This is a genomic window from Mycobacterium sp. 012931 (assembly GCF_000419295.1).
GTDB classification, from domain to species: domain Bacteria; phylum Actinomycetota; class Actinomycetes; order Mycobacteriales; family Mycobacteriaceae; genus Mycobacterium; species Mycobacterium marinum.
In genome coordinates this window covers 3920285-3977955 of sequence record NZ_AOPX01000001.1, presented here as the reverse complement: position 1 = coordinate 3977955, position 57671 = coordinate 3920285, and the positions used below count along the sequence as shown (strand labels likewise).

The 57671-nt window shown below is 64.6% G+C and carries 45 protein-coding genes, 1 tRNA gene and 4 pseudogenes (2 of these 50 running past the window's edge); 26 read left to right on the top strand and 24 right to left on the bottom strand.

Features of this window, described 5'->3' with window-relative positions; translation table 11 throughout:
- The 3 genes in view from MMSP_RS17435 to hisI are tightly spaced (at most 1 nt apart) and all read left to right on the top strand, a layout consistent with a single transcriptional unit that may run on beyond the window.
- On the top strand, window positions 1-284 hold the 3' end of the coding sequence (locus MMSP_RS17435; protein WP_012394147.1) for an inositol monophosphatase family protein. Its footprint begins 529 nt before the window's first position; the window shows 284 of its 813 coding nt (coding positions 530-813); its start codon lies beyond the left edge, outside the window; its stop codon occupies window positions 282-284.
- A gap of 1 nt (window position 285) precedes the next feature.
- Entirely contained in the window at window positions 286-1071 is a 786-nt protein-coding gene (gene hisF / locus MMSP_RS17430; protein WP_015355999.1) for an imidazole glycerol phosphate synthase subunit HisF, read from the top strand.
- Complete coding sequence (gene hisI / locus MMSP_RS17425; RefSeq protein WP_011739710.1) at window positions 1068-1403, top strand: phosphoribosyl-AMP cyclohydrolase; 336 nt, start codon at window positions 1068-1070, stop codon at window positions 1401-1403. Before hisF ends, hisI begins: the two co-directional genes overlap by 4 nt.
- Before the next feature lie 122 nt (window positions 1404-1525).
- On the opposite strand, the gene MMSP_RS17420 is transcribed toward hisI, so the two are convergent.
- The 4 genes from MMSP_RS17420 to cphA form a co-directional block, all read right to left on the bottom strand.
- A complete protein-coding gene (locus MMSP_RS17420; RefSeq protein WP_015355998.1) occupies window positions 1526-2617 on the bottom strand; it encodes a succinylglutamate desuccinylase/aspartoacylase family protein in 1092 nt (363 codons plus the stop codon).
- 4 nt (window positions 2618-2621) lie between these two features.
- Window positions 2622-2966 carry a hypothetical protein gene (locus MMSP_RS17415; protein ID WP_020787698.1) on the bottom strand — a complete coding sequence of 115 codons (345 nt, stop codon included), beginning with the start codon at window positions 2964-2966 and terminating at the stop codon, window positions 2622-2624.
- A 21-nt stretch (window positions 2967-2987) separates the two neighbouring features.
- On the bottom strand, window positions 2988-5030 hold the full coding sequence (locus MMSP_RS17410; protein WP_020787697.1) for a cyanophycinase: 2043 nt from the start codon (window positions 5028-5030) through the stop codon (window positions 2988-2990).
- Between the two features lie 178 nt (window positions 5031-5208).
- The gene (cphA, locus tag MMSP_RS17405) at window positions 5209-7944 is read right to left on the bottom strand and encodes a cyanophycin synthetase (RefSeq protein WP_036426659.1); all 2736 of its coding nucleotides are present in this window, start codon (window positions 7942-7944) and stop codon (window positions 5209-5211) included.
- Window positions 7945-8537: 593 nt separating this feature from the next.
- Between cphA and MMSP_RS17400 the strand changes: the two are divergent.
- Window positions 8538-10032 (top strand): annotated as a pseudogene (locus MMSP_RS17400) (amino acid permease).
- A gap of 26 nt (window positions 10033-10058) precedes the next feature.
- Window positions 10059-10210, top strand: a pseudogene (locus tag MMSP_RS26945) (IS30 family transposase); the annotation flags it as partial.
- Window positions 10211-10235: 25 nt separating this feature from the next.
- Here the strand turns inward: MMSP_RS26945 and MMSP_RS28750 are convergent.
- Both MMSP_RS28750 and MMSP_RS28745 read right to left on the bottom strand, forming a co-directional pair.
- Window positions 10236-10616, bottom strand: coding sequence for a TPM domain-containing protein (locus MMSP_RS28750; RefSeq protein WP_235065789.1), 381 nt, complete (start codon window positions 10614-10616; stop codon window positions 10236-10238).
- Window positions 10580-11053: a hypothetical protein gene (locus MMSP_RS28745; RefSeq protein ID WP_369797323.1), complete on the bottom strand. Its 474-nt coding sequence runs from the start codon at window positions 11051-11053 to the stop codon at window positions 10580-10582. Before MMSP_RS28745 ends, MMSP_RS28750 begins: the two co-directional genes overlap by 37 nt.
- Window positions 11054-11296: 243 nt before the next feature.
- On the opposite strand from MMSP_RS28745, the gene MMSP_RS17390 reads away from it, so the two are divergent.
- On the top strand, window positions 11297-12379 hold the full coding sequence (locus MMSP_RS17390) for a calcium:proton antiporter (protein WP_012394156.1): 1083 nt from the start codon (window positions 11297-11299) through the stop codon (window positions 12377-12379).
- A 24-nt stretch (window positions 12380-12403) separates the two neighbouring features.
- On the opposite strand, the gene MMSP_RS17385 is transcribed toward MMSP_RS17390, so the two are convergent.
- Window positions 12404-12862: a peroxiredoxin gene (locus MMSP_RS17385; RefSeq protein WP_020787691.1), complete on the bottom strand. Its 459-nt coding sequence runs from the start codon at window positions 12860-12862 to the stop codon at window positions 12404-12406.
- Between the two features lie 50 nt (window positions 12863-12912).
- Between MMSP_RS17385 and MMSP_RS17380 the strand changes: the two genes are divergently transcribed.
- The 8 genes and pseudogenes from MMSP_RS17380 to MMSP_RS17345 all read left to right on the top strand — a co-directional run bounded on the left by MMSP_RS17380 (window position 12913) and on the right by MMSP_RS17345 (window position 20996).
- Window positions 12913-14451: an anthranilate synthase component I gene (locus MMSP_RS17380; RefSeq protein WP_036426658.1), complete on the top strand. Its 1539-nt coding sequence runs from the start codon at window positions 12913-12915 to the stop codon at window positions 14449-14451.
- Between the two features lie 40 nt (window positions 14452-14491).
- A complete protein-coding gene (locus MMSP_RS17375) occupies window positions 14492-15139 on the top strand; it encodes a TIGR02234 family membrane protein (protein WP_020787689.1) in 648 nt (215 codons plus the stop codon).
- An 89-nt stretch (window positions 15140-15228) separates the two neighbouring features.
- Entirely contained in the window at window positions 15229-16047 is an 819-nt protein-coding gene (gene trpC / locus MMSP_RS17370) for an indole-3-glycerol phosphate synthase TrpC (RefSeq protein WP_012394159.1), read from the top strand.
- Window positions 16048-16082: 35 nt separating this feature from the next.
- The gene (gene trpB / locus MMSP_RS17365) at window positions 16083-17360 is read left to right on the top strand and encodes a tryptophan synthase subunit beta (protein ID WP_012394160.1); all 1278 of its coding nucleotides are present in this window, start codon (window positions 16083-16085) and stop codon (window positions 17358-17360) included.
- On the top strand, window positions 17360-18172 hold the full coding sequence (trpA, locus tag MMSP_RS17360) for a tryptophan synthase subunit alpha (protein ID WP_036427377.1): 813 nt from the start codon (window positions 17360-17362) through the stop codon (window positions 18170-18172). The genes trpB and trpA overlap by 1 nt, the downstream gene beginning before the upstream one ends.
- Window positions 18169-19358: pseudogene (locus MMSP_RS28740) on the top strand (prolipoprotein diacylglyceryl transferase); the annotation flags it as partial. The gene trpA and the pseudogene MMSP_RS28740, both read left to right, overlap by 4 nt.
- A gap of 812 nt (window positions 19359-20170) precedes the next feature.
- Window positions 20171-20566 (top strand): NINE protein, encoded by a 396-nt coding sequence (locus MMSP_RS17350; RefSeq protein WP_012394163.1) that lies wholly within the window; start codon window positions 20171-20173, stop codon window positions 20564-20566.
- Window positions 20556-20996 carry a DUF2752 domain-containing protein gene (locus MMSP_RS17345; RefSeq protein ID WP_015355989.1) on the top strand — a complete coding sequence of 147 codons (441 nt, stop codon included), beginning with the start codon at window positions 20556-20558 and terminating at the stop codon, window positions 20994-20996. Before MMSP_RS17350 ends, MMSP_RS17345 begins: the two co-directional genes overlap by 11 nt.
- A 21-nt stretch (window positions 20997-21017) precedes the next feature.
- Here MMSP_RS17345 and MMSP_RS17340 read toward each other — a convergent pair whose 3' ends face one another.
- Window positions 21018-21773 (bottom strand): cutinase family protein, encoded by a 756-nt coding sequence (locus tag MMSP_RS17340; protein WP_020787686.1) that lies wholly within the window; start codon window positions 21771-21773, stop codon window positions 21018-21020.
- Window positions 21774-22179: 406 nt separating this feature from the next.
- On the opposite strand from MMSP_RS17340, the gene pyk reads away from it, so the two are divergent.
- From pyk to MMSP_RS17325, 3 genes are all read left to right on the top strand, one after another.
- Window positions 22180-23598, top strand: coding sequence for a pyruvate kinase (gene pyk / locus MMSP_RS17335; RefSeq protein ID WP_011739723.1), 1419 nt, complete (start codon window positions 22180-22182; stop codon window positions 23596-23598).
- 99 nt (window positions 23599-23697) lie between these two features.
- Window positions 23698-24603 (top strand): acyl-CoA thioesterase II, encoded by a 906-nt coding sequence (locus MMSP_RS17330; protein ID WP_020787683.1) that lies wholly within the window; start codon window positions 23698-23700, stop codon window positions 24601-24603.
- Between the two features lie 131 nt (window positions 24604-24734).
- Window positions 24735-26135: a bifunctional lysylphosphatidylglycerol flippase/synthetase MprF gene (locus tag MMSP_RS17325; protein WP_015355986.1), complete on the top strand. Its 1401-nt coding sequence runs from the start codon at window positions 24735-24737 to the stop codon at window positions 26133-26135.
- Here the strand turns inward: MMSP_RS17325 and cydC are convergent.
- The 7 genes from cydC to MMSP_RS17290 all read right to left on the bottom strand — a co-directional run bounded on the left by cydC (window position 26097) and on the right by MMSP_RS17290 (window position 34268).
- Window positions 26097-27791 carry a thiol reductant ABC exporter subunit CydC gene (gene cydC / locus MMSP_RS17320; protein WP_051153700.1) on the bottom strand — a complete coding sequence of 565 codons (1695 nt, stop codon included), beginning with the start codon at window positions 27789-27791 and terminating at the stop codon, window positions 26097-26099. The genes MMSP_RS17325 and cydC overlap by 39 nt on opposite strands.
- Window positions 27778-29400 (bottom strand): thiol reductant ABC exporter subunit CydD, encoded by a 1623-nt coding sequence (gene cydD / locus MMSP_RS17315; RefSeq protein ID WP_020787681.1) that lies wholly within the window; start codon window positions 29398-29400, stop codon window positions 27778-27780. Before cydD ends, cydC begins: the two co-directional genes overlap by 14 nt.
- A gap of 62 nt (window positions 29401-29462) precedes the next feature.
- Window positions 29463-30503, bottom strand: a complete 1041-nt coding sequence (gene cydB, locus MMSP_RS17310) for a cytochrome d ubiquinol oxidase subunit II (protein WP_020787680.1) — start codon at window positions 30501-30503, stop codon at window positions 29463-29465.
- Window positions 30504-30550: 47 nt separating this feature from the next.
- A complete protein-coding gene (locus tag MMSP_RS17305; protein WP_012394172.1) occupies window positions 30551-32008 on the bottom strand; it encodes a cytochrome ubiquinol oxidase subunit I in 1458 nt (485 codons plus the stop codon).
- 103 nt (window positions 32009-32111) lie between these two features.
- Complete coding sequence (locus tag MMSP_RS17300) at window positions 32112-32690, bottom strand: HdeD family acid-resistance protein (protein WP_011739729.1); 579 nt, start codon at window positions 32688-32690, stop codon at window positions 32112-32114.
- Window positions 32691-32752: 62 nt separating this feature from the next.
- Window positions 32753-34093, bottom strand: a complete 1341-nt coding sequence (locus MMSP_RS17295) for an adenylate/guanylate cyclase domain-containing protein (RefSeq protein WP_020787679.1) — start codon at window positions 34091-34093, stop codon at window positions 32753-32755.
- Window positions 34094-34191: 98 nt separating this feature from the next.
- Window positions 34192-34268 (bottom strand) — tRNA-Leu (locus tag MMSP_RS17290).
- A 126-nt stretch (window positions 34269-34394) separates the two neighbouring features.
- Between MMSP_RS17290 and MMSP_RS17285 the strand changes: the two genes are divergently transcribed.
- On the top strand, window positions 34395-35012 hold the full coding sequence (locus tag MMSP_RS17285; RefSeq protein WP_012394174.1) for an ANTAR domain-containing response regulator: 618 nt from the start codon (window positions 34395-34397) through the stop codon (window positions 35010-35012).
- A gap of 44 nt (window positions 35013-35056) precedes the next feature.
- Here MMSP_RS17285 and MMSP_RS17280 read toward each other — a convergent pair whose 3' ends face one another.
- Complete coding sequence (locus MMSP_RS17280) at window positions 35057-36259, bottom strand: lipid-transfer protein (protein ID WP_020787678.1); 1203 nt, start codon at window positions 36257-36259, stop codon at window positions 35057-35059.
- Entirely contained in the window at window positions 36259-36699 is a 441-nt protein-coding gene (locus tag MMSP_RS17275) for a Zn-ribbon domain-containing OB-fold protein (RefSeq protein WP_011739731.1), read from the bottom strand. Before MMSP_RS17275 ends, MMSP_RS17280 begins: the two co-directional genes overlap by 1 nt.
- Before the next feature lie 142 nt (window positions 36700-36841).
- Here MMSP_RS17275 and polA point away from each other — a divergent pair, with 142 nt between their 5' ends.
- From polA to coaE, 3 genes are all read left to right on the top strand, one after another.
- The gene (gene polA, locus MMSP_RS17270) at window positions 36842-39502 is read left to right on the top strand and encodes a DNA polymerase I (RefSeq protein ID WP_152522492.1); all 2661 of its coding nucleotides are present in this window, start codon (window positions 36842-36844) and stop codon (window positions 39500-39502) included.
- A gap of 380 nt (window positions 39503-39882) precedes the next feature.
- Window positions 39883-41328 (top strand): 30S ribosomal protein S1, encoded by a 1446-nt coding sequence (gene rpsA / locus MMSP_RS17265; protein ID WP_011739733.1) that lies wholly within the window; start codon window positions 39883-39885, stop codon window positions 41326-41328.
- Window positions 41329-41340: 12 nt separating this feature from the next.
- Window positions 41341-42567 (top strand): dephospho-CoA kinase, encoded by a 1227-nt coding sequence (gene coaE / locus MMSP_RS17260; RefSeq protein WP_020787676.1) that lies wholly within the window; start codon window positions 41341-41343, stop codon window positions 42565-42567.
- A 117-nt stretch (window positions 42568-42684) separates the two neighbouring features.
- On the opposite strand, the gene MMSP_RS17255 is transcribed toward coaE, so the two are convergent.
- Window positions 42685-43221 carry a DNA polymerase ligase N-terminal domain-containing protein gene (locus MMSP_RS17255; RefSeq protein WP_020787675.1) on the bottom strand — a complete coding sequence of 179 codons (537 nt, stop codon included), beginning with the start codon at window positions 43219-43221 and terminating at the stop codon, window positions 42685-42687.
- A 62-nt stretch (window positions 43222-43283) separates the two neighbouring features.
- A complete protein-coding gene (locus tag MMSP_RS17250) occupies window positions 43284-43724 on the bottom strand; it encodes a DUF402 domain-containing protein (RefSeq protein ID WP_161628264.1) in 441 nt (146 codons plus the stop codon).
- Window positions 43725-43909: 185 nt separating this feature from the next.
- Here MMSP_RS17250 and uvrB point away from each other — a divergent pair, with 185 nt between their 5' ends.
- Window positions 43910-46090, top strand: a complete 2181-nt coding sequence (gene uvrB, locus MMSP_RS17245; RefSeq protein WP_012394180.1) for an excinuclease ABC subunit UvrB — start codon at window positions 43910-43912, stop codon at window positions 46088-46090.
- Between the two features lie 36 nt (window positions 46091-46126).
- Window positions 46127-47539, top strand: a complete 1413-nt coding sequence (locus MMSP_RS17240) for an MFS transporter (protein ID WP_020787672.1) — start codon at window positions 46127-46129, stop codon at window positions 47537-47539.
- Here the strand turns inward: MMSP_RS17240 and MMSP_RS17235 are convergent.
- Window positions 47528-49144, bottom strand: a complete 1617-nt coding sequence (locus tag MMSP_RS17235; protein ID WP_086085308.1) for a glycosyltransferase family 39 protein — start codon at window positions 49142-49144, stop codon at window positions 47528-47530. The genes MMSP_RS17240 and MMSP_RS17235 overlap by 12 nt on opposite strands.
- A 273-nt stretch (window positions 49145-49417) precedes the next feature.
- Between MMSP_RS17235 and MMSP_RS17230 the strand changes: the two genes are divergently transcribed.
- A complete protein-coding gene (locus tag MMSP_RS17230; protein ID WP_012394183.1) occupies window positions 49418-49858 on the top strand; it encodes a universal stress protein in 441 nt (146 codons plus the stop codon).
- Window positions 49859-50226: 368 nt separating this feature from the next.
- Complete coding sequence (locus MMSP_RS17225) at window positions 50227-50619, top strand: nuclear transport factor 2 family protein (protein ID WP_012394184.1); 393 nt, start codon at window positions 50227-50229, stop codon at window positions 50617-50619.
- Between the two features lie 119 nt (window positions 50620-50738).
- Here MMSP_RS17225 and MMSP_RS17220 read toward each other — a convergent pair whose 3' ends face one another.
- The gene (locus MMSP_RS17220; protein ID WP_020787670.1) at window positions 50739-51416 is read right to left on the bottom strand and encodes an MBL fold metallo-hydrolase; all 678 of its coding nucleotides are present in this window, start codon (window positions 51414-51416) and stop codon (window positions 50739-50741) included.
- A gap of 195 nt (window positions 51417-51611) precedes the next feature.
- On the opposite strand from MMSP_RS17220, the gene uvrA reads away from it, so the two are divergent.
- On the top strand, window positions 51612-54527 hold the full coding sequence (uvrA, locus tag MMSP_RS17215) for an excinuclease ABC subunit UvrA (RefSeq protein ID WP_020787669.1): 2916 nt from the start codon (window positions 51612-51614) through the stop codon (window positions 54525-54527).
- Window positions 54528-54575: 48 nt separating this feature from the next.
- Here the strand turns inward: uvrA and MMSP_RS17210 are convergent.
- The 3 genes and pseudogenes from MMSP_RS17210 to MMSP_RS17200 all read right to left on the bottom strand — a co-directional run.
- A pseudogene (locus tag MMSP_RS17210) lies at window positions 54576-56258 on the bottom strand (serine/threonine-protein kinase PknH/PknJ).
- On the bottom strand, window positions 56251-56505 hold the full coding sequence (locus MMSP_RS17205) for a hypothetical protein (protein ID WP_012394188.1): 255 nt from the start codon (window positions 56503-56505) through the stop codon (window positions 56251-56253). Before MMSP_RS17205 ends, MMSP_RS17210 begins: the two are co-directional and overlap by 8 nt.
- Window positions 56506-56641: 136 nt before the next feature.
- Window positions 56642-57671: the 3' portion of an alpha/beta hydrolase family protein gene (locus MMSP_RS17200; protein WP_020787666.1), read on the bottom strand. It continues 416 nt past the right edge of the window; the window shows 1030 of its 1446 coding nt (coding positions 417-1446); the start codon falls outside the window, past its right edge — the gene reads right to left on this strand; the stop codon is at window positions 56642-56644.

Sequence of the window (57671 nt, the reverse complement as noted above, 5' to 3'; positions counted from 1 at the left end):
AGAACCTCAGCCGGGTGTCGTCGCGGTTGCGTATCCATGGGTCCACCGGCATCGACCTTGTTTATGTAGCCGACGGGATCCTAGGCGGTGCAATTAGTTTCGGTGGTCAGGTTTGGGATCATGCTGCGGGAGTCGCGCAGGTGCGGGCCGCGGGAGGCACCGTCACGACCTTGACCGGTGATCCGTGGACCCCAACCTCGCGTTCGGTGCTGGCCGCGGCGCCGGGAGTCCACGAAGAGATCCTTGAGATCGTGCGTAAGACAGGCGACCCGGAGGACTACTGATATGTACACGGATACCGGCCTTGCGGTGCGCGTCATCCCGTGCCTGGATGTTGACGCCGGACGGGTGGTCAAGGGGGTCAATTTCGAGAATCTGCGGGATGCGGGCGATCCTGTGGAGCTTGCGGCCGCATATGACGCCGAGGGAGCCGACGAACTTACCTTTCTCGACGTCACCGCGTCGTCGTCGGGCAGGGCCACCATGTTGGAAGTGGTGCGCCACACCGCGGAGCAAGTGTTCATTCCGCTCACGGTTGGCGGCGGGGTGCGTACCGTGGCTGATGTCGATCTATTGCTACGTGCGGGGGCCGACAAGGTTTCGGTGAACACGGCCGCGATCGCTCGCCCTGACCTGCTGGCCGACATGGCAACGCAATTCGGGTCCCAATGCATCGTGTTGTCCGTGGATGCGCGCAAGGTGCCGGTTGGCTCAGCCCCGACACCTTCGGGCTGGGAGGTCACTACTCACGGCGGCCGCCGCGGCACCGGTATCGATGCCGTGGAATGGGCCGCCCGCGGCGCCGACCTTGGAGTAGGGGAGATCTTGTTGAATTCCATGGATGCTGACGGCACCAAGGCGGGATTCGACCTGGCAATGTTGCGCGCGGTTCGCGCGGCGGTCACGGTTCCGGTGATCGCCAGCGGCGGCGCCGGGAACGTGGACCATTTTGCTCCCGCTGTTGCCGCCGGCGCTGACGCGGTATTGGCGGCCAGTGTCTTTCACTTCCGGGAGCTGACGATCGGCCAGGTCAAGGCCGCGATGGCCGCAGAAGGGATCACCGTGCGATGACTCTTGACCCAAACGTCGCCGCCCGCCTGAAGCGCAACGCCGACGGATTGTTCACCGCCGTGGTCCAGGAGCGTGGCAGCGGGGACGTGTTGATGGTCGCCTGGATGGATGACGATGCTTTGGATCGGACCTTGAAAACCCGTGAAGCAACCTACTATTCGCGATCTCGCGGCGAACAGTGGGTCAAGGGAGCGACCTCTGGACACACCCAGTATGTGCACTCCGTGCGGTTGGACTGCGACGGTGACACGGTGCTGCTCACCGTCGATCAGGTGGGTGGGGCCTGCCACACGGGTGACCACACCTGCTTCGACGCCACCGTGCTGCTTTGAACGGGGAAGGTGCCGCCGAGCCGAAACAGCAGCGGCCAGCCTTCCGACGAACAGTGAAGTGACGCACGGGAAGTGAAGGCCCGCCGGATCGGGCTGCCGCGACACATTCCGCGCGACCTGCATCAATCCGAAAGTAAATTGCCCTTTCTACCCTCCAGCGGAATCTCGCCCGCGATCTTGCCGATCACCCGTCCCGGCCAGGCATAAGGCTGGCTATGGCGAGCAAAGAGCCGCCCGTCGGTCTCGGCCCGCAATTCCGTCTCCTCGCCAAGCGGATCGATCACCGTGGCGACGAGATCGCCCTTGCGGACCAGATCTCCCAGCCGGCGGCGATAGGCGACGAGCCCCGTGACCGGCGAGCGCAGCTGCGCCATGGCCGTCAACGCCGTGGCGCGGCAGGACAAAGCCGGCTGCCCGCCCGGCCCATCGACAAAGCCGCGTCCGGCCAACATGCGCAGCAGCGCCATGGCTTGATCGGCGGCACGTTCGGGATCGACATCGTCATTGCAGCCCATTTCCAGCGTGGCGGCCAGGCAGGCCGGCGGAATGGGCAGACCGGGATGGTTCGCGGCCAGCGCCCACCACGGACCGGCGCAGGCCTCATCGAAGGGGCGACCGCCCGACACCTCTGCCAGAAGCACTGCTCGCGCATCGATCGCGGCGGCGATGTCCTTGGCCGCCGGCCATAGCGCCGGGCCGACATACATGTGCGGCTCAGCCTCGTTGTCGGCGTGAAGATCGAGCACGAGGTCGGCGTCATGGGCGAGCGTCAGCAATCTGTGGCGCAGCTGCGCCAAGGCTCCATCCGGGGGGATCGCCGCAAGCCGCGCGGACATCGCGGCCCGGATCGTTTCGACGTTCGCCGCCGCGTCCGGTCCCAGCGACAGGCTTGGAAGGTCTGACAGATCGGCATAGTTCCGGTTGAAGTTTTCCCCGGTGCCGCTTTCGAGCCGACCGAACAGGAAGCTGGTTTCGGTCTGTGTCAGGCCGATCGGGTTTGCCTGCGGCACCAGCAGGATTTCACCATGGACCGCGCCGCGAGCTTCCGCTTCGGCCAGATGCCCGGCCAGAATGCGCAAGACCAGCATGCCGGGCAACTCGTCGGCATGCAGGCCGGCCTGCAAATAGGCTTTCCTGCCCGTACCCGCCGCACCGAAGCTGAGCACAGTCAGTCGATGTGGCGAGCCCGGCAGTTCGTGGGTCTGGCGCAGCACGTTCTCACTCCGTCGGCGGAGCAGCCGGCTCACCGGTCGGAAGCACGAACACCTCTGTCTCGAAATAGGCCGCGCAGGCGGCATGCAGGCGATCGTTCAGCTTGCCTTCCGTCGCCAGCGCCCCTGCGATCAAACGATGACCGGGGGGCATGTCGCGCAGTTCGATTCCCTGCACATCGAGAAAGTTCGTCACGCCGGCCTCACCCAATTCCGGCAGCTCCATGGCGACCTCGATGACGGCGAGCGCCGAGGTGTAGCGCGGCCCTGCGGCGGCAATGACGGGGGCGTTTGCAGCCGCTTTCTCCGTATCGGAAAGCAGTGTGGTCAGGGTGGTCCCATCGAAATACATGTCTGTCCTTTCTATTGATTTTCATCCGTGCCGATCACGGATGCTTTCGATATCGAGATGGCCGGTGCCATCATCGTGTGAGCGATAGCGCAAGGCAATATGCGCTTCGTGTGTGGCACCGGGCGCGGTTACCGGGCCGGCATCGCCAACGCAATCCTTGATCAGTGCGCCCACCAGCGTGTCCAGCGCGGCGGCGGACGCGGTGGCCGGCGCCGCCCGGGTGACGGTCCCGGTCACCATATCGATGACATCCCCTGGACCGGCAAAACACAGCTTGGTGTCGGGTGCGATGAAATCGTCCCCAGCCAGCTCGGTCTTGAGCGGATCGAGCTCGACCAGGACGGCGCCGCGCGCGCCGATCGCGGTGAGTTGGGTGTTGTCGTGGTTGGCGATGACCCCGCTGTCTTCGAGAAGACCGAGTCCGAAGCGCACGCTTTCCTCGGCGCAGGCGACGGCGAGGCGGCCGAGACGAAGCGAGGACGACAGTTTCTGGTCGACGATGGCGGCGCCGAAAAACCCCAACCCTTCCTGGATCACCAATCCGTGCCGTCCCATATCCGAGGCGATGCCGAAGCGCAGCGCCTCGTAGGACGTGCCGCCTCCGATCATGAAACCGGACAGCGCCGAGGCGGCACCGCCGACCCCGACGATCATGGCGCCGGCGGCCCGCGCCCGCGCAATGGCGGTCAGCAGCGGCGTGACATCGCCACGGTAGAGCAAGGATTCCACCAGCCTGATCTGGTTACCGCCGGTCAGGATGATGGTGCGCAGGGCGGCGATCTGCTCGACCAACGCTTCCTCGCGCATCCGGCGATCAACATTGTCGATGGTGACGCGCAGATCGGTGGCCTCGACGCCGTGGCCGCGCAAGGCGCCGATGTACTCGCGCGCGGCCGCGTTGGGCTCGGCGGACGCGGCGGCAAGCACACCGACCGGCCCCTCACACTGCGCCGCCAGTTCCGCAAGCAGCGGACTGCCGCGGTCGAGTGGCGCCGAGCCCAGCATCATCATGCGCGCCTGCTGCCCCGACTTCATACCGTAGTCGCGGGACAGCGCCGCCCACCGGTTCTCCGCCAGTTGCGCCGCATTGAGCTGGCGGGTGCGCATGCTGGCCCGAAAATCCACCGCCGTCATGCGGAAATCACGCCCGGCTCCGGGAATGTAGGCGGCCGCACGGCCGCCCTGGCGGGATATTTCGACGCTGGTGGCGGCACCCGCCTTGGGCTCTATCGCGCGCGCCCGATCCGCCGGATAGGCCTCGGGGTCCCCCAACACCAGCCGCGCCGTGAGGTCGTAGAGGGTATAGGCGGCGAAGACGTTGCGAAGCGAGCGGGCGGGGGCCCGGTAGGCGATGTCGCGCTGGGTCACCGGCCGCTTGCTCGGACCGGGGAGGACCTCACCCGTTTCCAGGTCATAGCTGTCACCGTCGTCGGCATAGCTGAAACCGATGTTTTCGATCAGCTTGCGGCGGCGATCGACTTTCGCCTCCTGGAGATGGAGCACGAAGGCGCCATATTCGCCGATCACCCGCGCACTCGTGCCCTCGATGAACAACGCGGTGTTTTCGTCTATGCCGAAGCCGCGCTTGGCGCCGGACGCCTGCATGCCGACGACCAACCGGCCGAATCGGCCGCGTTTGATGAAATGCTGGTCGACCATGCCCCAGGGAAAGAAGCCGAGCCCCGGCTCCAGCAGCATTCCGGGCTCGTCCGGGTCATCGACGACACCGTAGGTCGCAGCTTCCAGCGATGTGCCGCCGGAAATCATCACATCGGACATCATGGCGGCCCCAGCACTCGACCCGGCGACCATCGCACCGTTGAGCTGCGCTGTGCGGATCGCCTTCAGCACCCGGCTTTCCGTGCCCTTCGGCGCCAGCGCCCCGGTGATCAGGGCCTGGTCGCCGCCGGTGAAATAGACGCTGCCATAGTCCTCGACGAGATCGGCGATCGCCGTGTCCTGCGCGGCCGCCACCGCCCCGGCGCCGTAAACCCCGGCCAGGGCGGCATCGAAACCATAGGCGCGAAACACACCGACCGCTTCGGCTCCGACCTCATCAGGCACCGACGAAGCCGTCGGGAAGACGACGATCCTTCCGCCTGCCAGACGATCCTTCCGCCTGCCAGACGGTGCATCTCGTGATAGACGGCGGCATTGTCGTCCTCCAGTCGGCCGCCGATGATCGCCAGTTTCGGGGTGGCGCTCCCACGGTCAGTGAGTGAGATTCTGCTGAGCTGCCGTGTCATTTCGCCGGAACGATCAGCACACCTCGATCATCCGACGTGAGAGCGAAGCCATCGGGAACGTCGAATATGGACGTTGCCAGACGCTTTGCGACGGACTCCGGTTCGGGCGCGGTGAATTTCGGGGTGAAGTGGATGATCTGCTTCCAACAGCGCGTTATCGCCTCGCAGAAGTACAGCACCAAATCGTCGGGCTGCGCCTGCTCGAGCGCCGCGTCGAGGGCCTTTTCTTCCTCTCCGATGATGCTGATCGCGTCGGGCGCGACGCCCTCGGCGATCAGGGCGTCGCGCAACAGCTCGGGCACTTCGTCTGGCTCGCGATCGCGCAGATTGTCGTCGCGGTGGCAGATATAGGTGTCGAAATGGCCGGCGACCTTCGCCGCAATCGCCGTCGCGTCCTCGTCGCGCCGGTCGCCCGGGCAGGTGAGGCCGACGATCCGGCGCCCGCGCGGCTTGAGCCGGTCGACCAGGTCGACCATGGCCCCCACCGCCGCCTCGTTGTGCCCGTAGTCGAGGATCACCCGGAATCCGTGTTCATCGAAGACATTCATCCGGCCTGGACTCTGGAAGAAGCTGTTGTCGAAGGTGCGCAATCCGGCGCTTATCTGATCCAGTGTCTTGCCGAGCGCATAGGCCATGCCGGTGGCGAACATGGCGTTTTCGACGTTGTGTAGTGCCTTGCCCTCCAGAGTCGCCGGGATGAGCTGGGTCCACATCAGCGGCATTTGGGTGCCGTTGTCGTAGATCACGATCTGGTCGCCGTTCACGCCCTGCTCGAGTACGGCCGCAAGCTTGCCGAGCCGGATATGTTCGCGCACCAGTTCATGTTCCGGGTTGCGCGTCACATACATGACCTGCCTGGCGGGCGAGAAGGCCGCCATTTTCAGTGTCTGCTCGTCGTCGGCGTTCCGCACCACCGTGCCGCGCGTGACTTCGGCGACGACGCGTTTCACCCGGGCAAGGTCATCCAGCGTGTCGACGCCGCCAAGCCCCAGATGATCGGACGCGACGTTCAGCACCGCGCCTACATCGCAAAAGTTGTAGCCCAGGCCGGAGCGGACGATGCCGCCGCGCGCCGTCTCCAGGACTGCGATGTCGACCGAGGGATCCCGCAGCACCATCTTGGCGGAGACGGGCCCGGTCATGTCGCCTTTGACGGTCACGTTGCCGTCGATCAGCACGGCGTCGGTCGAGGTCTGCCCCACGACATGACCCGCCATTTTCAGGATGTGCGCCAGCATGCGCGAGCACGTGGTCTTGCCGTTCGTTCCGGTCAAGGCGGCGATGGGAACGCGCGCCTGGGTTCCGGGCGGGAAGAGCATGTCCATGATCGCTCCGCCCACGTCGCGCGGCGTGCCCTCGGAGGGTGCGATGTGCATGCGCAGGCCTGGTCCCGCATTGATCTCGCAGATGCCGCCGCCGGTCTCGCGATAGTTCTTGGTGATATCGGTGGTCAGGAAATCTACGGCGCCGACATCGAGCCCGATCGCCCGGATCGCCCGTTCGGCCATCAGCTTGTTGTCGGGATGGATCGTGTCGGTGACATCCACCGCCGTGCCGCCCGTCGAAATATTTGCGGTCTTGCGCAGATACACTTCCTCGCCCTCGGCGGGGACCGTCTCTGCGGTGTAGCCCTTTTCCTCGAGCAAGCGCGTCGCCTGGTCATCGAGTTCGAGCCGGGTCAGCACGTTTTCATGCCCGACGCCACGGCGAGGGTCCTGATTGACGATATTCACCAGCTCGGCAATGGTGTGGCGCCCGTCGCCCTTCACATGACCCGGCACCCGGCGCGCGGCGGCGGCGAGCTGGCCATTGACCACCAGAAGCCGGTGGTCGTCGCCGCGCAGCATGGTCTCCACCAACACCGCCGATCCCTCGGCATCGGTGGTCTCGAAGGCCTCGGCGATGCCGTCCTCGGACGTGATGTTGACGGTGACGCCCCGGCCATGATTGCCGTCGAGCGGCTTGATAACCACGGGATAGCCGATGCGTTCGGCCGCCCCCACTGCCTCGTCCACGCTGTAGACCAGCTTCTGCCTCGGGGCGGGCAGACCGAGATCGGCAAGGAGGTTATTGGCGAGATTCTTGTCAGAGGCGATTTCGACGGCGATATGCGAGGTTTTCGACGTCAGCGCCGCCTCAATCCGCTGCTGGTACTTGCCCTGGCCGATCTGGATCAGGCTGGCGTCGTTGAGCCGGTAGACCGGAATGTCGCGGGCCTGGGCCGTACGCACCAATTCCATGGCCGAGGGCCCCAGCGAACGCCTGTCGGCATAGGTCAGGAAATCCTCGACGTTCTTGTCGAGGTCGGGAGCCTCTTGATCATCGGAGTCGGCGCGGGCAATGGCCGCGAGCATGTCGCAGGCAACCTCGCCGGCCTCGATACCGATGTCTTCATTGCCATAGCTGTAGAACACCTCGACGATATCGGGATCGTCCGTCGATCTCGACCACGCCAGTGTGCCGTCAATGCCAGCGGCATGCTCGAGCGCCAAAGCCAGCCTTGCGACCAGATCGCCGATGGAAAGCCCCGCGCCGGCGTGCAATGCGGCAACCCACTCGGCATGTTCGAGCGCAAGCCCCGGCAACACCGCTGCCAGTCTGTCGATCACGCCCGCCCCCAGGCCCCTGAGGGTTTCCGCATAGCTCGGCTTGACGTCCACTTGGAGCCGGATTACCGCCTCCAGCGCATGAACGTTCGGACCGACATAGACCGAAATGGAATCGATATTCAATGGGGCATCCTCATCAAGCGTCGGGTGTCTGCACACGAGAACGCGGTCAGACAGAGCCGCGCAACGCAGTGGAGCATAGTCCAACATGCGGAACGCTCATCCGCAGAACCGGAGCATCACGAGGAACCTGGCTCCTTATGGGTGAGGGGAGAGGGTGACCGGCCAACGCCGGCAACCCGACCGGACCGGGGCCGAGTGTTGGCCCGGTGGTCGCCGCCCGGAGAGTCTGGGGCACAGTGTGGCGGTATTCCCGCGCTACCACTGGCAGGCCGCTACAGCGGTTATTGCGGTATCTGGATCGATAACGCCGATCAAACGTGCTCGCTAGTTTTCGCTCGGAAATCCCGACATCGTGGCCCCCGCGCATTCTTGTGTATTGCCTGCGCGAGTCTTGCCATCGGCATGGCGGCGGCAGATTTCATCGCAGGAACCGCCGGTCCTGCTGCGCGGCTTAACTGGGTTAGCCCACGAACCATTCCATTCGACTGTTTCAATTAGTCGGGCCTTCGCGGGTGGGTTGAGCGCAATCGTTCGACAGGCAAGCGTAGCGGTTAGGGCCGACAATCAGCTTGGACCCAATCAAGGAGGAGCGCATGGCGGCCCCGACAATCGGCCTGATCCAGCAGATGCTGCGCCGACGGCCCGTGATCGGGGCGCCCGTGGCTCACGGCGCCTCCGATCAACTGAAACGCAGTATCGGCACGTTCCAACTCACGCTGTTCGGGGTAGGTGCCACCGTCGGCACAGGCATCTTCTTCGTGCTGTCCGAGGCGGTTCCAGAAGCCGGTCCTGGGGTTGTTGCCTCATTTGTGATCGCCGGAATCGCGGCAGGACTTGCCGCGGTCTGTTATGCCGAACTCGCCTCAGCCGTACCGGTTTCGGGGTCAACCTACTCCTACGCCTACACCACTCTCGGCGAGCTGGTCGCAATGGGTGTGGCGGCCTGCCTGCTGCTCGAATACGGCGTGTCCACCGCCGCGGTTGCGGTGGGTTGGAGCCAGTACGTCAACAAGCTGCTTGACAATTTCTTCGGCCATCATCTGCCCCAGGCGCTTTCCGCTGCGCCGTGGGGTGACGCATCCCCGGGAATCATCAACCTTCCCGCTGTCGTATTGGTCGGGTTGTGCGCCGTCCTTCTCATCCGCGGAGCCAGCGAGTCGGCGAAGGTCAACACCATCATGGTGCTGATCAAGCTGAGCGTTCTGGTGATGTTCGCCGTCATCGCCTTAACGGCCTTCGACGCCGATCGGTTCGCTGAGTTCGCGCCCTTCGGTGTCGCCGGAATCGGCGCGGCGGCAGGCACGATCTTCTTCTCGTACATCGGCCTGGATGCGGTGTCCACCGCCGGTGGCGAAGTCAAGAATCCGCAGAAGACCATGCCTTTGGCGATCATGGCCGCGTTGGTGACCGTGACAACGGTCTACGTGGTTGTTACCGTGGCCGCACTGGGCGCGCAGCCCTGGCGGGATTTCGAGGGCCAGCAAGCTGGCCTGGCCACCGTCCTCGACAGAGTCGTCTCAGGCCACTACTGGGGCTCGGTCTTGGCGGCCGGCGCAGTGATCTCCATATTCTCGGTCACACTTGTGGTCCTGTACGGCCAGACTCGAATCCTGTTCGCCATGGGCCGGGACGGTCTTCTGCCCCCAGTGTTCGCCAAGGTTCGCCCACCCAACATGACACCGGTGTACAACACCATCATCGTCGCGGTGGTGATCTGCATTCTTGCCGGCTTCGTCCCGCTGAGCTATCTGGCGGACGTGGTGTCCATCGGCACCCTGGTCGCGTTCATCGTCGTGTCCGTCGGCGTCGTCATCCTGCGGGTGCGTGAACCCGATCTCCCGCGTGGATTCAAGGTGCCCCTCTACCCCGTGACACCGGTGTTGTCGGTCCTGGCGTGTGGATACATCCTGTTCGGCCTGCCCTGGTACACCTGGTTGGCGTTCTCCATATGGGGTCTCGGTGGTGCTGGTGTTCTACTTCGTGTGGGGCCGCCATCACAGTGCGTTGAACGATGGCAGTGACGGCGTGATCGGTGCCATGCCAGCCGATGCCGGCGACAGTGACGTTCTGGCGCAGCGGGATCACTGACGACGGTGAGGGTGTGGCGCTAACCGAACACCAATGGCGCACTGCGCCAGTACTTCCCGAAGGATCCGATCTATCCCGATGGTCCGCTGAAGACATCGAAGCAGTCGCTCACGCCTACAACATCAGGCCCAGAAAGACACTCGGCTGGAAAACGTCGGCCGAAGCCCGCAACCCACACGCGCGCGCTTTTTCGGCTGAAGTAGCTAGGGGGAAAGGTTGGCGAGGCCTTCGGCTGCGGCCAGCGCCGCGCGAGTCCATTCGCGCTGGGACACGGCCGGTTCGATGCGCTGACGGCGGATCACCTCGATAGCAACCACCCGTCCGGAACTGACCGCGGCCGGGACCCGGAAGGAGAATTCCGGCGTCTCGGTGGCCACCGCGAGCATCGCCTCAGTGTCGGCAAAGCCGTTGGCGCGCATGGTGTTCTCGACCCACTTCGCCGGCGTGAGGCCGCCGAAATCCTTGACGTAGACCACCCAGAGGCCGATGCCGCGCTGGTTGTAGAGCTTGGTGACCGCTCGCGCGATGACCACGCGCTCGGCCGGAGTCAATACCGCCGACTGGTCGGTGACGTGGTCAGACAACTGAAGGGTTGGCTTTGACGGCGGTGTCGCGCCGACGCCCGGGGGAGCCCTGCCGCCGCGATGATTTCCACCACCTCGGCATATGGCATTCCGGTCGGGTACTGGGTGTTCAGTAGTCGAGCGGCGTCGGTTCCCTCCACGTAGTCCATGGAGATCCAGAGTTGTCCGTGGAATTCGCCGCGATCGTGGATGCCGACTATGTGCTGGTTGTACAAGGTTGCGGCGAGGTCGGCCTCACGGTTGAAGCGCTGACGGAACTCCTGGCTGGAGGTGAACTCGGCGGGCAGGATCTTGAGTGCGTCGCGCCGGGGCAGTCGGGGGTGCTGCGCCAGGTACACCTCACCCATTCCGCCCGCACCTAACCGGCGCACGATGGTGTACCCGGCGAACAGCTCACCTTCTTGGAGGCCTTCGCTGTGGCCAGCGCTTGTCGGCATGTGAGCATGCTACTGATCGCGCCGAGGGGGCCATCGGGAAACTACCCAGAGCAGTGGTGACTCCCAGGCCGGGGCTGTGGCTGCCGGACAGAAGCCGGATAGCAATCTCGAAGTTCACCAATCACGTTGGTGCCCCGATGCTCGGGGGGTGTCGCGTCGCAGCACAATACACAGGCTGCGGAGTTGACCAGCGGCCTTGGGGGGTGCTCGGCTGTTTGGAGCCCTCAGCGACAATGGCAGTTGATGTGGAAACGCCTGTCGTGGACCGTGGTGGCCCCGCTGCTTGCGCTTGTCGCGTTGGTACTTTCCTGGGGCCAGCACATCGGTCCCGTGGTGGGTCTGCTGGAAGCAGTGCTGCTCGCAGGGGCGGTGCTGGCCGCCGTGCATCACGCCGAGGTTGTCGCGCACCGGGTCGGTGAGCCATTCGGTTCACTGGTGCTCGCGGTCGCGGTAACGGTCATTGAAGTGGCTCTGATTGTCACCCTGATGGCTTCTGGCGGGCACCAGGCGGCCACGCTGGCACGCGACACCGTGTTTGCTGCGGTGATGATCACTACTAATGGGATTGCTGGGCTGTCATTGCTGCTTGGTTCGCAGCGGTACGGCGTGACGTTGTTCAACGCCCATGGCAGCGGCACCGCGCTCGCCACGGTGACTACCTTGGCGACCCTGAGCCTGGTGCTGCCCACGTTCACCACTAGTCAGCCGGGTCCCGAGTTTTCACCTGGCCAGCTCGGTTTTGCCGCGGTCGCCTCGCTGGCGCTTTATCTGCTGTTTGTTTTCACCCAAACCGTCCGCCATAGGGACTTCTTCCTGCCGGTGGCGCAAAAAGGCGCCGTCGACGATGACCGGCACGCCGATCCGCCGAGTACCCGGGCGGCGATGACGAGTCTTGCGCTTTTGTTGGTTGCCTTGGTCGCCGTGGTCGGACTGGCCAAAATGGAGTCGCCCATCATCGAGCGGATGGTGGTGGCGGCTGGTTTTCCGCAGTCCTTCGTCGGCGTGATCATCGCAACGCTGGTGCTGCTGCCGGAGACGCTTGCCGCCGGGCGCGCGGCGCGGCAGGGGAGGCTCCAGATCAGCCTGAACCTGGCGTACGGCTCTGCAATGGCCAGCATCGGTCTCACCATTCCGACCATCGCGCTGGCTTCCATCTGGCTTAGCGGCCCGCTCTTGCTGGGCCTGGGAGCTCTGCAGCTGGTGCTGTTGGTGCTGACCGTTGTCGTCAGTGCGCTCACCGTCTTGCCTGGTCGGGCGACGCGGCTACAGGGCGAACTGCATCTGGTGGTGTTGGCCGCATACATCTTTCTTGCGGTCAGCCCCTGAGAGCGTGGGCGCGTCGCCGGGGCGTTATGCGCGGGCGCGGAGGGTCTCTAGAGCCTTGTCCGCGTGGGTGTCCATGCTGAATTCGCTGGAGATCACGTTGAGAACTTTGCGATCGGTGTCGATGACAAACGTCGTGCGTTTGACCGGCATCAATTTGCCGAGCAGTCCGCGCTTGACGCCGAACTGGCCGGCGACGGTGCCTTCGGCATCTGACAGCAGGGGATAGTCGAAATGCTGCATGTCGGCGAACTTGGCCTGCTTTTGCACGGAGTCAGCGCTGATACCGACGCGGCTCGCGCCGACTGCGGTGAATTCGGCGGCCAAATCGCGGAAATGACAGGCTTCCTTAGTGCACCCCGGGGTCATCGCCGCGGGGTAGAAGAATAGAACCACCGGCCCGTCGGAAAGTAGAGCGCTGAGCTTGCATTGTTTTCCCGTCTGATCGGGAAGCTCGAAGTCGGCCACGGTGTCACCAATTTTCATGGCCGTCAGGCTACGCTCGGGCCGGACGGCGCGTCTGATTGGATAGGCCGATGCGCGCAGACCTTGCAACCACGATTACTCGTGAAAATTTCCGCTCATTGGCCGCGGAACATCGGGTGGTTCCCGTCACGCGCAAGGTGTTGGCCGACAGTGAAACTCCGCTGTCGGCGTACCGGAAGCTGGCTGACGGCCGGCCGGGAACTTTCTTACTCGAGTCGGCGGAGAATGGCCGGTCGTGGTCGCGGTGGTCGTTCATCGGTGCCGGGGCGCCAACAGCATTGACCGTGCGGGACGGCGAAGCGGTGTGGCTGGGTACCGCGCCCGAGGGCGCTCCGACCGGTGGGGACCCGCTGCGCGCCTTGCAGTCCACCTTGGAGGTGCTTGCCACGGGCGTGATGCCGGGGCTTCCGCCGCTGTCCGGCGGCATGGTCGGCTTCTTCGCCTACGACATGGTGCGCCGGCTCGAGCGTCTGCCGAACCTGGCCGTGGATGATTTGCATCTTCCCGAGATGCTGTTGTTGCTGGCTACAGATTTGGCGGCGGTCGACCACCACGAAGGCACGATCACCCTGATCGCCAATGCGGTGAATTGGGATGGCACCGACGAGCGAGTCGATTGGGCCTATGACGATGCCATCGCCCGGCTGGATGTGATGACCGCTGCCCTGAGTAAGCCTTTGCCGTCGTCGGTGGCCACTTTTAGCCGACCGGAGCCCCACTACCGTGCTCAGCGCACCGTCGAGGAGTACGGCGCGATCGTCGAGCACCTGGTGGAAGAGATTGCTGCCGGCGAAGCTTTTCAGGTGGTGCCGTCGCAGCGTTTTGAGATGGACACCACGGTGGACCCGATCGACGTCTACCGAATCCTGCGGGTCACCAATCCGAGTCCCTACATGTACTTGATTCAGGTTCCGAATGACCATGGCTCGGTTGAGTTTTCGATTGTTGGGTCAAGCCCGGAGGCGTTGGTCACCGTTCATGACGGCTGCGCAACGACTCACCCGATCGCCGGAACCCGCTGGCGTGGTGAGACCGACGAAGAGGATCAGCTCCTGGAGAAGGAGTTGCTGGCCGACCAGAAAGAACTGGCTGAGCACCTGATGCTGGTCGATCTGGGGCGCAACGACCTTGGACGGGTGTGTATACCGGGCACGGTTCGCGTTGAGGACTACAGCCACATCGAGCGTTATAGCCACGTCATGCACCTGGTCTCCACCGTGACAGGTCTGCTCGACGCGGGCCACAGCGCTTTGGATGCGGTGACCGCGTGCTTCCCGGCCGGGACGCTGTCTGGTGCTCCCAAAGTCCGGGCCATGGAGCTGATCGAAGAGATGGAGAAAACTCGCCGTGGTTTGTACGGCGGTGTGGTCGGCTACCTCGATTTCGCCGGGAATGCTGATTTCGCAATCGCTATCCGCACCGCGCTGATGCGTAACGGCACGGCGTACGTCCAAGCCGGTGGTGGTGTCGTGGCCGACTCCAACGGGCCCTACGAATACAACGAAGCGCGAAACAAAGCGCGGGCGGTACTGAATGCGATTGCGGCCGCTGAGACCCTGGCCCGTCCGGATGCGGCGTGCAGTGACTGATACCGGGAATGACCGCCGGGCGCGGCGGAACAGCCGACTAATGATCGGGATCGCCCAGTTGTTGCTGGTGATCTCGGCCGGCGTGCTGTGGATTGCTTCGCGGTTGGGGTGGGTTGTCATCCGGTCATTCGACGGACTCGGCCCGCCCAAGGAGGTGACCCTGTCGGGCGCGACGTGGTCCACCGCGCTGCTGCCCATGGCGCTTCTGATGTTGGCCGCCGCGGTCGCGGCGCTGGCAGTGCGTGGCTGGCCACTGCGGGGGCTAGCGGCCTTGCTGGCGATGGTGAGCCTCGCGGTCGGATATCTCGGTGTCAGTCTGTGGGTGATTCCCGATGTCGCACTGCGTGGGGCCGAGCTCGCTCAAGTCTCGGTGATCACGTTGGTGGGTAGCGGGAGGCACTACGTGGGGGCGGGACTCGCGGTGGGCGCTGCCGTGTGCACGCTGGCCGCCGCGGCGTTGTTGATGCGCTCGGCATCGATCGTCGAATCACTCGGCGACAACGCCACAAAGTACGCGTCGCCCGCTTCCCGTCGTTCCGTGGCGCGTGCCCAGGACGCGGCTATAGCCACGGAAAAGGCGTCGAAGAGCGCGGAATTGGACATGTCGGAGCGCACGATCTGGGATGCTCTGGACGAGGGCCAGGACCCTACCGATCGGCCGCCTGAGCCAGACACCGAGGGTCGGTGAACAAGGGTGCGCCGACGGTCGCTACCCTTCATGGACGTCGTCGTAAATCGGCTGTAGAGCCTGGTTTAAATCGGAAGGAAACGACAGGCATGAGTCCGGCAACAGTGCTTGACTCGATTCTCGAGGGAGTCCGGGCCGACGTTGCCGCGCGCGAGGCGCTTGTCGGCATGACCGAGATCAAGGCCGCCGCCGCGGCGGCGCCGCCGCCACTGGACGTGATGGCCGCCCTGCGTCAGCCGGGTATTGGTGTCATCGCCGAGGTGAAGCGTGCCAGCCCATCTGCTGGCTCGTTGGCGCCCATCACCGACCCCGCCAAGCTGGCGCGTGCCTATGAGGATGGCGGCGCGCGCATCATCAGTGTGTTGACCGAGGGCCGGCGTTTTCAGGGTTCGCTCGACGATCTCGATGCGGTGCGCGCGGCAGTCTCTATTCCGCTATTGCGCAAAGACTTTGTGGTTCAGCCCTATCAGATCCATGAGGCGCGGGCGCACGGTGCGGACATGCTGCTGCTCATTGTCGCCGCATTGGACCAGTCAGCGCTGGTGTCCATGCTGGACCGGACCGAATCGCTGGGGATGACCGCGCTTGTCGAGGTGCACACCGAGCAGGAGGCGGACCGGGCATTGAAGGCGGGGGCCAAGGTCATCGGCGTCAATGCGCGCGATCTCACCACCTTGGAGGTGGACCGGGACTGCTTCGCGCGAATCGCTCCGGGATTACCCAGCAACGTGATCAGGATTGCCGAGTCCGGCGTGCGCGGCACCAATGATCTGCTGGCGTATGCCGGTGCTGGCGCAGACGCCGTGTTGGTCGGCGAAGGGCTGGTCAAGAGTGGTGACCCACGGGCGGCGGTTGCTGATCTGGTCACCGCAGGCACCCATCCGTCCTGCCCAAAACCAGCCCGCTAACCGGGGATGACAACCGTGCCCGTTGAGCTTCGGTGATGGCTGACCTATCTCGCCCGGACCTGCCGCGGACCAGTTCCGCGATTGCAGAACGGACCTCCCACGATCCCGATTCAGGCGGGCATTTCGGCGCCTACGGTGGCCGTTACGTCCCAGAGGCGCTCATGGCGGTGATCGAAGAGGTCACCGTCGCGTACGAGAAAGAGCGGGTAAACCAGGACTTCCTGGACACGCTCGATCGGCTGCAAACGCACTACGCCGGTCGGCCGTCGCCGCTGTACGAAGCCACCAGGCTCAGCGAGCACGCTGGCTCAGCTCGAATCTTCCTGAAGCGAGAAGACCTAAACCACACCGGCTCTCACAAAATCAACAATGTGCTCGGTCAGGCATTGCTGGCCCGCCGGATGGGGAAGACCCGGGTGATCGCCGAGACCGGCGCCGGACAGCATGGTGTGGCTACGGCCACCGCGTGTGCGCTGCTGGGCCTGGAATGTGTCATCTACATGGGGGCCGTTGACACCGCGCGTCAGGCGCTCAACGTAGCCAGGATGCGGTTGCTCGGCGCTGAGGTCGTCGCCGTGGAAACCGGTTCAAAAACCCTCAAAGACGCCATCAATGAGGCATTCCGGGATTGGGTCACCAACGCCGATCGCACCTACTACTGCTTTGGTACCGCGGCTGGGCCCCATCCCTTCCCGACCATGGTTCGCGATTTTCAGCGGATCATCGGCATGGAGGCTCGTGTGCAGATCCAAGGTCAGGCGGGCAAGCTGCCTGATGCGGTCGTGGCATGCGTCGGTGGAGGATCCAATGCAATCGGGATCTTTCATGCATTTCTCGACGATCCCGATGTTCGATTGGTGGGATTTGAGGCGGCAGGCGACGGCGTCGAGACGGGTCGGCACGCGGCGACGTTTGCCGGTGGTTCGCCCGGAGCGTTCCAGGGCTCCTTCTCCTACTTGCTGCAGGACGAAGACGGTCAAACCATCGAATCCCATTCGATCTCAGCGGGTCTGGACTATCCCGGGGTCGGCCCCGAACATGCCTGGCTCAAGGACATCGGGCGCGTCACTTACCAGCCGATTACCGACTCCGAGGCGATGGAGGCATTCGGCCTGCTATGCCGGATGGAAGGCATCATCCCCGCCATCGAATCCGCCCATGCGGTGGCCGGTGCTCTCAAGCTGGGTCGTGAGCTGGGAAAGGGTGCGGTGATTGTGGTGAATTTGTCGGGGCGGGGCGACAAGGATGTCGAAACGGCCGCCAAATGGTTCGGTCTGCTGACGCCTGGCGGCAGCGCGAACAAGTCGGTTTGATCATGACTGTTGAACAACGCGAAGCCAGCAGGCTGGGACCGCTTTTCGATTCGTGCCGCGCAGAAAATCGCGCGGCGTTGATCGGATATCTGCCCACCGGTTACCCCGACGTGAACACATCGGTGCGAGCGATGACTGAGCTCGTCGAATCAGGTTGCGACATAGTCGAAGTCGGCGTTCCCTACTCGGATCCGGGCATGGATGGCCCGACTATCCAGCGGGCTACCGAGGCGGCGCTGAGCGGGGGAGTGCGAGTCCGGGACGCGTTGACCGCGGTCGAATCGATAAGCAAGGCCGGCGGGCGTGCCGTTGTGATGACGTACTGGAACCCGGTGCTGCGGTACGGGGTCGATGCATTCGCACGGGATCTGGCGGCCGCCGGCGGGCACGGGCTGATCACTCCCGACCTCATCCCCGACGAGGCCCAACAGTGGCTTGCCGCCTCCGATGAACACGGGCTGGACCGCATCTTTCTGGTGGCGCCGTCGTCAACACCCGAACGCCTGGCCAACACCGTCGCGGCGTCACGCGGGTTTGTATATGCCGCGTCGACCATGGGGGTGACCGGCGCGCGCGACGCTGTGTCGAACGCTGCGCCCGATCTGGTGGCGAGGGTCAAGGCGGTGTCTGACATACCCGTCGGTGTTGGTTTGGGGGTGCGGTCGCGGGAACAGGCCGCCGAGATCGGCCGCTACGCCGACGGTGTCATCGTGGGATCGGCGTTGGTATCGGCGTTGGGCGACGGATTGCCGAGTTTGCGCTCACTGACGGAGGAACTTGCTGCTGGCGTTCGCCAGAGGAACTCGCCATGACGGCGACCGTACTTGCGTATTTCCCCAGTCCGCCGCGTGGCGTCTGGCATCTCGGGCCACTGCCGATTCGCGCGTACGCATTCTTCATCATCATCGGGATCGTTATGGGCCTGATGATCGGTGACCGGCGTTTCGCCGCACGCGGCGGTGAGCGCGGGGTGATCTACGACATCGCTTTGTGGATGGTCCCGTTTGGTTTGATCGGCGGGCGTCTGTACCACCTGAGCACCGACTGGCAGACATACTTTGGCGAAGGCGGCGCCGGGTTGGGCGCGGCGCTGCGCATCTGGGATGGCGGCCTCGGTATCTGGGGTGCAGTGACGCTGGGCACCGTTGGAGCCTGGATCGGCTGTCGTCGTCGCGGAATTCCACTACCTGCCTTCTTGGACGCGGTCGCACCAGGCGTGGTGATGGGCCAAGCGATCGGTCGGCTCGGGAATTACTTCAACCAGGAGCTGTACGGCCGCGAGACCACGGTGCCGTGGGGCCTGGAGATTTTCTATCGTCGGGATCCCTCCGGATTCGTCGACGTTCATTCGCTCGACGGCGTCTCGACCGGGCAGGTCGCGGTCGTGGTGCAACCGACGTTCCTCTACGAGTTGATTTGGAACCTGCTGGTATTCGCCGCGTTGATCTATCTGGACCGCCGCTTCACAATCGGTCACGGTCGATTGTTCGCGTCCTATGTGGCCTTGTATTGCGTCGGGCGGTTCTGCGTCGAGTTGTTGCGCGACGACACCGCTACACACATCGCTGGCATCCGAATCAACTCTTTCACGTCGACGTTCGTGTTCATTGGCGCAGTTGTCTACATCATCTTGGCGCCCAAAGGCCGCGAGGATCCGGCAAGCGTGCGTGGTACGGCCGCCGCTGCTGACGAAGTGCCCGAACCCGAACCTGCCGGCGAGGTCGCGACCGCCGCAGCGCCAGCTGGCGATACGGAAGGCGACGAGCCAACCGGACTGGCAGAAACGGCCAAGGCGGCCGAAGTCGCCGAACCAGAAACCGTTGGTTCGGCGGTCGCCGGAGATGAGTCGACAGCCGATACGAAGCGTCCGACGCGGTCGAGGGTGAGGTTGGCGAGGCTGCTGAGGCTGAGGCGCCTGAGGCTGAGGTGGGTGAGGTAGAGGTTGCTGAGGCGGTCGAGGGTGAGGTTGAGGAGGCTGAAGAGGCTGAGGTGGGTGAGGTAGAGGCGGTTGACGAGGCGGCTGAGGCTGAGGCACCCGAGGTGGGTGAGATAGAGGCTGCCGAGGCGGTCGAGGGTGAGGTCGAAGTGGCCGCTGAGGCCGAAGAGGCTGAGGCGGGCGAGGACGAGCCAAAAGAGGCAGAAGAGGTCGCTGAGGCCGAGGGGTCTGAGGCCGAGGACAAGACAGCGCAGGCCATAGATGGTGGCCAAACGGGGGTTGACGAGGCAGGCGAGGCCGATGCTGAGCCAGACGACGACTCCACCGCGGCAGAACCCGAGGTCGTGGTCGAGCAAGCAGATATCGAAGAGATCGAACCCCAAGAGCCCGAAGCGGAGGCGGTGGCGGCCGCTGAAGCGACGGACGCCGACGAGGGTGATGGCGAGCCCGCCGAGCCGGCGAGCGACGATCTCGACGCTGTCGCGGCCGAGGACGCTGACGTTGACGTTGACGCCACGGCAACCGAAGCCGAAGAATCCGGCGATGAGTCGCCCGAGCCCGCCGCAGACTCCGAGGAGCCCGAAGCCGACGAGTCCGCACCGGAGGACTCGGCCGAGGACACTTCGTCCGGTGAATCCGACACCCAAAGTGAGTTGGAGCAGAGCCAAACTATCGAGCAGGGCTCCGACCAAACCTCGGCTGGCGACGGCGAGGGCCCGCCTCCGAGCGCGGCGGTGGACGGCGATACCGGCCCAACCCGGCAAGGTTGGCGTGGCGGCTGAGGAACCGGATGCGTCGTTCGGGCCGGTAGCCGTCAGGCCGCCAAGTTCGGCGAGCGGCTCGGGCACCAGCTCATCGGATCTGGCATGCTGAAATGGTGACTGACCAGTCGTGGGCCGGCGGCGGCGCTGGTCCCGGACAGCAACCGGGATACCCACCGCCATTTCCGCCGCCGTACTATCCGGACTACTCGGCGCCCCGCAGTTACTACGACCCAGCGGCGCCTTTTGGCCGGCATCCCGTTACCGGCCAGCCGTTTTCAGATAAGTCGAAGACGGTTGCGGGGTTGCTGCAGCTACTGGGGCTGTTCGGAATCGCGGGCATCGGCCGGATCTACATGGGTCACACCGGGATGGGTATCGCGCAATTACTTGTGGGCTGGTTGACGTGTGGCCTAGGCGCCTTGGTCTGGGGTGTCATTGACGCGGTGCTGATCTTGACCGACAAAGTCAGCGACCCGTGGGGTCGCCCGTTGCGTGATGGAACCTAGTCAGGGCTGCGCCGAGCCGGGGCGGCGCGATGTACATAGCCAGCGCCCCGGCCGCTATGGCGCCGTAGCGTCGGCCGGATTGTTGGCCGCGGCCCTTGGCTACATCGGTTTGGTCGACCCGCACGGCGCGAATTCGGCCTACCCAGCGTGTCCGTTCAAGTGGCTCACCGGTTGGGATTGTCCCGCCTGCGGCGGCCTACGGATGGTGCATGACCTGTTGCACGGTGACCTGGTGGCCAGCATCAACGACAACATCTTCCTGCTTGTCGGGATCCCTGTGCTGGGAGCGTGGGCCCTGCTGCGCCGACGCCGGGGCCGCACATCGCTGCCGCTAGCGGCGATGATCGTGGTCGGGGTAGCGATGATCGTATGGACGGTGCTGCGCAACCTGCCCGGATTTCCGCTGGTGCCCGCCGTCTATGGTCCTTGACCGCGGTCGAGGGCACCGTCCTCAGTTGCCGAAACCGGACGACGGAGCCGGCACCGGCCCGCCTGGGTCTCCACCGAGTCGGCTGGCGGCAAACGCCACCCCCTGATCGACCACGGCCCCGTCGTCGGCGTAGGCATTATGCGCGGCGAAATTGAGGCCGTCGGAACAAACCGGATCCTCGGGGACGCAGACCTTGATGGTCTTCGCCTGGTAGGCAGGGCCGATTTCAACGGCGGGTTCACCCAGAAAGTCCATGGCCCGCACATTCGGCATGCCGAACAGGACCACCGCAGCGACGTGCTCAGCCACATCCGGTTGCAGCGGCTTGGGGACGGTCGCGGGATCGACTCCGGCTGGCACCGCAGCAGAGGTGACAAAGCCCACCACCGCTGCGCCCTGTGAGTAGCCGCCCAGCACCATCTTGGTCTGGGGGCATTGTCCCGCCATCGAAACGACATGAGTGCCCGCATCTCTGATGCCGTCCAGGCCGGTGTCCCAGTTGTCGCTGGCCGGATAGTTGACCGGGTACACGTCGAGTGATCGCCCGCCGATGTGCGAACGCAGAGAGTTGACGAATGCCTGGCCGGTGGGGCCAAGGCCGGGCGGTCCGCCGGTGCCGCGGGCAAACACCACCTCGACATCGGGGCATGGCTCGGCGGATGCAGACGGAATGGCGACGGCAGAAAACACGGAAGCGCTGAGGTCGCAAGCCGTTATCACCGCCGGCCCTAGGAAACGGACGACGTGAGATGCATTCATGCCGCTGTAGTTGCCCATGTGACCAGTTTCTCAAACTGGGAATTGTTCGGCACCTTTTGCAAGAGGCGTGTCCGACATCTCCGCCGGACCCGCGCACGCCCTTGCCCGCGGGGCTGTTGAGCTGAAACTCGCGTTCGGCTGGCGGCGGGCCCGCGCGTGCGTCGACCCGCGCCGCGCTGGCCCGGATCCCAAAGTTGCCCGGGCAGCGCAGACTTCCAGCGCCGGATCCAGCCCCGCATCCGAGGTTGGCGGCGGTGGACGCGGGTGACGATGTGCCTTGGTCACCGCGGGTTTTGGTGCCCCGCCAGAGGACTCCGTTGCACTAACGGTGAGCGAAGCCGCGGTTGATGATCCGCGGATCCAATCCGGGCCGATATCAGTGCGAAACACCGGCGACTCACAACCACGACTATGCTTTGACGGCGTGACTAGACGCGGAAAGATCGTCTGCACCCTCGGGCCGGCTACGCAACAGGACGACTTGGTCAAAGAGCTGGTCGAAGCCGGAATGGACGTCGCCCGAATGAACTTCAGCCATGGCGACTACGCGGATCACGAAGCCGCATATGAACGCGTGCGTGCTGCCTCTGACGCCACGGGGCGTGCGGTCGGCGTGCTCGCCGATCTGCAAGGCCCGAAGATCAGGTTGGGCCGCTTCGCTGATGGGCCGACCTATTGGGCTGACGGGGACACGGTCCGGATCACGGTCGAGGAGTGTGAAGGGTGCCGTGACCGGGTATCCACCACCTACAAGAGGCTGGCCCAGGATGCGGTAGCCGGTGACCGAGTGCTCGTTGATGACGGCAAGGTCGGATTGATCGTCGATCACATCGACGGCAACGACGTGGTCTGCACAGTCGTAGAAGGCGGCCCGGTCAGCAACAACAAGGGAATCTCCCTGCCGGGGATGAATGTATCTGCGCCGGCGCTATCGGAGAAGGACATCGACGACCTCACGTTCGCGCTCAACCTGGGTGTCGACATGGTCGCGCTGTCCTTCGTGCGGTCGCCTTCGGACGTGGAACTCGTGCATGAGGTGATGGACCGGATCGGCCGGCGAGTTCCGGTGATCGCGAAGCTGGAAAAGCCCGAAGCGATCGACAATCTCGAAGCCATCGTGTTGGCATTCGACGCCGTCATGGTGGCCCGCGGCGACCTGGGGGTAGAGCTGCCGCTGGAAGAGGTCCCGCTGGTACAGAAGCGGGCCATCCAGATCGCCCGGGAGAACGCCAAACCGGTGATCGTGGCGACCCAGATGCTCGACTCGATGATCGAGAACTCGCGGCCCACCCGTGCCGAGGCCTCTGACGTCGCCAACGCCGTGCTTGACGGCGCCGATGCCCTGATGCTGTCCGGTGAGACCTCGGTGGGCAAGTACCCACTTGCTGCGGTCCGGACGATGTCGCGCATCGTCTGCGCGGTTGAAGAGAACTCGACGGCGGCCCCGCCGTTGACCCATGTGCCGCGCACCAAGCGGGGAGTGATCTCCTATGCGGCCCGCGACATCGGTGAACGACTCGACGCCAAGGCGTTGGTCGCCTTCACTCAGTCCGGCGATACCGTGCGACGGCTTGCTCGGCTGCATACCCCATTGCCGCTGCTGGCCTTCACCGCTTGGCCCGAGGTGCGCAGTCAGCTCGCGATGACCTGGGGCACCGAGACTTTCATCGTCCCGGAGATGGACTCGACTGACGGCATGATTCGGCAGGTCGACAAATCGCTGCTAGAACTCGGCCGCTACAAGCGTGGTGATCTGGTGGTCATCGTCGCGGGTGCACCGCCGGGGACCGTGGGTTCGACCAATCTGATTCACGTGCACCGGATCGGTGAGGACGACGTCTAACCTGGCCCAGGAGCCGGGGAATTGAGTCCCACCCAGGAATCCGTGCGACCGCGAAGCGCCGCCTGAGCTCGGCCACCGAATCTGGAGGAGAGCGAGCCCATGCCGGCCGGCGATGAGCCCAACGTGCGAGACGAAGCCAAGTCGGACTTCGAGGAACTGCTCGCGGTCCTAGACCTCAAACGCGTCGCGGATGATCGGTTCATCGGGGCCCATCCCAGCAAGAACCCGATGCGAACATTCGGTGGGCTGCTGATGGCTCAGTCATTTGTTGCCAGCAGCCGCACGTTGCTTCGAGACGATCTAGCGCCCAGCGCGCTCTCGGTGCACTTCATCAACGGTGGCGACACGACGAAAGACATCGAATTCCAGGTGGTGCGGCTGCGCGACGAGCGTCGTTTCGCCAATCGACGGATCGACGCGGTGCAGAATGGGACGCTGCTGTCCTCGGCGATGATCTCCTACATGTCGGGCGGGCGTGGGCTCGAGCATGGTGTCGAGCCGCCGCCGGTGGCCGATCCAGAAACTCGCCCGCCCATTGGCGAGCTGCTGCGCGGCTACGAGGAGACCGTTCCGCACTTCGTCAACGCGCTGCAGCCGATCGAATGGCGCTACACCAACGATCCGTCCTGGGTGATGCGTGACAAAGGGGAGCGGCTGCACTACAACCGGGTCTGGGTAAAGGCTTTGGGTAAACTGCCCGACGATCCGATCCTGCACACCGCGACGATGCTGTATTCCTCGGATACCACCGTGCTGGACTCGGTGATCACCACCCACGGCCTGTCCTGGGGGTTTGACCGCATTTTCGCCGCCTCGGCCAACCATTCGGTGTGGTTTCACCGGCAGGTCGACTTCAACGATTGGGTGCTGTATTCCACATCGTCACCGGTGGCGGCAGACTCACGCGGCCTGGGCACTGGGCACTTCTTCAATCGCACCGGCCAGCCGGTGGCGACGGTGGTGCAGGAAGGCGTGCTGAAGTATTTCCCCGCCGCACGACGATAGACCCCGCGCGAGGATGCGCGCAGCGGCGACGACAAGCACCTGAACTTGGGCCGGTCCGGCTCTGCTCAGGCGTAACGTTCCTGGTAGTAGGCGCACCGCCCAGCTGAGAATCGCGCTGTCGGGAGGTGAGTGTGGACGGATCGTCGGTCGAGGTTGTGCCGCGCGTTCGGGCACGCGAACGCGTTGTCGTCAACGTCGACTCTGTCACCGCCCGCTGCGTTGGGGCACTGGCGGTGTTCTGCGCGGCCTGCTGGCTCATTGCGTTGCTGGCCCGAAACTACCGGCACGAGGATTGGCAGGCCGCTGGCCGGCTGAGCTGGTCGTTGACGGTGCTGGCCGCGGTGGCGCTGATCGCGCGAGGCATCTTCCTGGGGCGCCCGGTGACTGCGATGCATGCGATTGTGGCCGCCTTGATCCTGGTCCTTGGCTTGGGCGCGCATGTGTTGTCTTTTAGTCTGGCCGGTGAACTATTGATCGCCGGATCGGGACTGGTGCTGATGTGGCCAACGTCGGCGCATCCGCGGCCCGAGGAACTACCGCGAGTGTGGGCCTTGATCAACGCCACCAGTGCGGATCCGTTGGCGCCGTTCGCGATGCAGGCGGGCAAGTGCTATCACTTCAACGCGGCCGGCACCGCGGCGCTGGCATATCGGACGCGGATGGGTTTTGCGGTCGTCGCCGGCGACCCCATTGGTGCGGAATCGCAGTTTCCGCAACTGATCGCCGACTTCGCCGCCATGTGTCACACCCACGGCTGGCGGATCGCGGTCTTGGCTTGCAGCGAGCGGCGGCTTGACCTATGGGCCGACCGTGCGGTGGTCGGCCAATCCCTGCGCGCGGTTCCCATCGGTTGCGATGTCGTCATCGACGTGCGGAGCTTCGCCATGGTGGGCCGAAAGTTCCGCAACCTGCGTCAGGCCGTCAAGCGCACCCGCAACGCGGGCATCACCACCGAAATCGTGGCCGAGCAGGAGCTCGACGACACACGGCGGGCAGAGCTGGCCGAGATGCTGCTGGCATCACCCAAAGGGGCCCGAAACGACCGTGGCTTCTGCATGAGTCTGGACGGCGTGCTCGAAGGTACATACCCCGGGGTGCAGCTGATCATTGCTCGCGATGTTTCCGGGCGGGTACAGGGATTTGACCGGTTCACGACGGCCGGGCGCGGTAGCGACTACTCCCTGGATGTGCCGTGGCGTCGGAGTGGGGCCCCGAACGGGATCGACGAACGGCTCAGCGTCGACATGATCATTGCTGCCAAAGACGCGGGGGCGCAGCGACTGTCACTGGCATTCGCGGCGTTTCCGGAAATCTTCGACGAGTGTCACCGTAGCCGGCCGCAGCGCCTGTTCTACCTGTTGATCCACTTGCTTGACCCCTTGATCTCCCTCGAGTCGCTGTACCGCTACCTGTGCAAGTTCCACGCGCTCGACCAGCGGCGGTATGCGTTGATCACCGTGACTCAGGTCATTCCGCTGCTGGTCGTACTGCTCTCACTGGAGTTCATGCCGCGCCGGCGTCACCTTCGGTGAAACCTCTTGCCGGGAAGGGATGTTCATTCGGTCACACCGAATGTTTTCGGAGAGGTGGTGGGTGGCCACCACGATGGTCTTGGCGACGGGTAGCAGACCGGTCTCCGAGGATAGGAGGTAACGAAGAATGCGATCGGCGTCGATTGCGTCGAGGTGCTCGGTGGGTTCGTCGAGGAGCACGATCTGGGCAGGCGAAAGCGCTGCGCGGGCGAGCAGGAGCCGTCGGCGCTGGCCCGCGGAGACCGCCTGCGCGCCACCGATCAAGACCGCCGACAGGCCGTGGGGAAGACCGGCGAGCCACGCGCCGAGGCCGACCCTATCCAGGGTGGTCACCAGCTCGTCATCGGTGCAATCTCCGCGGACAACCAGCAAGTTGTCGCGCACGGTAGTCGCGAAGATGTGCGCGTCTTCAGCGAAAAACCCAATGGTGCTGCGTAATTCGGCGTCATCGAACCGGGTCAGACTGATTCCGTTCAATAGCACCTGCCCCTGTAGCGGCGATAGCAGCCCGGCCAGGGTCATTAGTAGGGTCGTCTTTCCGGAGCCGCTGGGGCCCGTGACGGCCAGCGGAGCCCCCGGTGACAGCTCGATCGTGGTCCGGGTGGCGTGGGCCCGTGAATGGCCGGAATAGATATCCGCTGACAGCTGGCCGAGCGTGGGGGATTCCAGCGTTGCGATCGCGGTATCGGTCGGCGGGTTGACGTCGCGCCCAGCGAGTTCGATCAACCGGTGCAACGCGATTCGGGACCGGGTCAGCTGAACCGCAGCGGCCGGGAGAGCGTTCGTGGCCTCGAAGGCAGACAGGGGCAACAACATCAGGACCGCCAGGGTGGTGGGCGCGACGGTGGGGGCCATGAGGATTCCGGCCACCACCGCTCCGAGCACGCTTGTTCCGATTGCCGCTGTCGGTACGGCTTCGGCGATCGCGGCGGGACGCGCCGCCGCATCCATGGCCTCGCCCCAGGCATGTTGTTGCCGTTGTGATTTCGCGATCACTGCAGGTAGCACGCCGCCGACCCGGAGCTCGGGGGCATGTTCGAGGGCGACCATCGCCGACTCATCCCGGCCGGCATGATGCTGGCGGGCCAGCGCTTCCTGTGATTGCGCCGCTCTGCGGGCAAGCGACGGCGCAATTATCCCGGCCACGATGAAGCACATCGTCAACACGGCAGCTGCCGGCAGTGATATGACCGCGACCACCCCGATCGCAGCCGGTGCCAGCACCGCCGCCACGCCCACCGGAACCAGGGCGCGCACCAGCACGTCAGCCAAGGTGTCAACGTCGCTACCGACGCGCGCCACCAGGTCGCCGCTGGATAACCGGAATGCCGCTGCTACCGGTCCTTCGGCTAGTCGCTGATAGATCCGGGCACGCGCGGTGCCTGCCGCGCGTAGCGCGATGTCGTGGGTGGCCAGTCGTTCGCAATAGTGCAGAACGCCCCGCGAGATCGCGAACGTCCGCACCGCGACGACGGGGATCGATAGGTCAAGCACCGGCGGCATCTGCGATGCCCGGGTTATCAGCCAGGCCGACACGCCGGCCAGTGCCAGGGCGCTGCCCAGGGACAACACCCCCAGGGCGATCGCGGCGAGCACCCGGGGCAGCCTCGGACGCAACAGGTCGTATGCGGCCGATAGGGAATCAGACCGGGACATAGCCGGCCTGAGTATCGAGTCCGTCGCGGGTTACCTCGACTACCTGGTCGCCGATGGCAACCACCGGTTCGCGATGTCCGACCACCACCACGGTCGCACCGGTGCGGGCCCGTTCGGCGATGGCCTGCAGCACTTGCTCCTCGGTGCGCGAGTCCAGGTGTGCGGTGGGCTCGTCGAGTAGCAGCACCGGGGAAGGCGATCCCAGGACGCGGGCCAGGGCCAAACGTTGTCGCTGCCCCAGCGACAAACCGACGCCGTCTCGGCCCAGCACCGTGTCCAATCCGTCCGGGAGCTCAGCCAGGACCGCGTCGAAGCCCGACGCCGCGCAGGCGCTGTCCAAATCGGCCGGCTCACCAAGTAGCACCAGGTTGTCACGGACCGTTCCGGGGATCAGCACCGAACGCTGCGGCAACCAGGACAACTGGCGCCACCAGTCGACGGGATCCAGCTCGCTGATGTCGATTCCAGCGACGGTAAGCCGCCCGTTTGACGGCGTGGTGAGCCCCGCGATCAGCTGCAATGTGGTGCTCTTGCCCGCGCCGTTTTGTCCGGTCAGCACCGTCACCTGGCCGGGTTCGATGGTGGCGGTCAAGTTGTGTGGTGATCGGCCGTCGCGTCCGGTGACGCTGAGATTTTGGAGGTGGATCGTCGCCTCACGGGCGGTTACCGCTCGTCGAGCCGGTGGGGTGCAAGCCGTTTCGCCGATGAGCGTGAATGCCTGGTCGGCCGCGGATTTCCCGTCCTGGGCGGCGTGAAACTCCACGCCAATGCGGCGCAGCGGCCAGTACACGTCCGGGGCCAGCAGTAACACTGTGAGACCGGCGGTCAGTGTCATTTCACCGAACACCAAGCGCAGTCCGATGCTGACGGCAATCACAGCCACGCCCAGAGTCGCCAGCAGTTCGAGCACCAGAGCTGACAAGAAGGCAATTCGCAGTGTCGCCAGGGCCGAGCGCCGATGCGCGGCGCTGAGCTCGGCGATGCGTTGTTCAGGGCCGGAGGCTCGGCCCAGCGCCCGCAGGGTGGGGATTCCGGCGATCAGATCCAGCAATCGGGCCTGCAAGGTGGCCATTGCGGCCAGAGCCGCCGCTGACCGCTCAGCGGTAGCCAACCCGATCAAGACCATGAAGACCGGGATCAGTGGAAGGGTGATCACCGCGATCAGCGCCGACTTCACGTCGTAGACCGCGATCATCACCACGGTGGCCGGGGTCAGGATCGCCGCAAGAAACAGCGTGGGCAGGTAACCGGTGAAATAGGGTCGCAAGCCGTCCAGTCCGCGGGTTACCACCACCGCGGCGGCATCGCGTTGTGCCGCCAATTCGTTGGGCTGGTGGGCCGTCACCGACTCCAGCACCTGCCCACTGAGCTCGGCGATCACCGCGCTGGCCCCGCGCTGGCCCAGGCGCGCCTGCAGCCAGTGCGTCACCGCGCGCAACGCCCACAGCGCCGACAACATCAACAGCGAGCCCAGCCAGCAGCGTAGACACCGTGCCGAGGGGTCGCTGGCGACGCGCGCGACCATGCTCGCCAGCACGATCGCCGACGCAATGGCACAGCCCGAGATGACCACTCCGCAGGTCACCGAGGCGATCAGATAGCACCGCAACGCGGCCGACGCCCGCCACAGCCGCGGGTCCAGCGGCGCGCGGGTGGTCGAGGCCCTTGCGGTCAGGAGGGGCGCCTAGCCAGACCTATCGACGGCGGTATCCGCTCGGCCGAAATCCGCTGCCGGAAGACCCAGTACGTCCAGGCCTGGTAGACCACCGTCAGCGGGGCGAACAACGCGGTAACCCAGGTCATGATCTTGAGCGTGTAGGGCGTCGAGGAGGCGTTGTAGATCGTTACGTTCCATCGCTCGTTGAGCGTCGACGGCACCAGATTCGGGTATAGGGCACCGAACAGCAGGAGCACCACGGCCGCCACTACCACCGCGATGCAGAGGAACGCCCAGCCATCGGATACGCGTCGCCAGACCAGCAGCACCGCCGCCAGCTGCGCAACCACGGCCACCCCCAGCAAGGCCCAGGTCCACTGCTTGCCATAAGCCAACTGGGTCCAAACCCCAAATCCGGCGACCAGGACCGTGACGGGAAGCGACAACACGACGGCAAACCGGTATGCGTCGTCGCGAATCGGGCCCGCCGTCTTCAAGGCGACAAACACCGCCCCGTAGAACAGAAACAGGCCGGCGGTGGCCAATCCGCCCAACAGGGTGTACGCGTTGAGCACATCGCCGATCGACAGGGCCACGCGACCGTTGGCATCGACGGGCAGGCCTCGCACCAGGATGGCGAATGCGACGCCCCAGAGTATGGCCGGCAACCAGGACCCGGCTGCAATGCCGAAGTCGGCCAGCGCACGCCACTTTGGGTCATCGACCTTGCCGCGCCACTCGATGGCCACCGAGCGCACGATCATGCCGAACAAGATGGCCAGCAGCGGCAAGTACAGCGTGGAGAACACCGTGGCGTACCAGCCGGGAAATGCGGCGAACATGGCCGCGCCGCTGGTGATCAGCCACACCTCGTTGCCGTCCCAAACCGGTCCAATGGTGTTGAGAGCGGTGCGCCGGTGGATCTCCGGATCACCCGTGCCGAAATGTGCGAAGGGTGCCATCAGCATGCCTACGCCGAAGTCGAATCCCTCGAGGATGAAGAATCCAAGGAACAGCACCGCGATGACAGCGAACCACAACTCTTGGAGTCCCAACGGTCAGCTCCCTTCTCTTGAGTTGGTGGCTTGGGCCTTGCCCGGTCTCAATAGGCGAACGACAGAGGTGCTACCTCGTCGTCGTCGGGTGCGCGTGGTGGAGCAGGCTCGGCGTCGTGTTCCAGCGGGCCCTCGACTATGTAGCGTTTGAGCAGCCAAAACCAGATGACCGCGAGCACCGCGTAGACAAGCGTGAATGTCACCAGGGAGGTGACGACCGTGGCGGTGGTCAGGTTGGACACCGCGGTTGCGACGGTGAGCCGAACGTTGGGGTCACCGGTTGGGTTCGGGGCCACGATCCAGGGCTGGCGGCCCATCTCGGTGAACACCCACCCGGAGATGTTGGCCAGGAACGGAGTCGGAATCGTCAGCAGCGCAAACCATCCGAACCAACGCTTGTCCGGGATGCGTCCACCGCGAGTCAGCCACAGCGCAAGCAACGCGAACAGGACTGGGATTGCCAGGAATCCGATCATGGCGCGAAACGACCAGTAGGTGACGAAGAGATTGGGGCGGTAGTCATTTGGACCGAATCGCTGTTGGTAGTCCCGTTGCAGGTCACGCACGCCTTGCAGGGTGACGTTGGTCGGCCTGCCCTGCGCCAGGATCGGTAATACGTAGGGCACCTCGATGACTCGGGTGAGGCCATCGCAGTTGTTCTGCCGGCCCACCGTGAGGATGGAAAAGTTCGGATCGGTTTGGGTGTCGCACAATGACTCTGCCGAAGCCATCTTCATCGGCTGCTGCTGAAACATCAGCTTGCCTTGGTAGTCGCCGCTGAAGAACAGGCCGACCGTGGCGATCAACGCCACCCAACACCCCAGGATGGTCGCCGGACGGTACATGGCCCGGGTACCCGGCGGTACGGGGGAATTCTTGGAACGCACCAGCCACCAGGCGCTCACGGCGGCGACGAACGTCCCGGCGGTGAGGAATGCGCCCGTGACCGTGTGGGCAAATGCGGTTCGCCCGGTGTTGTTGGTGAGCAAGGCCACGATGCTGTTCAGTTCGGCACGGTGGGTTTCGGGGTTGTAGTGCGCACCGACCGGGTGTTGCATGAACGAATTGGCCGTGATGATGAAGAACGCGGACACGTTCACGCTGATCGCGACTATCCAGATGCAGGCCAGGTGGACAAGGCGGGGCAACCTGCTCCAGCCGAAGATCCACAATCCGATGAAGGTGGATTCGAAGAAGAAGGCCATCAGGCCCTCCATGGCCAGGGGGGCGCCGAAGATGTCGCCGACGAACCGTGAGTACTCGCTCCAGTTCATTCCGAACTGGAATTCTTGGACGATCCCCGTCGCCACGCCGATGGCGAAGTTGATCAGGAACAACTTCCCGAAGAACTTGGTCAGTCGGTACCACGCGGGGTTGTCGGTGATCACCCAGGCCGTCTGCATGATGGCCAGCAGGGGAGCAAGGCCGATCGTGAGCGGTACGAAAATAAAGTGGTAGACGGTGGTGATACCGAACTGCCAACGCGAAACATCGACGACATTCATGTGCCATCTCCCGGGCCTGCGGGTGGTCTTACCGTGCTACGACGAAGTGTAGTAGGCCGGGCGGCTCCGACGCTAGCGTCAATTGAGCCACCCGGCCCGAGGGTCAGAGCCCTAGCGACTTAGATGCCTTGCGGATACCGAAGGACGACACGACTTCGAACGCGCCGATGACCACCAGCCACACGCCCACGACGATGGCCAGGGTGATGATCGACTCGAACGGCGCGCCCATCACCACCACGCCGGCGATCAGGCTGATGACACCGATGAAAATCGACCATCCGCGACCCGGCAGGGTGGGGTCGCTGATTGCCGACACCGTGGTGGCGACGCCGCGGAAGATGAATCCGATGCCGATCCAGATGGCCAGCAGCAAGACCGCATTGCCGAAGTGGCGGAAGGCCAGCACGGCCAGGATCAGCGAAGCCGCGCCGCTGATGAACAGCAGGATTCGACTGCCCGCCGACACATGCAGGCTGAACGCGAACATGACCTGCGCGATCCCGGTCAGGATGAGGTAGACGCCGAAGGCGACGGCAGCAACCAAGACCGAAATTCCTGGCCAGGCCAGGATTAACGCGCCAAGGATCAGCGACAGGATTCCCGATGTCAGCGTTGACTTCCACAGATGCGGTAACAAGCTTGGGACAGGTGAGGTTTCCATGGCCGCAGTGTGACACATGTGACGGTCCTGGCAAAGGGGCAAAGGGTTGTGTCTAGTGGGCCGACCGGACGTGCCGAAAACTAGACGCGCGCGGCGTTCGGCTCATCGGCGGGCACGGCGGTGGGTTCGTCGATCGGCTTGCGGCCGATCAGATACCAGGTGCGCATCACACCTTTTCCTTTGACATTGATGTGTCCGCGCTCCTGGAGCACAAAGTCTTTGTTGAGCCGCTCGTAGACCTCATCCGGCACCTGGATCTTGCCCACCGAGTCGGTGGATTCCATCCGGGACGCAACGTTGACGGCGTCGCCCCAAACGTCATAGAAGAACCTGCGTGAGCCCACCACACCCGCGACGACGGGGCCGGTGGCCAGGCCGACCCGTAGCGGCACTGAGCGGTTGTGCGGATCCTTCATGCCGGCGGCGACATCAACCATGTCGAGCGCAAAATCTGCCAACGCCTGCACATGATCGGGCCGTGGCCGTGGCACTCCGCTGACCACCATGTAGGAGTCGCCGCTGACCTTGATCTTTTCCAGCCCGTATTTGTCCACCAGGGCGTCGAAAGCGCTGTAGAGACGGTCTAGGAATCGAACCAGATCGGCCGGCGCGGTCGAGCTCGCGCGCTCGGTGAAGCCGACGATGTCGGCGAACAGCACGGAGGCCTCTTCGTATTTGTCGGCGATGATGTTTCGCTCGGGCTCCTTGAGCCGGTCCGCCACACTCACCGGCAGCATGTTGGCCAGCAGCGCCTCTGAACGGTCGTACTGCGCCTCCATGACGGCCTCGGCGCGCGCGGTGTCTCGAAGGGCAAACCACACCGTGACGAACACCAGGAGGCACGCGGAGACGGTGGTGATGATGCAGCCGAGGGATTGGAGCCATGCCGACTGGGCGCCGGTGTTACGCGGAACTACGAATTCCACGGTGATGATCAGGGCGGCGGCGAGCGCCGCGAGGCCGCTCGCAAGCACCACGTGTTCAATGCCCAGCACCAGCACGACCAGGCAGGCACCCACCAGGAAGAACATCTGAGCTCCCGACCCGGTGCCCACATTCCAGCAGCTGGCGAAAACCGAGACATAGGCTGCGCCGACAAACGTCAGCGGCGCCACCAGCTCCCCGAAGCGGTGCAGCATCGGGACGGTCGCAAAGACCAACGTTGCGGCGATGTTGATCAGGGTGATCTGCCAGATCCACGCCTGTGTGAGGAATTGCACCAGGATAAAGCTGCTGCTGATCAGCACCGCCAACAAGGCGGCGATGCTCAGGACCCGGGCACGGCGCGCCGCACTGTGGGCGTAGTGCTGATTGAGGTCACGGGTTTGCTCGCGGACGGCCGCGACCGAGTCCGGGCGGGGCAAGCCGTCAGACGATCGCCGTGCGGTACGACACTTCTTAGCCGATTTCTTGGCCGGCACGGCTCAAAGCCTACCGGTGCGCCCGTTGTCTACCCAGTCGAACGACCACGTCCCGGCGCGTTTTGGATGCTTGCTGCGCCGGTAGTTCGCTGCTGAGCTGGTGCCCTCGGTGAGATTCGAACTCACACTGGACGGGTTTTGAATCCGTTTCCTCTGCCAGTTGGGATACGAGGGCCTGTCGCTTGTCCGTTGCGGCTTACTACCTTAGATGAGCCTCAAACCATAGTGGATTTGACTCCTCGTCCCGACTCACCGCCCCCCAAGGTTCCTGATTCCAGCCGCTCACGTCACAATGTCCGTCATGACCGGCCCCACCACCGATGCCGATGCCGCGAAGACACGCCGAGTCCTGATCGCGGAAGATGAAGCGCTCATCCGCATGGACTTGGCCGAAATGCTGCGAGAGGAGGGGTACGACATCGTCGGCGAGGCCGGCGACGGCCAGGAGGCCGTCGAGCTTGCCGAGCTGCACAAGCCCGATCTGGTGATCATGGATGTGAAGATGCCGCGCCGCGACGGCATCGACGCCGCGTCGGAGATCGCCACTAAGCGCATTGCGCCGATCGTGGTGCTGACCGCGTTCAGTCAGCGCGATCTGGTCGAACGCGCTCGCGATGCCGGGGCGATGGCGTACCTGGTGAAGCCTTTCACCGTCAGTGACCTGGTTCCGGCGATTGAACTGGCGGTGAGCCGGTTCAGCGAGATCAGTGCGCTGGAAAACGAAGTCGCCACACTGTCGGACCGTCTGGAAACGCGCAAGCTCGTTGAGCGTGCCAAAGGCTTGCTGCAGGCCAAACAAGGGATGACCGAGCCAGAGGCCTTCAAGTGGATCCAGCGGGCCGCCATGGACCGGCGGACCACCATGAAGCGGGTGGCTGAGGTGGTCCTGGAAACCCTGGATACCCCCGACGAGGCCTAGTCCCGGGCGCGCCGACCCGTCACGCCAGACACAGCGCGTCGCCGCTAGCGCGCCACGATCACCGAGGAACCGTGCCCGAACAGGCCCTGGTTCGCCGTCACGCCCACCCTGGCGTTCTCCACTTGCCGGCCGGTGGCCTGACCGCGCAGCTGCCAGTTCAACTCGCAGACTTGGGCAATGGCCTGAGCGGGGATTGCCTCGCCGAAGCAGGCCAGCCCACCGGACGGGTTGACCGGCAGCCTGCCGCCGATGGTCGTCGCTCCGCTGCGCAGCAGCGCCTCGGCTTCACCTTTCGGGCACAGACCCAGGTGCTCGTACCAGTCAAGTTCTAGCGCGGTGGACAGGTCGTACACCTCAGCCAGGCTCAGGTCCTCGGGGCCTATGCCGGCTTCGGTATAGGCCGCATCGAGGATCTGATCCTTGAACACTCGCTCCGGTGCGGGGACTACCGCCGTGGAATCCGTTGCGATGTCCGGCAATTCGGGCAGATGTTGTGGGTAGCGCGGGGTCACGGTGCTGACCGCGCGCACCGATGGCACCCCGTCGAGCGAGCCCAGGTGTTCGCGAGCGAACTTTGCGCTGGCCACGATCAAGGCCGCCGCGCCGTCGGAGGTGGCGCAGATATCCAGCAACCGCAACGGTTCAGCCACTACCTGGCTGGCCAGCACGTCCTCGACCGAGACTTCCTTGCGGTAGCGGGCGTTGGGGTTTTGCAGGCCGTGCCGGGAGTTCTTGACTTTCACCTGGGCGAAATCCTCGAGGGTGGCCCCGTACAGGTCCATCCGGCGCCGCGCGAGCAAGGCGAAGTAGACCGGGTTGGTAGCCCCGATCAGGTGGAATCGCTGCCAATCGGGATCGTTTTTGCGCTCACCGCCGACCGGGGCGAAAAACCCTTTCGGGGTGGTGTCGGCGCCGACCACCAACGCAACATCGCAGAATCCGGCCAGAATCTGGGCCCGCGCGCTTTGCAGCGCCTGGGAGCCGCTGGCGCACGCGGCGTAGCTCGAACTGACCGGCACGCCGTTCCAGCCGAGCTTCTGCGCGAAGGTGGCGCCGGCCACAAAGCCCGGGTATCCGTTGCGGATGGTGTCCGCGCCGGCCACCAGCTGGATCTGGCGCCATTCCAAACCGGCTTCGCGCAGGGCGGCGCGGGCGGCAGCGACCCCGTATTCGGTGAAGTCGTTGCCCCACTTGCCCCACGGGTGCATTCCGGCGCCAAGGATGTAAAGGGGTTCGGGGGCACTCATCAGGCGATCCTCCAGGCGTACACGATGCGTTCGACGCCGTCCTCGTCGGTGAACAGCGGCATGGTCGTCAGCTCCATCTCCATGCCGATCTTCAAGTCGGCGGCCAGCGTGCCTTCGACAACTTTGCCTAGCACGATCAGCCCCTCGTCGGCGAGCTCCACCGCGGCGACGGCGAACGGCTCAAAGGGGTCGGGGGACGGGTAGGGCGGGGGCGGAGCGTAACGGTTCTCGGTGTAGCTCCACAGCTTTCCCCGACGGGATAAAGCAACGGACTCTAGTTTGTCGTTGGCGCAAGCCGGATTGGGGCAGTTGTTCTCGCGAGGGGGGAAAACATAAGTACCGCACGGGGGGCACTTACTGCCGATCAGATGGGGGCTTCCGGCTTCATCGGTGGTGAACCAACCCGCGACCGCCGGTTGTTGACTGGTGACCTCTGGCACCGGGCCAGCCTACCCAGCACGAGCACAAAACTGAAACGTGTTGCAGTTCTGCCGGCGGTTGGGCCCGGTCGGCGCGTCGCACCGGATGCCTAGAGTGTGAGCCGTGAGTGTCGCGACCGAGCAATCCACAAAGCCGACGCTGATGTTGCTAGACGGCAATTCGCTAGCCTTTCGCGCGTTCTATGCGCTGCCCGCGGAGAACTTCAAGACCCGCGGCGGGCTAACCACCAATGCCGTCTACGGCTTCACCGCCATGTTGATCAATCTCCTGCGCGACGAAGCGCCCACGCATATCGCGGCGGCATTTGACGTGTCACGGCAGACTTTCCGCTCCGAGCGCTATCCGGAGTACAAGGCCAATCGAAGCTCGACCCCCGACGAGTTCCACGGTCAGATCGACATCACCAAGGAAGTTCTCAACGCGCTGGGGATCACGGTGCTGGCCGCACCGGGATTTGAGGCCGACGACATCATCGCGACGTTGGCCACCCAGGCTGAAGGGGAGGGGTACCGGGTGCTGGTCGTCACCGGCGACCGAGACTCCCTGCAACTGGTCAGCGATGACGTGACCGTGCTCTACCCGCGCAAGGGCGTCAGCGAACTCACCCGCTTCACCCCGGAGGCCGTCGTGGAGAAGTACGGGCTCACCCCAGTGCAGTATCCCGACTTCGCCGCCTTGCGCGGTGATCCCAGCGACAACCTGCCCGGCATTCCCGGAGTGGGGGAGAAGACCGCGTCCAAGTGGATTGTCGAATACGGTTCGTTGCAGGGGCTGGTCGACCAGGTTGACTCGGTGCGCGGCAAGGTTGGCGACTCGCTGCGGGCGAATCTGGCCAGCGTGGTGCGCAACCGGGAACTCACCGATCTGGTGCGCGACGTGCCGTTGGCGCAGACCCCAGAGGCCTTGCGGCTGCAGCCCTGGGACCGCGACCAGATTCACCGGCTGTTCGACGACCTCGAGTTCCGGGTGTTGCGCGACCGGCTCTTCGATACGCTGGCCGCCGTCGAACCCGAGGTCGACCAGGGGTTTGATGTTCGCGGAGGTGCGGTGTCGCCCGGCGCAGTGGCGCAGTGGCTGGCCGAGCATGTCGTGGACGGGCGTCGCTGCGGCCTGACGGTCGTGGGTACCCATCTGCCCCATGGTGGCGACGCCACCGCACTGGCCATCGCCGCCGCCGACGGCGAGGGCGGCTACATCGACACCGCGACGCTGACCCCCGATGACGACGCGGCGCTGGGTGAGTGGCTGGCCGACCCCGCCAAACCCAAGGCACTGCATGAGGCGAAGCTGGCTATCCACGATCTGCGGGGCCGAGGCTGGACGCTCAACGGTGTCACTTCCGACACCGCGCTGGCCGCCTATCTGGTTCGTCCGGGCCAGCGCAGCTTCACTCTCGACGATCTCTCACTGCGCTACCTGCGCCGCGAATTGCGGGCAGAAACACCTGAGCAGCAGCAACTTTCGCTGCTCGATGATGACGACACCGACGTCGCGGCCGCCCAGACCGCAATCCTGCGGGCGCGCGCCGTCATAGACCTCGCCGATGCGCTGGACGCCGAGCTGGACAGGATCGACTCCACCGGGTTGCTGGCCGACATGGAGTTGCCGGTGCAACACGTGCTCGCGGAAATGGAAACGGCCGGCATCGCGGTCGATCTGACGATGCTCGGCGGGCTGCAAAGCCACTTCGCCGACCAGATCCGCGATGCCGCTGAAGCCGCCTACGCCGTGATCGGCAAGCAGATCAACCTGGGCTCACCCAAGCAACTGCAGGTTGTGCTGTTCGACGAGCTGGGAATGCCGAAGACCAAGCGGACCAAGACGGGTTACACCACCGACGCGGACGCGCTGCAGTCGTTGTTCGACAAGACCGGACATCCTTTTCTGCAGCATTTGTTGGCGCACCGCGATGTCACCCGCCTGAAGGTGACCGTGGACGGGTTGTTGAACTCGGTCGCCGACGACGGCCGGATTCACACCACCTTCAATCAGACCATCGCCGCAACGGGCCGGTTGTCGTCGACGGAGCCCAACCTGCAGAACATCCCGATCCGTACCGACGCCGGCCGCCAGATCCGCGACGCTTTCGTGGTCGGCGACGGATACAGCGAGCTGATGACCGCCGACTACAGCCAGATCGAGATGCGGATCATGGCTCACCTGTCGCGCGATGAGGGTCTTATCGAAGCCTTCAACACCGGCGAGGATCTGCACTCGTTTGTGGCCTCGAGGGCCTTCGGTGTGCCCATCGACGAAGTAACCGGTGAGTTGCGCCGCCGGGTGAAGGCGATGTCCTACGGGTTGGCATACGGGCTGAGCGCCTACGGGCTGTCCAGCCAGCTCAAGATCTCCACCGAGGACGCCAAGGTCCAGATGGATCAGTACTTCTCTCGATTCGGTGGGGTGCGTGACTACCTGATGGCCGTCGTCGAGCAGGCTCGCAAAGACGGCTACACCTCCACGGTGTTGGGGCGTCGGCGCTACCTTCCCGAGCTGGACAGCAGTAATCGACAGGTACGGGAGGCAGCGGAGCGCGCCGCGCTCAACGCACCGATCCAGGGCAGCGCCGCCGACATCATCAAGGTGGCGATGATCGAGGTCGACAAGGCGTTGAAAGAACACCCCCTCAAGTCGCGCATGTTGTTGCAGGTACACGACGAATTGCTATTCGAAGTAGCGGCCGGTGAGCGCGAACAGATCGAGGCGCTGGTACGCGACAAGATGGGCAGCGCTTATCCGCTCGATGTGCCCCTGGAGGTGTCGGTCGGCTTCGGCCGCAGCTGGGACTCGGCCGCGCACTGATCGGTGCCGCGCGGCCCGAGCTGGCTCTGCAACGCCGCACTGCTTGTCGCCCGTTCGGCCCCGCTGTCGAGCATCGTCATCGCCAATGATGTGTTCATTTCAACCGACGCTCGGGGCCTGGCTACCCGGTTGCGCCGCTGGTACAGGTGCCGCTGATGCTGCTGAAACGGTCGCGCTGCTTTGGCGGACACCCGCCCTGGGCCGGCGGGGCGCCGCAGGGTAGGCTGATCCCGATTCACCGGCTGGGCAGGCCGAGTTTGTCCAGCATGCACGCCGTCGAGTAACCTCGACGCATACCCGCTGGTGCTCGATGGCGGGTTACACCAAAAACAATTGTCCTAAGTCCCTACGATCGACCCTGTCCGGAGCAACCCAACAATATGCCGAGTCCCACCGTCACCTCGCCGCAAGTAGCCGTCAACGACATTGGCTCCGCCGAGGACTTTCTCGCCGCAATAGACCAAACGATCAAGTACTTCAACGATGGTGACATCGTCGAAGGCACCATCGTCAAAGTGGACCGGGACGAGGTGCTCCTCGACATCGGCTACAAGACCGAAGGGGTAATCCCCGCCCGCGAGCTCTCGATCAAACACGACGTCGACCCCAATGAGGTCGTTACCGTGGGCGACGAGGTCGAGGCCCTGGTTCTCACCAAAGAGGACAAAGAGGGCCGGCTCATCCTCTCCAAGAAGCGCGCACAGTACGAGCGCGCTTGGGGCACCATCGAGGCGCTCAAGGAGAAGGACGAGGCCGTCAAGGGCACCGTCATCGAGGTGGTCAAGGGTGGTCTGATCCTCGACATCGGGCTTCGTGGCTTCCTGCCTGCCTCGCTGGTCGAGATGCGCCGGGTTCGTGATCTGCAGCCGTACATCGGCAAGGAGATCGAAGCCAAGATCATCGAGCTGGACAAGAACCGCAACAACGTTGTCTTGTCGCGGCGGGCCTGGCTGGAGCAGACCCAGTCCGAGGTGCGCAGCGAATTCCTCAACCAGCTGCAGAAGGGCACCATCCGCAAGGGTGTGGTTTCCTCCATCGTCAACTTCGGCGCGTTCGTCGATCTCGGCGGTGTTGACGGTCTGGTGCACGTCTCCGAGCTGTCCTGGAAGCACATCGACCACCCGTCCGAGGTGGTTCAGGTGGGCGACGAGGTCACCGTCGAGGTGCTCGACGTCGACATGGACCGCGAGCGGGTTTCGTTGTCGCTGAAGGCGACTCAGGAAGACCCGTGGCGCCACTTCGCCCGCACCCACGCCATCGGCCAGATCGTGCCGGGCAAGGTCACCAAGCTGGTGCCCTTCGGTGCGTTCGTCCGCGTCGAGGAGGGCATCGAGGGTCTGGTGCACATCTCCGAGCTGGCTGAGCGCCACGTCGAGGTGCCCGACCAGGTGGTCGCCGTCGGCGACGACGCGATGGTCAAGGTCATCGACATCGACCTGGAGCGTCGCCGGATCTCGTTGTCGCTCAAGCAGGCCAACGAGGACTACACCGACGAGTTCGACCCGGCCAAGTACGGCATGGCCGACAGCTACGACGACCAGGGCAACTACATCTTCCCCGAGGGCTTCGATCCCGAAACCAACGAATGGATGGAAGGATTCGACACCCAGCGTGCCGAATGGGAAGCCCGCTACGCCGAGGCCGAGCGCCGGCACAAGATGCACACCACGCAGATGGAGAAGTTCGCTGCTGCGGAGGCGGCCGGACATGGCGACAACGGTGGTGGCTCGTCGAGCAGCAGCTCCTCGGAGAAGTCCGCGGGTGGATCGCTGGCTAGTGATGCCCAACTGGCCGCGCTGCGCGAAAAGCTCGCAGGTAACGGGTAGTCGCGTTCACGGATGCTGCGCATCGGGCTTACCGGTGGCATCGGTGCCGGAAAGTCGGCGCTGTCTGCGACATTCGCACAATGTGGCGGCATCATCGTCGACGGCGATGTGCTGGCTCGCGAAGTAGTTGAGCCGGGTACCGAAGGACTGGCCGCGCTGGTCGATGCCTTCGGCCATGACATCCTGCTGCCCGATGGGGCACTGGATCGGCCGGGGCTGGCTGCCAAGGCGTTTCGGGATGAGGCGTCACGCTCGAAGCTCAACGGCATCGTGCACCCGCTGGTGGCCCGCCGTCGCGCCGAGATCATCGCGGCAGTATCCGATGACGCGGTTGTCGTAGAGGACATTCCGCTGCTGGTGGAATCGGGGATGGCTCCGCTGTTCCCGCTCGTGGTTGTCGTGCATGCCGACATGGAGGTACGGCTTCGACGACTGGTCCACCAGCGCGGCATGTCCGAAGACGATGCCCGCGCCAGGATTGCCGCACAGGCTAGCGATGAGCAGCGTCGTGCCGTCGCCGATGTCTGGCTAGACAATTCCGGCAGCCTCGATGCGTTGGTCGAGCGTGCGCGGGACGTGTGGAACAACAGGATCCTGCCTTTCGCCCACAACCTGAGCGTGGGTCAGATTGCGCGGTTTCCTGCCCGTGTGGTGCCGGCAGACCCAAGTTGGCCAGAGCAGGCGCAGCGCATCGTTGCGCGCCTCAAGACCACATGCGGTCACAAGGCGTCGCGGGTCGACCACATCGGCTCGACCGCTGTCGCGGGATTCGATGCCAAGGACGTCATCGACATCCAGGTCACCGTCGAATCACTTGCGGTAGCAGACGAACTGGCCGAGGGGCTGCGCTCGGCCGGTTATCCGCGCCTTGAGCACATCACCCAGGACAACCCCAAAGAAGACCCGCGCAGCCTCATCGACCACTACGACCACGGTCGTGACCCTGCGTTGTGGCATAAGCGTTTTCATGCCTCCGCGGACCCAGGCCGACCGACGAATGTGCACATTCGGGTGGATGGCTGGCCCAATCAGCAGTTCGCCCTGTTGTTCGTGGACTGGCTGCGGGCCAATCCCGGGGCCCGCGCCGATTATCTGGCCATCAAGCGCGACGCAGAAAAGCAGGCGGCGCTCGCTGGCGGCGGCGGCGTGGAGCATTACGTCACCACAAAGGAGCCCTGGTTTCTCGACGCCTACCGGCGGGCATGGGAGTGGGCCGACTCGACCGGATGGCGGCCGTAGCCGGTCCGGTGGTGCGCCGCGCGGTTTCGCAGTTTGGGATGCGCTGTTGCGATTCCATGCCACCGGTTGGCGGCCCAGCCCCATGTGGTGCCGATCGGTCGGTGGGCGCGAGTAACGTCACGGCGATTCGGGTTCGTTTCCCATCGCTTGGCTGGGTGCAACGGCATGATCGTCGCTGCGTTTGACCAGTAGCCAGGCCTCTTCGCTGCCCTCCCGAATCCGGGTGAGGGCGTAGCCGCCCCTCAACTTCTGGCCGTGCAAGTGAAACGACAGATGACCTCGATCGAGCCCTTTGGTCATTTCATGTTGGGTTCTGTTGGCGTAGGTGCCCTGGTCCCAGACGACGACAGCGCCGGCACCGCATGCGGCGTCGGGAATCACTCCCTTGGATGAGGCCCATTTGACGGGGTGATTCTCGGTGCGACGGGCCATCCGCTTGTACTCGGGGTTGGTCGACGGACCGCTGGGGATCGCCCAGGATACGAGGACACCGCCGATCTCGAGGCGGAAGTCATAGTGATCGCTGCCTGCCGCGTGATGCTGGACGACAAAACGCGGCCCTTCGTCGGGTTTGCGCTTCTTCCAGCGGCGCCGTCCCCGATGTCGGACGCCTTGGTCGGATTGCCAGTTGTGGCGGTTGTCGCGGAGGGGCATACGACAGGATTACCCACTAGCCAATTCTGGAAACGACCCAGAAAGGGCGTCGGGTGATGCGCTCACGTGGGCCGCCATGTGAGCGCCATGCCCTTGGATGCCAGCCACCGCACCAGGTCGTAATCGTGGTGGGCCAGCCCATCGACAGCGGACACCGCCCTGTGCACCGCTTGCTCGGCCGCCTCGGGGGTCAGCAGGCCGTGGTGGAAGGCGCCCAGCAACTCGCCGACGTCAGCCAGTTTCGCCCCCTGACCAGTGCGAACTTCGATGTCGATGTAGTGGTCCTCGGAGTGCCATTTCGCGGGACCCGCGGTGTATTCGCCCACGTCGAGGTAATAGTCGAAATCGCGCTCATGCCCCGGATTGAAGTGGAAGACCGTGGCGCGCAACCCCAACGACGGCAACAGCCACGACTCGAGGTAGTGGAACTGGGCGCGGCCCGGAGTGGGCCGGGCCAGGTAGAGCCCCCACGGGTGCACCGCATACTCATCGACCGCCCGCACGATGCCTTTGGGATCGGTATTGGTGCGGGAGGCCACGTCGAAGGATTCGTGCTTGGGCGGATGAATGATGACACCCTACCGACCGCTCAGACCCGTGGTTGTCTCCCTCCGGCATCAGGGTGCCGGCGGGCATTGCGGGTACGCTCGCCGGGCTTCTTGTCGGTGTCTGCCTTTACCTTGGTGGCATGGCTTTTGCCACTGAGCATCCTGCCGACCACGTGCCGGTCGCGCATTCGGAATACCGTGCCGTCGATGACGTGGTGCGTACCGGCGCCAGTTTCGAGGTAATCAGCCCGCACGATCCAGCCGGCGATCAGCCGGCCGCGATCAACGAACTGGAACGCAGAATCCGAGCCGGCGAGCGTGACGTGGTGCTGCTCGGCGCGACCGGAACCGGAAAGTCGGCTACCACGGCGTGGCTGATCGAACGATTGCAGCGGCCCACCCTGGTGATGGCGCCGAACAAGACCCTGGCTGCGCAGCTGGCCAATGAGCTGCGAGAGATGCTGCCGCACAACGCTGTCGAGTACTTCGTGTCGTACTACGACTACTACCAGCCCGAGGCGTATATCGCCCAGACCGACACCTACATCGAAAAGGACAGTTCCATCAACGATGACGTGGAGCGGCTGCGGCACTCCGCGACCTCCGCGCTGCTGTCGCGGCGTGACGTGGTGGTGGTGGCCTCGGTGTCCTGTATCTATGGTCTGGGCACCCCACAGTCCTACCTGGATCGTTCGGTCGAACTGCAGGTCGGCACCGACGTCCCACGCGACGGCCTGCTGCGGCTGCTGGTGGACGTGCAGTACACCCGCAACGACCTGTCTTTCACTCGCGGTTCCTTCCGGGTGCGCGGTGACACCGTGGAAATCATCCCGTCCTATGAGGAGCTGGCGGTCCGCATCGAGTTCTTCGGCGACGAAATCGAGGCGCTCTATTACCTTCACCCGCTGACCGGCGACGTGGTCCGGCAGGTCGATTCGCTACGCATCTTCCCGGCCACCCACTATGTGGCCGGGCCGGAGCGGATGGCACAGGCGATCTCCACGATCGAGGAGGAGCTTGCCGAGCGCCTCGCCGAACTGGAGGGCCACGGCAAGCTGCTGGAGGCGCAGCGGCTGCGGATGCGCACCAACTACGACATCGAGATGATGCGGCAGGTCGGGTTCTGCTCGGGCATCGAGAACTACTCGCGCCACATCGACGGACGGCCCGCCGGCTCAGCTCCTGCAACGCTGTTGGACTACTTCCCGGAGGATTTCCTGCTGGTCATCGACGAGTCACACGTCACCGTTCCGCAGATCGGCGGCATGTATGAGGGCGACATTTCGCGCAAGCGTAACTTGGTGGAGTTCGGATTCCGGTTGCCCTCGGCGGTGGACAATCGTCCGTTGCAGTGGGAGGAGTTCGCCGATCGGATTGGGCAGACGGTGTACCTGTCGGCCACGCCGGGGCCCTACGAACTGAGCCAGTCCGGCGGTGAATTTGTCGAGCAGGTGATTCGTCCGACCGGCTTGGTGGATCCCAAGGTGGTGGTCAAACCGACCAAGGGACAGATTGACGATCTCATCGGCGAGATCCGGCAGCGGGCCGAGGCCGACCAGCGGGTGCTGGTGACGACGCTGACCAAGAAGATGGCCGAAGACCTCACCGATTACCTGCTCGAGATGGGTATCCGGGTTCGCTACCTGCACTCCGAGGTCGACACGTTGCGCCGGGTCGAGCTGCTGCGCCAGCTGCGCCTTGGTGAGTATGACGTGCTGGTCGGCATCAACCTGCTTCGTGAGGGCCTGGACCTGCCGGAAGTGTCGCTGGTGGCCATCTTGGACGCCGACAAGGAGGGCTTCCTGCGGTCGGCGCGCAGCCTGATCCAGACGATCGGCCGCGCCGCCCGCAACGTATCCGGTGAAGTGCACATGTACGCCGACAAGATCACCGACTCGATGAAGGAAGCGATCGACGAAACCGAGCGGCGGCGGGCAAAACAGGTCGCCTACAACGAGGCCAACGGGATCGACCCCCAGCCACTGCGCAAGAAGATCGCCGACATCCTCGACCAGGTCTACCGGGAGGCGGACGACACCGAAGCCGCGGAGTCAGTTCCGATCGGTGGGTCGGGTCGCAACTCATCCCGGGGCCGGCGGGCCCAGGGTGAACCCGGTCGGGCCGTCAGCGCCGGGGTATTCGAGGGTCGCGATACCTCGGCTATGCCCCGCGCCGAGCTGGCCGACCTGATCAAAGACCTGACCTCGCAGATGATGGTCGCGGCGCGCGACCTCCAATTCGAGTTGGCCGCCCGGTTCCGCGACGAGATCGCCGATCTCAAGAAGGAATTGCGCGGTATGGATGCCGCCGGGTTGAAATAGCGCAGGCGGCGATTCCTCACCTCCTACGGTGTAGAGGTGACCGAGACCGCGAGGGAGACCGGTAGCTGGCGAGAGCTACTTCGCGGGCATCTGGGGACAGCCTCCCTGCTGGCCGGCGGTGTCGCGATGTACGCGACCAGCGAGTTTCTCACCGTCAGCCTGCTGCCAAGCGCCATCGCCGAAATCGGGGGCAGCCGGCTTTATGCCTGGGTGACGACCCTGTATCTGGTTGGCTCGGTCGTCTCGGCCACCACGGTCAACGCGATGCTGCTGAAGGTCGGCGCTCGCATGTCGTATCTGATGGGGCTGACCGTGTTCGGCTTCGCCAGCCTGGTCTGTGCGGCCGCGCAGAACATGGAAATGCTGGTCGCCGGGCGGACCCTGCAGGGGGTGGCCGGTGGATTGCTGGCAGGGCTGGGTTATGCGCTCATCAATGCGGCTTTGCCGCACAACCTATGGACCCGCGGGTCGCCGCTGGTCTCGGCGATGCGGGGCGTCGCGACCTTGATCGGGCCCGCCACGGGCGGATTGTTCGCGCAGTTCGGATTGTGGCGGTGGGCGTTTGGCGTGATGGCGACGATGGCCGGGTTGATGACGCTCTTGGTCCTGGTCGTGCTGTCCAACGGGGTGGCAGTGGGCGGCGAGAAACCGGTGGCCCCGGCGCACAAGGTGCCGGTGTGGTCGCTGTTGCTGATGGGCGCGGCCGCGCTGGCCGTCAGCGTCGCCGAAATCCCGCAGTATCTGGTGGCGACCGCCGGGCTGCTTGTCGCTGGCGCCTTGCTAGTCGGCATCTTCGTGATTGTCGACTGGCGCATGCATGTCGCGGTCCTGCCGCACAGCGCGTTTGGTAGCGGACCATTGAAATGGATCTATCTGACCATGTCGGTGCAGATGGTTGCCGCGATGGTCACGACGTATGTGCCGCTGTTTGGTCAGGGGTTAGGGCACCTGACGCCGGTGGCTGCCGGATTCCTCGGTGCGGCTTTGGCATTCGGTTGGACGGCCGGCGAGATCGTCAGCGCTTCACTGACCAACCCCAGACTCATTGGCTACATCATTGCGGTAGCGCCGCTGGTGATGGCGTCGGGTCTGGCGCTGGGTGCCGTCACGCAGCGCGCGGATGCGTCGCTGCCGACCGTGGCGCTTTGGGCGCTTGCGCTGTTGATCACCGGGGCCGGTATCGGTATCGCGTGGCCGCATCTCACGGTGCGCGCAATGGATTGCGTCGACGGCCCGGCCGAGAGCAGCTCGGCGGCCGCGGCGATCAACATTGTGCAGTTGGTCTCGGCGGCGTTTGGCGCCGGACTGGCCGGGGTGGTGGTCAATACCGCGACCGGTGGAGAGGTGGCCGCTGCCCGGTGGCTCTATACCGTCTTCACTGTGCTGGCCGCGGTCGGCTTCATCGCGTCCTACCAGGCGACCCACCACGATCGTCGCTCACCGGGTTGACTTGATGACCTGCGAGTAGTGGAACTGCCATCGCTCGACGATGTGGAATCCCAGGTAGTGGGGGAATAGGTAGACCGGGGTTTTGCCGAACGCCGTCCCCGGCGACAACGCCGGCCCGACTTCATGGTCAGGAAGTGCGTTGTCGCGATTGGAGATCGTCCACAACGTCGAGCACTTGTTGATCTTCTCCGTGGTCAGCCACACGGCAACATGGCCGTCCCACAAGGTGCCGACCTTGGGCCCGTAGGCGCCGCGCTCCACGTCGATCAGCGACCGGAACGCGGCCGGCCGGATGGCCAGTAGCGCGCGGACCGGCCCCGGCTTCCAGGGCACGGTGTTGTCCACCAGCAGACAGTCTCCCGGTGCGGCATGGGCGCTGATGACATCGGCCACTTGGCTGTAGTCCCAACCCTCCTTGGCGTATGGGCCGCGTTGGGTGAAGAAATAGTTCGGGAACGCCGCGACGGCCAGCAGCACCACGACACCGGTGATGAGCCAGGGTTTGCGGGCAAGCGTGACGATGCACACCGCCAGGATGACGGCGGCCGCCGGGGCGGTGAGGATCAGATAGCGGGGGTAGTAGATCGGTTCAACGATCGCCGAGTACAGCAGAACGATGCCAGTGGGTATGACAACCCAAGCGATGCTGGCCAGCAGTAGCGGGCGCGTCCCCTCGCCCGGCCTCGCTATGCCGGTCAGCCGCACGGCGATGGCGGCGACGACAAGCACGCCGGCCAGGATGGCGAACGCGACACTGTGGTCGAAGTATTGGCGATGCACCACGTCCAGGAACAGATTGCGGTTCAGCCCCGAGATCCATCCGACCTGCCAAACCTGCCCGTGCGCGAACAGCACGAACGGCGTCATTGCCCCAATCGCGACCACCGAGGTGACGGCCCACCAGATGCCGGGAGATTTTCGAGATTTCTTGGGGGCCAGCAGCGGTAGCAGCGCGCCATAGACGGGCACCAACAACCCCAGGTTGATGTTGATCAGGATCGACACCATCAACACCAGCGCGTAGAGCAGCCATAGCCATGGCCGGTTACGCTGCACCGCGGCGACCAGCAGCACGGTCAGCCAGACCGCGGCCGCCACCGACAAGGCCGAGGAGCGGGCCTCGATTCCCGCCCACGTCACCCGCGGCAGGATGGCAAAGACGGCACCCGCGCACAACGCGGTGGAGCGTCCGGAGAACTGCTTGGTGAACACGACTACACCCGCGGCGGCACCGCCGATGGCCAAGCTGCTGGGCACCCGCGACCAGAATTCCGTCGGCGGAAAGATCGCATACCAGCCGTGCATCAGCAGGTAGTAGAAGCCATGCACGGCATCGATGTGGCCCAGCAGTTTCCACAGCTCCGGCAACGTCCGGTTCGCGGCCGCCGAAATCGTTGCGCCCTCGTCGAACCACAGAGAGGGCCTACCGGCCCAGGCGACGCTGATCAGCGTTGCCAGCAAAGCCATCAACCACGGGTCGAGCCGCCGGCCACGTGGGCGTACGCGCTCGGCCTTGTCGGTAGCCGTCGCGCCCTGCTCGAGCGTCGGTGTGGACATGATGCTTGTCACTGTAAGGGCCCAGCGATGATCCTGGTCACGCGTCATCTTTCGGGGGTTGGACGGCCGTTGACCGCGAGGTTTGGGGGGCCCGCCCGGCTGGGCGGCCCATAATCGCGAAAAGTGTTGTGCTGCTTGAAATTCCAAAGCCGGCGTTGAGGTTTGGGGGCGTTGTCATTGGCAATAGTGTCCGATGAACCCCGCTGGTCAGGCAAATAGATGCTTGCGCCACGCCGTTCCGTTGTGGTTAATCTGAGCCACCTACATCAGGCAAAGAGATACTGTCTGGGGTTGGCGTAGCAACCGACACTGGGAGGTTTAATGGGCGCCTATGGGACCGTGGTGGTAGGAACCGACGGTTCGGACTCGTCGTTGCGTGCGGTGGACCGCGCCGCGCAGATCGCCGGTGCCGATGCCAAGTTGATCATCGCGTCGGCGTACCTGCCTCAGCACGAAGACGCGCGGGCGGCTGACGTGCTCAGGGAAGAAAGCTACAAGGTCACGGGAACCGCCCCGATCTACGAGATCCTGCACGATGCCAAGGAGCGGGCGCACAACGCCGGTGCCAAGAACGTCGAGGAGCGCCCGGTGGTCGGCGCTCCCGTCGATGCGCTGGTGAACCTGGCCGAGGAAGTGAAGGCCGACCTGCTGGTTGTCGGCAATGTCGGGCTCAGCACGATCGCGGGCCGGTTGCTGGGATCGGTGCCGGCCAACGTCTCGCGGCGGGCCAAGGTCGACGTGCTGATCGTGCACACCACCTAGCGGTCAAACTTTGCTGCCGGGTTTCCGGCTTCGCTTACGTCATTCGTTGACGTGATGGACGTCCGGTCCATCTGGTAGCGGTTCGTCGTAGCTGGGCTTGCCGCTGTCGAGGTGATGACGGCCGCTCGCGCCGTTGTTTCATGCCTGCGGCCATCGAAGATTGTGCGCAGCGGCGGCGGATGATATCAGAAAGACTGTCGCAGCCTGGGAAATTCTGTGTTTAGTATCTGCGATTTCCCTGTGTGTGGGCGTAGATTTGAGCCGGCGGCGAATGGTCTGACTGATCCGAGGGCCGACCGAGACCGACTCCCGTGACCTTGCCAAGCCTGTCGTGGCCGAAATGTCGGGTCGCACGAAGGGAATCGACGATGTCGGAACAAGAAGAAAACATCGAGCGGATCAGGCAGGGATACGCGGCGTTTGCTGCCGGTGACATCGAGAAGGTGATGAGCCTGTTCGATGACAACATCGAGTGGGTCCAGCCCGGTGAGAGTGAAATCAGCGGCACCTACCACGGCAAAGGTGAATTCGGCCAGTTCCTGGCTCGGCTGGCGGAGAAGTCGACGACGGCCACACCCCACAAGTTCCTTGCCGACGGTGACATGGTTGTCGCGCTCACCGATGTCAGTGTTGGCCAGGAGAGAGGTCAGGACGCTGACGTCTACACGCTTCGCGACGGCAAAGTGGTGCGGGTGCAGGTGCACACCGATACCGCGTTGATGGAGCGCGTCTACGGGCGCAAGCAGGTCGCGGCAAGCTAGCAGCGTGGACCGCGATCGTCCGTCTTAGTTCCTACTGTTGAATCATCAGAAAGGCTCGGCCCGTCATCCCGGTTCGGGGGACGGGCCGACTGCTGCTCGGAGTCCGACCGCGATCGGGGCTACCAACCCCGCTCGCGCCATTCGTCGAGATGAGGACGTTCGACGCCCAGCGCGGTGTCATCACCATGGCCGGGGTACACGACCGTGGAATCCGGGTAGACGTCGAACACGCGGCTGCTGACGTCCTCCACTAGCTGGGTGAAGTCACCCGGCTGCCAGGTCTTGCCGACCCCGCCCGGGAATAGACAGTCACCGGTGAACAGTTGGGTGATTCCGCCCGTGGCAGCCCCGTCCAGGGCCAGCGCGATGGATCCGGGGGTGTGTCCGCGCAGGTGGATCACGTCGAAGCTGAGCTCGCCGATTTGTACTCGGTCCCCGTTGGCCAACAATCTGTCCGGTTTGACTGGTAGGGGTTCGGCGTCGATCTCGTGTGCGGCCGTTGGGGCGCCGGTGGCTTCGGCCACCGCCTGCAGCGCCTGCCAATGGTCAAAGTGTTGATGGCTGGTGACGATCAGCGCGATCTTGGGGGCGTACCGCCGGATCAGGTCGATCAGCACCTCGGCGTCATTGGCGGCATCGATCAGCAGCGTCTGCCCGGTCGCCGAACAGGTCACCAGGTAGGCGTTGTTGTCCATGGGGCCGACCGACGCCTTGAGGATGGTGGTACCAGGCAAAGTGCGCCGAGCCACGGTCCCGGGGTCGACGTGTCCGGTGTAGTTGTCATCGACGACGGTCATAGGCGTCAGGTTACTGCGGCGCCCGAGCTGGCCTGGCCAAACCCCAACCGTCCCGCCTTGTTCAGCCCTTGTCATAGGGGCCACCTAGCATGGAATGCGGCCCATGCCGTGCCGCGTTCCTATTGGCTGATATGGGGTCACAAGTCGGAAGCCCGACCGGCATTCCGGCAAACGAACTTCTGTGAAAGGGACAGCGTGGCTGACCGCCTGATCGTCAAGGGTGCGCGCGAGCATAACCTCCGCGGTGTCGACCTCGACTTGCCCCGTGATGCGCTGATCGTGTTCACCGGTTTATCCGGATCGGGCAAGTCCTCGCTGGCCTTCGACACGATCTTCGCTGAAGGCCAGCGCCGCTATGTGGAATCACTGTCGGCCTATGCCCGCCAGTTCCTGGGACAGATGGACAAGCCGGACGTCGATTTCATCGAGGGACTTTCCCCGGCGGTGTCCATTGACCAAAAGTCGACCAACCGCAACCCGCGTTCGACCGTTGGCACCATCACCGAGGTGTACGACTACCTGCGCCTGTTGTACGCACGGGCGGGCACTCCGCACTGTCCGACCTGCGGTGAACGGATCGCGCGTCAGACCCCGCAGCAAATCGTCGATCAGGTGCTGGCCATGGCGGAGGGCACGCGATTCCTGGTGCTGGCCCCGGTGGTCCGCACCCGCAAGGGTGAGTTTGCGGACCTGTTCGACAAGCTCAACGCCCAGGGCTATAGCCGGGTACGGGTCGACGGGGTGGTTCACCCGTTGACGGATCCGCCGAAGCTGAATAAGCAGGAAAAGCACGACATCGAAGTGGTGGTGGACCGGCTCACCGTCAAAGCGGCCGCCAAGCAGCGGCTGACCGACTCGGTGGAGACGGCGTTGAATCTGGCCGATGGCATTGTCGTGCTGGAATTCCCCGACGATCACGATGAGCACGATCATCCTCGCGAACAGCGATTCTCCGAGAAACTGGCCTGTCCCAACGGGCATCCGCTGGCCGTCGACGACCTGGAACCACGGTCGTTTTCGTTCAACTCGCCTTACGGCGCCTGCCCCGAATGCAGCGGTCTGGGGATTCGCAAGGAGGTCGATCCCGACCTGGTGGTGCCCGACCCGGATCGCACACTGGCCGAGGGCGCGGTAGCGCCGTGGTCTACCGGCCACACCGCCGAATACTTCACGCGCATGCTCGCCGGGCTGGGGGACGCACTCGGCTTCGATGTCGACACCCCCTGGCGCAAGCTGCCCGCCAAGGCTCGCAAGGCAATTCTGGAAGGTGCCGACGAGCAGGTACACGTGCGCTATCGCAACCGGTACGGACGCACCCGGTCCTACTACGCCGACTTCGAAGGCGTTCTGGCATTTCTGCAACGCAAGATGGCGCAGACCGAGTCCGAGCAGATGAAGGAACGCTACGAGGGCTTCATGCGCGACGTGCCCTGCCCGGTGTGTGACGGGGCCCGGCTCAAGCCGGAAATCCTGTCGGTCACGTTGGCCGCGGGGGAGCAGGATGCAAAGTCGATCGCCGAGGTCTGTGAGCTGTCCATCTCAGACTGCGCAGATTTTCTGAACGCGCTCACCCTGGGTGCGCGCGAGCAGGCGATCGCCGGTCAGGTGCTCAAGGAGATCCAGTCGCGACTCGGCTTCCTGCTCGATGTCGGGCTGGAGTACCTGTCTTTGTCGCGTGCGGCGGCCACGCTGTCCGGAGGCGAGGCACAGCGCATCCGGCTGGCCACACAGATTGGGTCTGGTCTGGTCGGCGTCCTGTATGTGCTTGACGAGCCGTCGATCGGGCTACACCAGCGCGACAACCGTCGGCTGATTGAAACTCTCACCCGCCTGCGGGATTTGGGCAACACGCTGATCGTGGTCGAGCACGACGAGGACACCATCGAGCATGCCGACTGGGTCGTCGACATCGGGCCGGGGGCCGGCGAGCACGGCGGCAGCATCGTGCACAGCGGGCCGTATCAGGAGTTGCTCCGTAACCAGAGTTCCATCACCGGTGCCTTCCTGTCCGGGCGGGAAGGGATAGAAATTCCGACCAGCCGTCGGTCCGTCGACTCCCGCCGACAACTCACCGTGGTTGGTGCCCGCGAGCACAACCTGCGCGGTATCGATGTGGCGTTTCCGCTCGGGGTGCTGACCTCGGTGACGGGAGTTTCGGGTTCGGGAAAGTCAACACTGGTCAACGACATCCTGGCCGCGGTGTTGGCGAATCGGCTCAACGGCGCCCGCCAGGTGCCGGGCCGGCACACCCGCATCACCGGGCTTGACCACCTGGACAAGCTGGTGCGTGTGGACCAATCGCCGATTGGCCGTACGCCGCGATCCAACCCGGCCACCTATACGGGGGTGTTCGACAAGATCCGCACCTTGTTCGCAGCCACCACCGAGGCCAAGGTCCGCGGCTATCAGCCGGGACGTTTCTCCTTCAACGTCAAGGGCGGCCGGTGTGAGGCCTGCACCGGCGACGGGACCATCAAGATCGAGATGAACTTCCTGCCCGACGTGTACGTGCCGTGCGAGGTCTGCCAGGGCGCGCGCTACAACCGGGAAACCCTCGAAGTGCACTACAATGGCAAAACCATCTCCGAGGTGCTGGACATGTCGATCGAGGAAGCCGCGGACTTCTTCGAGCCCATCTCCGGCATTCACCGCTATCTGCGCACCCTGGTCGACGTCGGCCTGGGCTACGTGCGGCTCGGCCAGCCCGCGCCGACACTGTCCGGGGGTGAGGCGCAACGGGTCAAGCTGGCATCCGAGCTGCAAAAGCGCTCGACCGGCCGCACGATCTACATCCTCGACGAGCCCACCACCGGTTTGCATTTCGATGACATCCGAAAGCTGTTGAACGTCATCAGCGGCCTGGTGGACAAAGGCAACACCGTGGTCGTGATCGAACACAACCTCGACGTCATCAAGACCTCGGATTGGATCATCGACATGGGACCGGAGGGGGGTGCCGGCGGCGGCACCGTCGTCGCTCAGGGCGCGCCGGAGGATATCGCCGCGGTGCCGGAAAGCTACACCGGGAAGTTTCTGGCCGAAGTCTTGGCCGCCCGGCGCCCATCGACTACTGCGCGCCGGACGAACCGGCGGCGAAAAGTCAGCGCCTGAGTCCGCCGCGTCGGTTGGGCACGGCGGCGGCGCACCGATCGGGTGTCCTCACGTCGGTACCTTGGCGGCCATGGTGTCGGCGATCTCGCTGGCTTGGTCGGTGACATTGGGCGCGCACACGTTGACGTCCAGGACGATGTTGGACACCGCGCTGAGCACGTGTTGGCAGACCACGACGCTGTCGGCCAAATCGCGCTGCAGCGAGATCTTGGGTGGGGCGCCGCTGACGTCCCGGAAGGTCCATCGGGATGTCTTGCCATTGTTGAGTTGGGTCACGTCTTTCCCGGCGCAGCTGCGCCACTGATCGGCCTGAGTCGCCACAAATCCGACGGCCTGGTCTGCGGATGCGAAGATCACGGCGCCCTGAACCACAACGTATCCGGTTGTGCTGCACGGCTTTTGCATCAGCTGGGCAAGCATGCCGGTGTACCCGCTGCTCTTGTACGTCCGGGTCTGGTAGCCGATGAGTGCGCCAAGGCATTGCTCGGTTGACAGCGAGTTTTCCGGACCGGGATCGGTCATCTCGGTCGCGTTGTGGTCAATGACGATGCCCGTTGTGCCGACAATGGTGTTGATCTGTTCGGGACTGAGCAGAAACGATTCCAATTGCGTGGGCGCCACGGTCGGGCCGGCTGTCGCAGTGGTGCCCGACGGGGCCCCAGCAGTCGTGCTGACGCCACCGGTGGGACCGCTAGCGGGCTCCTTGCGGGCCAAGAAGATGCCGGTGCCGACGACCACGATGACAACAACCAGGACTGCGACCGCCAGGAGCCACGGTGTGCGGGTGCGCCGCGCCGGTGAGGTCCACGGTGGCGGGGCCCACGGCATCGGACCCCTAGGTGGCGCGGCGAGCTGGTGGGTACCGGCGATCAGGGTCGCCGCGCGTTCTTGGTCCCCAGCGCTCAATGCCTGCCGGGCGGCACGCGCCAGCTCACCGGCGGTGGGCTAGCGCAAAGCGGGGTCTTTGGCCATGCCCCGGGCGATCACCTCGTCAAAGGCGGTCGGGATGTCGGGGCGGTGCCGGCTGGGGCGGGGGATCGGCTGCATCAGGTGTGCGCCCATCAGCGTGCTCAGGTTCTGGGTCTGGTAAGGCGGTGTGCCAGTGAGGCATTCGTAGAGCACACAGGCCAGCGCGTAGATGTCCGAACGGTAGGTGACTTCGTCGTCGCCGAATCGTTCTGGCGCCATGTAGCTCCAGCTGCCCACCGCGGTTCCGGTCTTGGTGAGGTGTTGGTCGGTGGCTGCCGCCGCGATCCCGAAGTCGACCAGGTAGGCGAAGTCGTTGCCGGTGATCAGGATGTTTTCGGGTTTGATGTCGCGGTGCACGACTCCGCCCCGGTGCGCGGCATCGAGCGCTTCAGCCACCTGGCTGACGATGGCCACGGCGCGTGGTGCGGGTAGCGCGCCGCGCTTGAGCACCGAACCCAGGTCAGCGCCTTCGATGAAGCGCATGTCGATGAACAGTTGGCCGTCGATCTCACCGAAGTCGTGAATGGGCACGATGTGCGGTTCTTGCAGGCGGCCGGCGGTATGGGCCTCCCGCTGCATGCGACGGCGAAATGTGCTGTCTGAGTTGAACTGTTGGGACATGAGTTTGAGCGCCACGGTGCGGTCTTTGACGGTGTCGTGGGCTTCGTAGACTTCGCCCATCCCGCCGCGGCCGAGCAATCGCCGTAGCCGGTAGGGCCCGAATTGGGTGCCTACCCGCGAGGTGGGGACAGTGTCACTCATGCTCGCGCATCGACTCGCGGATCTGTGCCAACCGCTCAGCCGCGGCCCGCTGGCGTTGCTCGTACTGTTCCTCGACGGTGCGTCCTTCGGATGTCTCCGCGTCGAGTTCCGCCGCGCCCAGCGCCGTCGCGTAGCGGGACTCGATCTTTTCGCGGACCGACTCGAAGGTCGGCGTGCCGGCGTCGTCGTACCCCGGGTCGGGGGGTGCAGACGGCGTCTCGGCGGGAGGCTCTGGTTGGTCGGGCATCCCGCCACGTTACTGCGGGCGGCGATCGAACTAGTGCCGTCTGCTCCACGACCAACGCCGGAACCAACGCCATCAGCACCAGCTGTGGCGATGTTGGGCCGCGGGTTGCTTCAGCCGTTCGAGGGGGACAACGAAATCACCGGCCGGCAGGAACCACCTGAGTCGCCGGAGACGCCGTGCCTGGCAGCGGAATACGAGGCACTCCCGGGGTCCCCAGCTGACCGGCCAGCCACGGCAGCGCCCGGGCGAACACCTGGTCGGCGAAGGGCCAGTCGTGCCGTCCCGGCTGGGGGACCACCGCGCAGTCGATGCCGTTGGCGCGACCCAGTGCGCACAAGGAGTTGGCCGCGGCGGTCTGGTTGCTCGGATTGGCGGCGGCTTCGCGTCCGGCCAGCCGCATCACGGCGGGGTCGGTGATCGCGACGTCACGCGCGGCTCCCGGCCCCGCCGGTACCGAAATGCTGAACCAGCCCGAAATTCCGGTGTACTGCCCATGTCGGTTGATCACCGTTGTCGGGTCGAACGCGGCCCAGGCGTCAGCATTGCCGCCGAAAAGCCTGGTGATGGTTTCCGCCTTGTTTCCCGCGTTTGGGTAAAAGTCGCCCGCAACATCAACAAAGGCGCTGAACAGGGAAGGGTGCATGACGGTCAGATCTACCGCGCAGGTCCCGCCCATCGACCAGCCCACAATGCCCCAGTTTGATGGTTCGGGGCTGACATCAAACGCCGAGATCATATAGGGCACAACATCTTTAGTTAGATGGTCGGCTGCGTTGCCGCGCCGCCCGTTGACGCATTCGGTGTCGTTGTTGAAGGCGCCCCCGGAATCCACGAACACCAGCACCGGTGCATTGCCGTTGTGGGCGAGCGCAAAATCGTCGATCGTGCGCAGGGCGTTACCGGCGCGCGCCCAGTCGGCGGGCGTGTTGAACTGGCCGCCGATCATCATCACCGCCGGCAGCCGCGGCGGCGGATAGCTGGCGAACCAGGCGGGAGGCAGATAGACGAGTTCACCCCGGTGTTTGAAGTGCGACGCGTTGGACGGGATCGCCACCGGAACCATGCTGCCGTGCGCTGGGCGCACTCCCTTGCCGGCCATCGCGACAACCGCGGCCGGGTCCGCCTGATCCGGCAACGGGCCAGAGCTCAGCTGATTCCACGCGGCC

What these genes read in the sequence shown, in the direction of transcription:
- hisF (WP_015355999.1), top strand. Translation starts at nt 286, where the DNA reads ATGTACACGGATACCGGCCTTGCGGTGCGCGTCATCCCGTGCCTGGAT.
- hisI (WP_011739710.1), top strand. Translation starts at nt 1,068, where the DNA reads ATGACTCTTGACCCAAACGTCGCCGCCCGCCTGAAGCGCAACGCCGAC.
- MMSP_RS17415 (WP_020787698.1), bottom strand. Translation starts at nt 2,966, where the DNA reads ATGTATTTCGATGGGACCACCCTGACCACACTGCTTTCCGATACGGAG.
- MMSP_RS28745 (WP_369797323.1), bottom strand. Translation starts at nt 11,053, where the DNA reads ATGCCGACAAGCGCTGGCCACAGCGAAGGCCTCCAAGAAGGTGAGCTG.
- MMSP_RS17390 (WP_012394156.1), top strand. Translation starts at nt 11,297, where the DNA reads ATGTGGAAACGCCTGTCGTGGACCGTGGTGGCCCCGCTGCTTGCGCTT.
- MMSP_RS17385 (WP_020787691.1), bottom strand. Translation starts at nt 12,862, where the DNA reads ATGAAAATTGGTGACACCGTGGCCGACTTCGAGCTTCCCGATCAGACG.
- MMSP_RS17380 (WP_036426658.1), top strand. Translation starts at nt 12,913, where the DNA reads ATGCGCGCAGACCTTGCAACCACGATTACTCGTGAAAATTTCCGCTCA.
- MMSP_RS17375 (WP_020787689.1), top strand. Translation starts at nt 14,492, where the DNA reads ATGATCGGGATCGCCCAGTTGTTGCTGGTGATCTCGGCCGGCGTGCTG.
- trpC (WP_012394159.1), top strand. Translation starts at nt 15,229, where the DNA reads ATGAGTCCGGCAACAGTGCTTGACTCGATTCTCGAGGGAGTCCGGGCC.
- trpB (WP_012394160.1), top strand. Translation starts at nt 16,083, where the DNA reads ATGGCTGACCTATCTCGCCCGGACCTGCCGCGGACCAGTTCCGCGATT.
- MMSP_RS17350 (WP_012394163.1), top strand. Translation starts at nt 20,171, where the DNA reads ATGGTGACTGACCAGTCGTGGGCCGGCGGCGGCGCTGGTCCCGGACAG.
- MMSP_RS17345 (WP_015355989.1), top strand. Translation starts at nt 20,556, where the DNA reads ATGGAACCTAGTCAGGGCTGCGCCGAGCCGGGGCGGCGCGATGTACAT.
- MMSP_RS17340 (WP_020787686.1), bottom strand. Translation starts at nt 21,773, where the DNA reads ATGGGCAACTACAGCGGCATGAATGCATCTCACGTCGTCCGTTTCCTA.
- MMSP_RS17330 (WP_020787683.1), top strand. Translation starts at nt 23,698, where the DNA reads ATGCCGGCCGGCGATGAGCCCAACGTGCGAGACGAAGCCAAGTCGGAC.
- cydC (WP_051153700.1), bottom strand. Translation starts at nt 27,791, where the DNA reads ATGTCCCGGTCTGATTCCCTATCGGCCGCATACGACCTGTTGCGTCCG.
- MMSP_RS17305 (WP_012394172.1), bottom strand. Translation starts at nt 32,008, where the DNA reads ATGAATGTCGTCGATGTTTCGCGTTGGCAGTTCGGTATCACCACCGTC.
- MMSP_RS17300 (WP_011739729.1), bottom strand. Translation starts at nt 32,690, where the DNA reads ATGTGTCACACTGCGGCCATGGAAACCTCACCTGTCCCAAGCTTGTTA.
- MMSP_RS17285 (WP_012394174.1), top strand. Translation starts at nt 34,395, where the DNA reads ATGACCGGCCCCACCACCGATGCCGATGCCGCGAAGACACGCCGAGTC.
- MMSP_RS17280 (WP_020787678.1), bottom strand. Translation starts at nt 36,259, where the DNA reads ATGAGTGCCCCCGAACCCCTTTACATCCTTGGCGCCGGAATGCACCCG.
- polA (WP_152522492.1), top strand. Translation starts at nt 36,842, where the DNA reads ATGTTGCTAGACGGCAATTCGCTAGCCTTTCGCGCGTTCTATGCGCTG.
- rpsA (WP_011739733.1), top strand. Translation starts at nt 39,883, where the DNA reads ATGCCGAGTCCCACCGTCACCTCGCCGCAAGTAGCCGTCAACGACATT.
- coaE (WP_020787676.1), top strand. Translation starts at nt 41,341, where the DNA reads ATGCTGCGCATCGGGCTTACCGGTGGCATCGGTGCCGGAAAGTCGGCG.
- MMSP_RS17255 (WP_020787675.1), bottom strand. Translation starts at nt 43,221, where the DNA reads ATGCCCCTCCGCGACAACCGCCACAACTGGCAATCCGACCAAGGCGTC.
- uvrB (WP_012394180.1), top strand. Translation starts at nt 43,910, where the DNA reads ATGGCTTTTGCCACTGAGCATCCTGCCGACCACGTGCCGGTCGCGCAT.
- MMSP_RS17235 (WP_086085308.1), bottom strand. Translation starts at nt 49,144, where the DNA reads ATGACGCGTGACCAGGATCATCGCTGGGCCCTTACAGTGACAAGCATC.
- MMSP_RS17230 (WP_012394183.1), top strand. Translation starts at nt 49,418, where the DNA reads ATGGGCGCCTATGGGACCGTGGTGGTAGGAACCGACGGTTCGGACTCG.
- MMSP_RS17225 (WP_012394184.1), top strand. Translation starts at nt 50,227, where the DNA reads ATGTCGGAACAAGAAGAAAACATCGAGCGGATCAGGCAGGGATACGCG.
- MMSP_RS17220 (WP_020787670.1), bottom strand. Translation starts at nt 51,416, where the DNA reads ATGACCGTCGTCGATGACAACTACACCGGACACGTCGACCCCGGGACC.
- MMSP_RS17205 (WP_012394188.1), bottom strand. Translation starts at nt 56,505, where the DNA reads ATGCCCGACCAACCAGAGCCTCCCGCCGAGACGCCGTCTGCACCCCCC.